Origin of the sequence: Ignatzschineria larvae DSM 13226 (assembly GCF_038500265.1) — a bacterium.
GTDB lineage: Bacteria > Pseudomonadota > Gammaproteobacteria > Cardiobacteriales > Wohlfahrtiimonadaceae > Ignatzschineria > Ignatzschineria larvae.
This window is the reverse complement of sequence record NZ_CP150637.1, coordinates 1,320,247-1,377,917: the sequence shown is the minus strand read 5'-3', so window position 1 is coordinate 1,377,917 and position 57,671 is coordinate 1,320,247. Positions and strand designations below refer to the sequence as shown.

Below are 57,671 nucleotides of genomic sequence, written 5' to 3'. Positions count from 1 at the left end.
TTACGAGACGGTTTTCAAGTTGCAAAGCCCCTAGTTGATAAGGTGAAAATAGTTGACTCATAATATTGACCTCTATTAGATATCATCTATCACAATCGCACTATTTTTTATTAGTGACTAGTTACTAAATAAAATGGTAAAAAAGACTGTAAAAATAGATCTATATCAAAATGTTAATGAATGCTTTATGGTAGCGCTATAGATGTCAACATTGATTGTTTTTTGTAAAATGATCGTGAAATATTTTACCGGAGTATTAGCCGGCATATTATTTACTTATTAAGTGCCTGATTAAACCCCTATCAATACAAACCCAAATTTTGAGCCTTTACCTACTTCACTACTGACTTGTAGTTGACTGTTATGATTGTTAAGGGCGTGTTTGACGATGGCAAGTCCTAAGCCGCTGCCGCCGGATTGGTTGCGGTTTCGGGAGGAATCTACGCGGTAGAAGCGCTCTGTAAGCTTATGAAGGTGTATCGCAGGGATGCCTGCACCTTGATCTTCAATGGTGAATTCTACTCTGTTATTTTGCTGTTTGAGAGATAGATGAATGGGTGTTTCAGACGGATTATGCTCGATTGCGTTATAGAAGAGGTTGCTCACGACCTGCCGTAATTGCTCTGAATTTCCCCAGATTTCGATATTAGGGGCGATGTCGCTGGTGATGTAAGCGCGTGTTTCAGGATGATTTTGTTGATAATCTTCAATGATTGAAGTCAATAGGGCAGAAAAGTTAAAGGTGGTAAATTGATCTTCTTTAGGCGCAGTTTCTAAGCGAGTGAGCGCCATTAGCTGAATGACAAGCGCGTGTAACCGCTCGATTTGCTCTTCCATTCGTAAGAGTGCTTTACCTTCAAAACTCTCTTTCTCTTCATCAGAGAGATTATTTTCAAGCATCTCAACGTAGCCTCTGAGGACGGTAAGGGGAACGCGTAATTCATGATTCACATTGGCAAAGAACATCTGTCGTGTGCGTTCGGCAATTTCACGATCAGTAATATCGCGAGCGATGATCAGTAGGTTATTTTCGATATAGGGATAGTAAAAGCGACATTCTAGTTCTCGTTGATCATGCTTTAAGAGGAATGGTTGATCAAAATCTCCTTTTTTAAAGTATTCGACAATATCGGGTTTACGAATAAGGTTAAAGATATTTTGCCCTTCATCTTGCGGCCAACGGAGTTTAAGCATCGCTTCTGCTTGTGGGTTACACCAGTTTAACCGGCCATCTTTATCACAAAGAATGGTTGCATCCGGCATTGATTCTGCACCTTTACGGAAATACTTAATAAATTCTAGCAGTTGATTTCGCTCTTTACGTTGGTCTAGACGCATACGCCGTAAACCATGAAATATTCGCAGCCAAACACCTCTTCCTTCTGGTGGATAGATATTATGATCCACCCAAATCCAATGAGAGAGTCGATAGGCTTGCCGATAATGCCAAATAAGGAGGAATAGAGTTTCCAGAAATAGCCAAAGAAAAAGATGTCCAACAATAAATGAGAGCAGAATTGCCGGTAATGCAGCGAGCAACAGTTCTACAATAAAGTGTTTTATGGAGATATGGCCTAGCATGTAAGCATCTTTCCTCATGAATATTAAATATTGCCTATAAGATAATGGAAAACGATGGGAAATGTTTGAATCATCATCATTATGAATATTTAATAGGCAGATTGAAATAAAGGGGAATTGATCATTCTCGATATGAGATTGGTTATCTAGTATGAAATGATACTTATATTAACTATAAAGTTGGTTATGAGGGTGAAAAACGATAGCCTTCGCCCCGAACAGTTTGTAATAATTTATGGTGTCCTGTCTGTTCTAAAATCTTCCGTAAACGGCCGATTGTCACATCTACAGTTCGTTCATCTACATAGCTATCAATTCCCCAAACGTGGTCAAGTAATTTCCCTCGGCTATATACCCGATCTAAGTGAGTCATAAAGAAAGCTAGTAAGCGAAATTCAATGGTACTGACATTCAAAGGTTGACCTCCGATGACAATACGCTGTGCATCAATATCAAGCTCAATGCCGGAGACTTCAATAATCTGATTCTCTTCAGGGACATACTCTTCAATACGGCGAATTAAAGAATTAACGCGAGAGAGGAGCTCTTTCATTGCAAAAGGTTTCGGGAGATAATCATCTGCGCCAGAATCAAGACCTTCTAATCTGTCTTCTAACTCTGCGCGGGCACTGAGCATAATCACAGGAATATGGCGATTTTTACGGCTATCTTTGAGCTCTTTAAGGAGATCAATGCCGGACTTCTTAGGAAGCATCCAATCGAGGAGGATGAGGTCGATTTTCTTTTGAGAATTGAGAATCTCTTTCGCTTCAAGGCCATCGAAGGCTTGGGATACATCGAATCCCTCGCTGGTTAAAAAGTGTTCAATCATTTCTGAAATAGGAAGTTCATCTTCAACGATCAAAATTTTCTTCATAGTGCTCTCAACATATATTTCGTGATTATCAATTGCCATCTGATTTTGTCATACAGCTGTAATAGATGGCTTCAAGTGTAAAATTGAATTATGACAATTGTGTAACAAAACTAGTGTTTGACTGATATTTTGTCATATTCTTGTCATAGAGTCGGTTAATTTTCATTCTTTGATGTTCGTTGATCTTCTTTGGGAATTATTGATGAAGAGTCGTAAATATTGAAATCAAAAGACTAAAAAAGTACTAGATAGAGTAAAGCCCCGGAATCATCTAGAGTGATCCGGGGCTTTATGATAATTTACAAGTTTGGAAAAGAGTTAATCGATGATGTTTGACCTGTTTAATCACACTAGATAACGCTAGGATTATTTATGCAAGCACCATATTTTCTAATAACACCTTTTTGAGGCGTTCAACATAGATCTCACATTCATTTTGATCGCTACTTTCCACCATAATGCGTACTACAGGTTCGGTTCCGGATGGGCGGATAAGGATACGACCTTTACCGGCAAGTAATGTATCGATAACGGCGACCTCTTGTTTGAGTGCATCACTTTCCCAAAGTGCGCCTTTTTCAATACGAACATTATGCATGACTTGTACAGTCTTAGGGATCTCATCGCGAATTTCGGCAAAGCTTTTACCGAGTTTTTGGCTAAATAGCAATGCTTGGAGCGCAGCAATAATACCATCGCCGGTAGAATGTTGATCTAAGCAGAGAATATGACCTGAATTTTCGCCACCAATCGTGAGATTCTCTTCGTTGAGCATCTCAAGAACATAGCGGTCACCTACTTTTGAGCGAAGTAATTCAATGCCGGCTTTTTTGAGCGCTTGTTCAAAACCAAGATTGCTCATAATAGTCCCCACAACGCGCTTCTCTTTTTTGGCAATCGCAAGGAGGTAGAGGATATCATCACCATCAAACGGACGGCCTTGATGATCGACAATAAGTAGTCGATCACCATCACCATCAAAAGCGATACCACAATCTGCTTTCTTTGCTAATACTGTTTCGATTAAGGTTGCCGGCGCAGTTGAGCCCACATGATCATTAATATTGGTACCGTTAGGTTCTGTACCGATAGTAATAATATTGGCTCCTAATCGTTTAAATAATGTTGGTGCTACTTCATAGGTGGCACCATGGGCACAATCGAGAACAATGTTTAATCCTGAAAGATCGAGATTATCGGCACTAGCTCGGCAAAAATCGATATATTCAGCAACACCATCTACAAAATATTGTGTTCTGCCAATAGAACCATTGTCTGGCATGGTCATTGGCATATCAATCAATGCTTCGATATGCGATTCTAACGTATCATCGAGTTTTTCCCCTTTTTCATTGAAAAACTTAATGCCATTATCATAAAAGGGATTATGAGAAGCAGATACAACAATTCCGGCAGAAAATTGATGCTTAATCACTAAATGGGCAATTCCGGGGGTTGGTAAAATACCTGCAAGGAGAACATCAACGCCGGCATAGTTTAATCCTGCTGCTAAGGCTGTTTCAAACATATCCCCAGAAAGACGCGTATCTTTTCCGATCAAGACAGTGGCTTTAGGATGTTGTTCCGCTAAAGCTTTACCTGCAGAAAACCCTAATTTGAGGGCAAAATCAGGTGTTAATGGGAATTCACCGACTTTACAACGAATTCCATCGGTTCCAAAATATTTTCTCATCATTCAATCCTTTTATGATTTTCTATCACTTTCTTGGGGGTGATATGTGGTTTATAGATTTACTGAATTTATTTAAATATTTAAACATTTATAATGTCGGCATTTTACGCTATTCAATGACGGATCAAAGAGATCTTTATACTATTTGAGATTATTTTGCACAAATAGAGAGAAATATGAATCGGTTATTTGATACGGCTCAAGATTAGGTAGTATGAAGTTATAGTAGGAATTCAATGTATTCAAGGTGTATTCGAGATTTATCACTATTGGATATCTCTTGGTGCTATCTCATAGTGATAGCTGATAATGATATTCATCTTTTATCATGAAAATAGGTCCTATGATGAGTGGGAATTTGTTATACTCAAAGAATTATGTAGCTATTTTAATTCAGGAGCAGAGATGAATAGAAAAAAAGTGAGTATCTTCGGCGGCACCGGCTTTATTGGTTCTCTTTTGAGTGTGGCATTGGCCAAAAATGGCTATCGCGTCACCGTATTTTCACGAGATCCTAATGTACAAAATGATGCTTCATGTTATTCCTACGTGGAATTTATTGATCAGTGTAAATTAGAAGATGAAGCTTTAATTCGTCATCATATGGCTGGTTCTGATTATGTGATCAATCTTGTAGGAACGCTCGATAATAATCGTCGTCGCGCAACTAAGGCACATGTGACATATCCTACTAAAATTTATGAAATTGCGAATGATTTGGGTGTGAAGAAGATGATTCACTTCAGCGCACTAGGTGCAAGTAAAGATGCCCCCGGCATATTCCTCTCTACCAAAGGGGAAGGGGAGGCGGCGCTGATTGATTTAGCTAAAAATCATACGACAGAATTAGCGGTGATTGCCCCTTCACTTGTGGTGGGATATGAAGATCGCTTTACCTATCATATTGCCCGATGGGTTCGTACAATGCCGATTCTCTTTTTACCTATGGCGAAAGCAGAGGTACAGCCGGTATTTGTGAATGATATTTTAGATGCAGTATTACAGATTTTGGCCAACGATTATGAGCAGACACGCTTTGAATTAGCGGGTAAAGAGAGATACACACTCAAGGAGATTGCGCAGAAAGTCGCAAAAGAGATTACCCCGAAAAAACGGACTATTATCGGTTTTCCTAATAGTTTTGCAAGTTTTATCGCGCTCTTTATAGGGTTTATGTCACGATTCCCTTATAGTCGTAATTTGATTAAAACCTCAGCAATACCTTCAGTAACGAAGCGTGATGACTTTGCAGTGTTAGGATTAACGCCGGCTAGTTATGAATCAGTACGTCAATTTGAGATGCCGACAACTGTGTTAGACAAATATTATTACGATCGTTTGAATGCGCGTCGTTCAACAAAATTGTCATAGTTCTAAAGTTATTATTCTAGGACTATTACACTAGGATTATAACTATCAGAAATATAAGTAGAATAGAGGTTATCAATGGATAACTGAGGCAGTGATCAGCGTATAATTATAAAAAATATAAATAATCAGAGTGAATTGATAAAAAATTAAAATTTAGCTCAGATGTTTTAAAAATTTTATATAGATCAATAAGGTATTAGTTGTTGTCGAACAGTTTATATTTAAATGTCGACAATTGATGACTTTCTACACAAAGATAAGAGCAAGCTTGTGAGATACTCTAGCGAATAAGAAAAGATCTCATTAGCTTGCTTTTTTGCAACAAGGATTATTGGGCGGTTATTGAAACAGTCGTTAACAGTGCAATAAAAGCGCAATAAAAGTAAAAAGCGAATAGGATTAACGAATTAGGAGAAAATAGGATGTTACAGGTTGATTTTAAGATTTTAGATGCGCGTATTGGGAAAGAGTTTCCCCTACCCAATTATGCAACGGCAGGCTCAGCCGGGCTAGATCTACGGGCAATGATTACAGAAGATACCATCATTAAAGCGGGTGATAGCCTTTTCGTAAAAACAGGGATTGCCATCTATCTTAAAGATCCTCGCTATGCGGCCATGGTGCTTCCACGCTCGGGTTTAGGTGTGAAGCATGGCATTGTCTTGGGGAATTTAGTGGGCTTGATTGATGCTGATTATCAGGGTGAATTAATGGTTTGCTTATGGAATCGTGGCAAAGAAGATTTCACGCTTAAAGTAGGTGAGCGTATGGCGCAGCTTATTATTGTACCGGTGATGCAAGCCCAATTAAATCTTGTAGAAGAGTTTGAAGAGAGCGAACGTGGCGAAGGGGGCTTTGGTCATACGGGGCGCCATTAATGTGCATTGATATTCATCGATATTAGAATCCATTGATTCTAATCGCATTACAAAAGAATCAATAAAAAGTAGAAATTAAGAGATAAAAATAAAGGAGTTATGAGATGCATTCGTCCGTCCGATCGAAGCCCTATATGGTGCCGATAGCCTGTTTTTGGTTGGTGTTTCTAGCCGCTGCTTCGCTTCGTGTGACTTTGACCTCTTTGGGACCCGTTTTAAGTGATATTGCCAATAATTTAGATTTATCTAGTGCAGTAGTCAGTTTTCTGGTGACGATTCCTATTATTTGTATGGGTGTTTTTGCACTCTTCGCAGCGCCACTTAGTAATCGGCTGGGAATGGAGCGCATGATTACCCTTAGCCTCTTTTTAATTGGTTTATCTACTATTACCCGTAGTTATTTTCATACGACGACTTGGCTCTTTCTCTCTTCCTTTTTGATGGGCATTGGAATTGCGATTGCCGGTCCTTTATTATCCGGTTACGTGAAGCGACATTTCAAGGATAAAAGTAATGTTGGCATGATTTTCTATACCTTTGGGATTAGCATTAGTGGGGTATTAGGCTCTTTTAGTAGCTCATTTTTAAATCAATATTTAGGTTGGGATTGGGCGATCACACTTGAAGTTTGGGCAGTTCCTATTTTATTGGTATCAGGTATTTGGGCGGCTTTTTATCTCTTTAAACAGAGTGAAGATGGCGGCCAAATGAGTGCCCCTAAGGCTAAAATGCCATGGAATAAACCACGCGCTTGGATGCTGGTTGCTTGCTTTGGCTTACAGTCTGGACTTTTTTATACCAACGTGGCTTGGTTACTGCCTTTTCTAGGAGAAAAGGGGATTGACAGTTTTCATGCCAATATGCTCTTTAATCTTTTTATCCTCAATGGAATTGTTGGCAGCTTCTTAATTCCTATGATTGTGATTCGTATTGGTTTAAAAGCAACGGCAATCGGGGCTATCACACTTATTATGCTGATGATGTTACTGTTATTATTGGGTAATAGTTCTCTTATATTGGTCTATTTAGCAGTGGCCATTTTGGGTATCTTGATTAGCTCTGGGCTCTTTGCAATTACGATGCTACTACCTTTTAATGAGGTCAATGATGGTAATGCAGTTGCAAGCTGGACGGCTATGATGCTCTTCGGAGGTTACTGTTTTGCAGCCTTTATTCCGACGCTATTAGGATTACTGTACGATTTAACTGGCAGTTACAGTGCTATCTATTGGGGGGGAATGTTGAATGGCTTTTTACTCTTTGTGATGTTCTGTATCTTCTTCCGTAAGAAGGGGATCGAGAAATAATCGGTGAGTATTTTGGTATTGAGATTGGTTGGCAAGTAGGTTGTTGGGTAGATTGTTGACAATAGTCAATACAGAGGAAAAAGCTAAAATAGGATAGAGTAGAGGGAAATAAATCAGAGGATGTGAATTATTTAACCAAATAGCGCTATGATTTTAGATTCCTTTTTCGTATATTGAAAACTACTTACCACAAAATGGTCATCAATTGCTGTGATTAATGAGCGAAAATCCACAAGATTAAGCTTATTAGATCAATAAATTACAATAAATAGAGAGTTTCCCTTGTATCTGTGTTGACGTTAGAGGCATATTAGTAAGGGAAACGTTGTAGAGCAATATTGTTCTACCTCATCAGTTTATGTGTAATTACGCTTATCACAAAATAATCATCGGGAATTATCGCTTGTTAGTTACAAAAATTAACAGCGGTAATACAAATAGATAAACAGATCAGTTAAAAGAAGAGAATTGGAAGATGAAGATATTAGTTTTAGCCGGAGATGGTATTGGGCCTGAAATTGTCGGGCAAGCGGAGCGGGTATTAACGACAGTTGCGAAAAAGCATTCGCTCAATATCGCACTCGATTATGCCAATATTGGTGGAATTGCAGTAGACAAAGATGGAGCCCCTTATCCCGCTGTCACTGCTGAGAAAGCCAAAGCTGCGGATGCCATTCTTTTAGGCTCAGTAGGTGGACCACAATATGATAGTTTGCCGAGAGATCTTCGCCCTGAGCAAGGCTTATTGGCGATCCGTAAGGAATTGAATCTCTTTGCGAATCTTCGTCCTGCACAAGTATTTAAAGAGCTTGCACACGCTTCAAGTTTAAAGGATGAATTAGTTGCCGGGCTTGATATTTTAATCGTTCGTGAATTAACCGGGGATATCTACTTCGGGCAGCCTCGTGGCATTGAAGAGCGTAATGGGGAATTAGTGGGTTTTAATACCATGATCTATTCGGAATCAGAGATTCGCCGTATTGCACATGTGGCATTCCAAGCGGCACAAAAGCGTAATAAGCAACTCTGTTCAATCGATAAGATGAATGTATTGGAAGCAACACAACTCTGGCGTGATGTGGTTAAGCAAGTCGCCACAGAGTACCCTGATGTGACTTTAACTCACTTGTTGGTCGATAACGCCGCAATGCAATTGGTGCGTGCGCCGAAACAATTTGATGTCATGCTTACCGGTAATATCTTTGGGGATATCCTCTCAGATGAAGCATCTATGTTAACCGGTTCAATCGGAATGTTACCATCAGCTTCTTTAGATGAAAACAATAAAGGGCTTTATGAGCCCATTCATGGATCAGCACCGGATATCGCAGGGCAAAATATTGCTAATCCATTAGCTACTATTTTATCAGTCGCGATGATGTTCCGTTATACCTTTGATCGAAACGATATTGCTGATGAAATAGAGAACGCAGTGAAATCAGTATTAAGCCAAGGTTATCGAACTAAGGATATTGCGACAGCTTCAGAAAAAGTGGTCAGTTGTTCAGAGATGGGCGATGCGGTGATTGCGGCCTTAGGTTAATCATGATTGAATGCCGGTATTAAAGTCGAACATTCAAAGATTAGAATAGTTGATACAAGATATAGTCAATTTGGTTTAAGAAAAATGATTTTAAACAACACTTGCAAGATGCCGGATAGAATGGTTTCCTTACTTATTACAACCGATACGCCGGCATTTAAATAAGCTTATTTTGAACCGACATTACTATACAATGCTTAATATTCATCATAAACGAGAATATTGAGCATTTTTGTGTCAGTATCTGTCGTCATGAGTTGTGGTATTGAATAAATTTAATAAATAATAAACAGTCTTAAAAAGAGGATAATCATGAAAAAATTGGGTTTAGTCGGTTGGCGTGGCATGGTGGGTTCTGTATTAATGGAACGAATGATTGTTGAGAATGATTTTGCCGGCATCCATACCACTTTTTTTTCAACATCAAATGCTGGGGGCGAAGCGCCTACGATTGAAATCGATGGTGTCACTGCTTCAACGGAAAATGGTCTTGCAGATGCCTATGATTTAGAAGCATTACGGGCACAGGATATTATTATCAGTTGCCAAGGGGGAGATTATACAGCGGCTGTTTTTGAATCATTGCGGGATAGCGGTTGGAAAGGTTACTGGATTGATGCCGCTTCTTCGCTTCGAATGAAAGAGCACGCGATGATTATCCTTGATCCTGTGAATCGACATATTATTGATCAGAGCCTTGAAAAAGGTGTTAAAGATTTTATCGGCGGGAACTGTACTGTTAGCTTAATGTTAATGGCGCTAGGTTCACTCTTTAAAGAGGGATTGGTTGAGTGGGCTACTTCGATGACTTACCAGTCGGCATCAGGGGCAGGGGCGCAAAATATGAAAGAGCTCTTAGCTCAAATGGGCGCGATTCATGGTTTTGTGGCGGCAGATCTAGAAAACCCTGCCAAATCTATTCTTGAAATTGATCAGAGGGTGACCGCTTCTTTCGATATGGATCATTATCCAAAATCTCGTTTTGGCGTACCATTGGCAGGGAGCTTAATTCCTTGGATCGATTCAGAATTAGAAAATGGTCAGAGCCGGGAAGAGTGGAAAGCGATGGCGGAGAGTAATAAACTCTTGCAACTTGAACGACAAGTTCCGATTGATGGGACTTGTGTCCGTGTTGGTGCAATGCGATGCCATTCTCAAGGTTTAACACTGAAATTAACCAAAGATATCCCGATGGCGGATATTGAAGCGATGATCAAAGAGAGCAACCGTTGGGTGAAAGTCGTGCCAAATCATCGGGATATTACAATGCAAGAGTTAACGCCAGCAGCAACATCAGGCACGCTGACAATCCCTGTCGGACGTTTACGTAAGATGAATTTGGGGAATGAGTATCTAAACGCATTTACAGTAGGCGATCAGTTGCTATGGGGTGCTGCAGAGCCGCTTCGCAGAATGCTCAATATTCTTTTAGAGAGAGAATCGGATCTGTAATCGTTACTGTTCAAACATTAATGTAATGAATAGTTACCGACTGCATCAGTATCAAGTGTAAAAAAGATAATTTGAAACGCTATTTTTTAGGGAATAGCGTTTTTCTTTTGTATAAGAATAATCCTTTAAATTGGGTTTTAGGGGTGATTAGTTTTAGTGTATAGCAATATCGGTTCAAAATAAGCTTATTAAAATGCCGGCGCATCGGTTGTAATAAGTACGGAAGCCGTTCTACCCGGCACCATGCAAGTGTTGTTTAGCACAGTTTTATCTTCTTTTAAAACTCCGCAATAGCTGCTTAAAAACCAATTTTCTTAAACCCAATTTACTACGCTGATGCTATCAGCTTGCATGATTATTTAATCTGTGATGTCAATATAACTTATTGTTTGTAATGATAACGATAACAATTTATAATTAACTTTATGAATAATGAGAAGTAACAATTTAGATTAGATATTAACATTGATAACGGAAGCTATATTTTCTAGTAAACAGGGAGTGACTATGAGCGGTAAGTTTGAAATATTTTTGGCGAAAAATGATAAATTCTATTTCCGATTAAAAGCAGGGAATGGTGAAATTATTTTAAGTAGTCAAGGTTATGCGACAAAGACAAGTTGCAAAAAGGGGATTGCTTCAGTACAAAAAAACTCAGTGGATCCTAATCGCTATGAGAAAAAAAGCTCAGATACTGGAAAGTTTTCTTTTAATTTAAAAGCAACTAATGGTCAAGTCGTAGGTAGTAGTCAAAGTTATAAGAGTGAATCAGGTTGCGATAATGGTATTAAATCTGTGACCAAAAATGCAGCAGATGCCACGATTGTGGATTTAACTGCAGAGTAGTGATGCATCACCAATTTAAATAACGAATATAGATTAAGAAAATGCCTAATAAAACGCCTAATAAAACTATTAGGCGTTTTCATTTTGACGATAAATTTTCAGTCTAAGCTTTACAGATTATTGATCTTCAATATCTAAGATTACTTGCTTCTACTAGATTTCTTCGTTCTTGGAATTCCCTGATGATTCGTCGTGAATTTTTGACCACGTCTAGTAGCATTAGGGCGATGACCATTTCGATTAATCGTACCGCGTTCCCGTTCTCTACGGCTCTCTGCGGGGATTAAACACTCTTTACCAGAACCAATGAGTTCCCCTCGACCCATGTATCTCAGTGTTTGGCGAAGTAATGGCCAATTATCAGGATCATGATAGCGGAGGAATGCTTTATGAATTTTCCGGCGCTTGAGGCTTTTTGCTGTTCCTACGTGCTCTGAATTGCGGCGAATGGGTTTGAGAGGATTACGCTCTGAGTAATACATCGCTGTGGAGAGCGCCATCGGTGTGGGTAGGAAGGCTTGTACTTGATCGGCACGAAGATCATTTTTCTTGAGCCAAAGCGCAAGATTAAGCATATCTTCATCGGTTGTTCCCGGGTGAGCCGCAATAAAGTAGGGAATGAGATATTGCTCTTTGCCGGCCTCTTTGGAGTATTTTTCAAAGAGTACTTTAAAGTCTTCGTATGCTTTCATGGATGGTTTCATCATTTTAGAAAGCGGACCTTCTTCAGTATGCTCCGGTGCAATTTTGAGGTATCCACCTACATGATGAGTGACTAATTCTTTGATATATTCCGGCTCTTGAGATGCCAGATCATAACGAACGCCGGAAGCAATATGAATACGTTTAATACCATCAATCTCCCGCGCTTTACGGTAGAGCTCGATCAGGGGTTTATGATTGGTATCGAGATTTTGGCAAATGCCAGGGAAGACACAAGAGAGTTTCCGGCAATGCTTTTCGATATTCGGATCTTTACAAGCCAATCGATACATATTAGCGGTAGGTCCCCCCAAATCGGAGATATAACCTGTAAAGCTTGGATCACGATCGCGAATCTCTTCAATTTCATTGAGAATTGATTTCTCTGAACGACTCTGAATAATTCGTCCCTCGTGCTCAGTAATCGAGCAGAAAGAGCAACCGCCAAAACATCCCCGCATAATGCTGACAGAGTGTTTAATCATCTCCCAAGCAGGGATATGGGCATCGCCGTAACTAGGATGGGGCGCACGTTCAAAGGGGAGCGCGTAGACAGCATCCATCTCTTTCGTTGAGAGGGGAATAGGCGGTGGATTAAGATAGACATCTAAATCCCCATGTTGCTGCACTAAAGGGCGCGCATTAAAAGGGTTCGTTTCAAGGTGTAAAATTCGACTAGAATGGGCATAGAGCGCCGGCGTTGTCGAAACATCATCAAAACTAGGAAGACGGATTGTGACATCTGTACGGGTAATTTTTTCGCTTTTTCCAGCCTGTGCATCGGTTGGTGCTTCTAGCGCAACATTCGTTTGGCATTTCTTGGCATCCACTGATTCCCCATAAGGATTGATATAAGGGTCAATTTTCCCAACATGATCAAAATGTGTTGAATCGAGTTCATGGCGATTAAAATGATGTTTACCATGAGGACGCAACATAGCCGATCCACGAATATCGGTAATTTGATCAATTGTTTCTCCATTGGCAAGACGATGACTCAGTTCAGTAATAGAACGTTCCCCATTACCATAGAGTAGAAGATCCGCAGCGCTATCGACTAAAATCGAACGGCGTACTACTTCTGTCCAGTGATCATAATGAGCCACTCGGCGAAGAGAGGCTTCAATCCCGCCAATAATAATTGGAATATCTTTAAATGCTTCCCGAAGTTTTTGGGTATAGACAATCACTGCACGATCTGGGCGCTTACCGGCAACATCCCCGGCAGTATAGGCATCATTGCGACGAATTTTACGATCAGAAGTATAGTGATTGACCATAGAATCCATATTGCCGGAGTTGACGGCGAAATAGAGATTGGGTGGCCCTAAACGTTCAAAATCCTCTGATGAGCGCCAATTGGGTTGGGAGATTACGCCAACACGAAAGCCTTGCGCTTCTAATAATCGACCTAAGATAGCGGTTCCAAAGCTTGGGTGATCGATATAGCTGTCGCCAGTGACGAAGATAATATCGCAACTATCCCAACCTAAAAGATCCATCTCTTCTCGTGTTGTGGGTAAAAAAGGTGCGGTACCAAACCGGTGAGCCCAATATTTACGATAAGAAAAGAGTGGGGTAACCCCATCAAATTGACGCATAATATAAATTCATTCCTCTATGTATCGAAAGTCTAGGGGGAGATAATACATTTTTTTGAGAATTTATTCAGTAGCCGTGATGTAAAGATCGTGATTTTTTTCAGAAAAAGCGCTATTTATAGCCGTAATTTGTATTCTTCTGTTTTTGAGGGATCGTTTAATGAGACTTTATTATAAAAGATCTATCGCTGATTTGCATAAATATTGATCTATATCAGGTCGTGAATTATTCATATAATTACAAATAATTCCTATTTACGGCCAAGGAGTATTGTTAAAAAGTCTTGCAATGCCGAGGATTGCGTTAACTCTGGATCGAATTATCATACATCTTTATTTGGGAATTGTTGCCATTTGTATCTTTTGGATTGTGGGAATCAATCTCGATTCGTCAATCGTCAGGATATTACTTATACTATAGAAGAGAATAGTAGATTATTCTTTCATTACTGAGCATTAGTGAATGTTTTATTCATCCTGAATGGGGAGAATAGGGGGTAAGAGAGAAAGATCTATTTTAAGATTAACTGAAAAAGCATTAGCAAAGGGAATCGATTATGAAAGGCAATAAAGAAGTTATTGATTATTTAAATGTATTACTTGCGGGCGAATTAGCGGCGCGTGATCAGTACTTTATTCATTCTTCGATGTATGAAGAGTGGGGTTATATGAAGCTTTATGAGCGCATTGCCCATGAGATGGAAGATGAAACAGTACACGCAAAATTAATTATTGCCCGTATTCTTCTGTTAGAAGGTACCCCTAAAATGGTGCCTGATCAGATTCATATCGGGGCGACAGTACCTGAGATGTTACAAAGTGATCTTAATCTAGAATACTCTGTGCGTGAAGCGCTTAAGAAAGGGATTGCGCTCTGTGAAGAGAAACAAGATTATGTCACTCGCGATATGTTAGTGGTTCAGCTTCAAGATACTGAAGAAGATCATGCGCACTGGCTTGAAAAACAGTTACGTTTAATCGATACAATCTCATTACCGCTCTACTTACAACATCAATTGGCTGAGTAAACGAATAGTTATAAGTGGATAGGGTTGTTGATTCTGATCGGTTACAGAATAAATTGTAGAGTATAGGATTTATCATTGATCGGTCGGAATCGTTGTTAATAGGGATTAACCAATAGAGATAAAACTCGTTAGAAAGGGAATGGATATCATGAAAATTGAACGTACTGTGTTGCAACATCTTAATAAGGTGTTAGGTCAATACCTTATCTCAATTAACCAATATTTTTTGCACGCACGTATTTTAAAGAATTGGGGCTTTGAAGGGTTAGGACATCCGATCTATAAAAAGTCGATCGAGGATATGAAAGAGTCTGATGATCTGATCGAGCGTATCTTATTACTCGAAGGTCTACCTAATTTGCAGGAATTAGGGAAATTATTGATCGGTGAAGATGTGCCGGAGATTTTACAATGTGATCTTGCTCGGGAATATGAGAAACGTGCGACATTAGTAGCGGCTATTGAACATTTAGAATCTGTGCAGGATTATGTTTCTCGTGATCTTCTATCTGAAATGTTAGATGAGAGCGAAGAGTATATTGATTGGATTGAGACTCAACAAGAGAACATCGAATTAATGGGCTTAGATGTCTATTTGCAAAAACAGATCGAAAAAGCAGATTAATTCTATTCATTAGCTGAATATAACAAGCTGAACCGGTAGAAAGTCAAAACCCTCAAACTATGCAGTTTGAGGGTTTTTAATCGGTTCTCAATTCATTTCGATTTATGCTAATGATATTACAATGTTGTTATAGTAATATCGGTTCAAAATAGGCCTATTTAAATGCCGGCGCATCGGTTGTAAGAGGTAAGGAATCTGTTCTATCCAGCATCTTGCAAGCGTTGTTTAGCGCGGTTTGATGTTCTTTTAAGATTTCACTAGCCACTTAAGAACCATTTTTCTTAAACCAAATTTACTATGGTATTCGCGATGAAAGAGTATCTTAGCGTAATTCATACGCTTGAGGGACAGGCATCCCTTGTTCGATAGGAGAGGCTTCACCAGGTAGAAAACTTTTGGCGATATCAGCACAACTTCCGCAACAAGTTGCAACACCTAATTGTGCTTGCAATGCTTCAAAAGTAGTGACGCCATTCTCGACTGCTTCGACGATTGCTTTATCGGTGATTCCATTGCAAAGACAAATAAACATGATTTAATCCTCTTATCAGTAACTTTTCTATATCTTAATAATAATTATTCCCATTTGCAACTGATAAATGATTTTATTTTTATCCTTGCAGACAACAAATGACACTATCAAAATAGTGATGTAAAAAAAGCATATTTTAAAGCATATTTTAAAGCATATTTAAAACATATTTAAAACATATTCAAAAATATGTACTATTATTTAAGAGTAATAGTTAACACCTCATAACAATTGGAGTGAATAAAAGAATTTTAATTTATTAATAGCGGAACGGAATATGCTGGCTTTTAGGGGATAGATAGAACTAATATTTTATTTTTAATTAATCATTTTCAATTAATATATATGAAGAATGTATATGAAGAATGTATATATTTGAAGATAGTACATAGATGAGGAATATAGAGATGAGAATTTATCTATCCTATTAATAAGTTATGGAATTTATAGAGATTGCTTAAATATTTTAATAAGGAGTAAAACATAATGAATCTAAAAGAAGAGGGAGAGTTATTGCAAAATAGATTATGGCGACGAGGGTTATTGTTTCGTACAATTCGTGATTACTTTTTTTTGGAAGAGGTCGTTGAGGTTGACACACCGATTTTAAGTCAATTTGGTAACCCTGACCCGGCATTGCTTAATTTTGTGACCAGCTATCATGGACCTGGGGAATATTACCGAGCGCCTTTTTACCTGATTACATCCCCTGAATACCATATGAAGCGCCTCTTAGCACAAGGAGTCGGTTCTTGTTACTATTTAGGGAAGGTTTTTCGGGATGGGGAGCTAAGTGGACGACATAATCCTGAATTTACCATGCTAGAGTGGTATCGCTTAGACTACCATCTTGAAAAATTGATGAAAGAAGTGATTCTTCTTATCAAAATTTTGACAGACCTACCGCTTGAAGTAGAGATGATGACTTATCGTGAGGCATTCTTAACCCACTTAAATCTTGATCCTTTTACGGCAAGCCTTGAAGAGTTACAAGCAATATTGGAGATGAATAAGATCGATTTAACCTTTACGCTACGGGATAGAGATGAGGCTTTAGATCTGATTGTTTCTCATCTCATTGAACCTCAATTTGACCCTGATAAATTGACACTTCTCTACCATTATCCTGCTTCACAGGCCTCTTTATCGAAGATTGTAGAAGTCGATGGTCAATTTGTAGGTAAACGCTTTGAGCTCTATTGGAAAGGTTTAGAGCTAGCTAACGGTTATGAAGAATTGACCAATGCTAAAGAGCAGCGCAAGCGTTTTGAAGCGGAAAATGCGAAGCGAGTCGCATGTGGTATGGACGCTGTTCCGATTGATGAATTATTGCTAGAATCTTTAGATCAACTCCCATTTTGTAGCGGTGTTGCTTTAGGTGTCGATCGATTATTGATGGCGATAGAGCAGACAAAAGAGATTGAAATGGTCATTCCATTTGGTTGGGAAAAGGCTTAAATGATTGACGGATAATCTTATAAAAGTGCAATGCATAGTCAGAGCGGTTCAAAATAAGCCTTATTTAAAGGCCGGCGCATCGGTTGTAAGAAGTGAGAAAACGTCACACAATCGATGACTCGCCTGGATTGAATAAAAAAGAAAAGCGCATTATCGTGATTGATAGTGCGCTTTGAGTATTAAATTATTGGGGATTATCAGTCATTTCTACCAGAAGTTCACAAAGGGAATCCCTTTAAGAATGACTAAGAAAACTACGATGATTAGAATAACGCTTGGGATCTCGTTGAAATAACGATAAAACTTGTGGGAATGCTTGTTTTGATCCTTTCTAAAGACCATCATGTAGTGATAGCAGAAGTAGTGATAGATCACTAATAAGAATACTAAGGTAAGTTTAAAATGGAACCAGCCAAACTTCCATAGTATTGGGTTTTGCATGACTAAAATCAGGCCAAAAATAATGGTTAATGCACCCCCAATATGGGTCATAATCATCAGTTTACGTTCCATGATTTTAAAGGTAGCACTAGTTTCAGGGTCAGTTGTAGAAGCGTGATAGACGAAGATTCTTGGAAGATAGAAGAGCCCGGCAAACCAGGTCACCATAAAGATAATATGGAGCGCTTTAAAGACTAAATATGACATAATAACCTATTCTCCAAAATAGAATAAAAGAAGAGTGATAAAATCAGGATCTATTATAGCAAATAATCAGATAGTGCGTCTGCTTGTGAAAGAGGGCGATTTTAGCGATAATAGACCACAATGTTTCTCTTACCTTAAAGGATATTTACATGGTTTTTACCATTAAAAGACGACCCACAAGCCAAGTGATGGTGGGCAATGTCGGCATCGGTTCTGATTACCCTATTCGTGTGCAATCGATGACGAATACAAATACGGAAGATGTTGATCAAACGGTATCACAAATTATCGCTTTAGCGGATAGTGGCTCTGAGCTTGTTAGAGTGACCGTTAATACAGAAAAGGCGGCGAAAGCAGTACCATTTATCGTAGAGAAACTCACAACTTTAGGGTACGATACGCCGATTGTTGGTGACTTCCATTTTAATGGTCATCGCTTGTTACAGGCAGAACCTGAGTGCGCTAAAGCTTTAGCAAAATTACGAATTAATCCCGGTAATGTCGGACGTGGGGCGCGTAAAGATGAGCAATTTTCGGCGATCGTTGAAGAGGCACTCAAGTATCGTAAACCTGTACGTATTGGCGTGAATTGGGGAAGCCTTGATCCTGAAGTCTTAAAACGCTTAGTCGATGAAAATCTTAAACGTGCAGTCCCCTTAACGAATGATGAGCTTATGTGTGAGGCGATGATTGTCTCGGCACTTGAAAGTATTGAGTTTGCTAAAGAGATCGGTATGACTGATGAGGATATTATTCTTTCTGTTAAGGTGAGCCAAAGTCAGCAATTGATCAAAGTCTATCGTGATATTGCCCCTAAAGTCCGGGTTCCGCTTCATTTAGGGTTAACTGAAGCGGGAATGGGAATGAAAGGCATCGTGGCATCTTCCTCAGCGTTAGCGGTTCTCTTACAAGAAGGGATTGGCGATACGATCCGCATATCTCTCACGCCGGAACCGAATGCCCCACGCACAGAGGAAGTTTTGGTCGGAAAAGAGATTCTACAGAGCCTACAGATTCGCGCTTTTACCCCTAAAGTGGTTGCTTGCCCCGGCTGTGGTCGCACAAGTAGTGATGATTTCCAATATTTAGCGCAAAAGATTCAATCTTATATTGATCATAATATGCCACTTTGGAAGCAGAATTATGAAGGCGTTGAGAAGATGGTTGTCGCTGTAATGGGCTGTATTGTCAATGGGCCGGGTGAATCGAAAATGGCCAATATTGGTATTAGCTTGCCAGGAAATGGTGAGAAGCCTGTAGCGCCCGTCTATATTGATGGTGAGCGTGCAGTTACATTGAAAGGTGAAAATATCGCCGAAGAATTTAAACAAATTATAGATGAATATATTGATGGAAAATATCGTAAACAACAATAAAGATGAGCAGAGCTCAACAGAACATTCGTCGAATAATGTATCAGACGAATCCCTTGCAAATGACAATAAGAATGCCGGTGAACTGGATATAGACGCCATTAAAGAGAAAGCCGGCGGTCGTTATATCCGGACTATTCGCTCATTTGTAAAACGGGAAGGGCGCTTGACTAAAGGTCAAGAGCGGATTTTGGCAGAAAGTCCTTATCTTATTGATCATGAAGCTGTGAATGCCCGTTGGGATTTAGATGCACTCTTTGGACGAGAGAATCAGAAGCGAACACTTGAGATCGGCTTTGGGGATGGTGCTTCACTCTCAAAGATGGCTGAGCGGGAACCTGATCGTGATTTCTTAGGATTAGAGGTACATCGTCCTGGTGTAGGTCGTCTACTTTTAGATGTAGAGGAGAAGGGGCTCACTAATATTCGAGCCATTGATTATGATGCCGTTCATATTCTCAAGCATTGTATTCCTGATGAAAGTCTAGAGTGTGTCCAAGTCTTTTTCCCTGATCCTTGGCACAAAAAGAAGCACAATAAGCGTCGCATTATTCAGCCGGTATTTGTAGCACTCATTGCACAGAAATTGAAAAAAGGTGGAAGACTCTGTTTAGCAACTGATTGGGAACCTTATGCTGAGCATATGATGGAAGTCATGCAAAGTGCACCGGATTATATGAATAGCGTGGATGCCTCAATCAATAGGGGATTTGTGATGGAACCTAATCATCGAATGCCTACTAAATTTGAAGCGCGCGGTAAGCGATTAGGCCATGGCGTTTGGGATCTTGTTTTTTTGAAAAAATAGTCTGATGAATCACAATGCTGTCTCTTCATTAGAGTCATAAAATCAACGCAATAATATACAAAAGTCCGTAGAATAGAGCGATAGAGATAAGGCATAACAATTTGATCTCTATCGTTTTTTATTGCCAGTTTTATGGTGAATAACTGATTTCTTCTTTTTCCTCTTCACTCCTACTTGACTGTTTTAAAGGAACCACAATGTTGTTAGCGATTGTTATTTTTATCTTTACGTTGATTCTGGTCATAGGGCAACCTAAAGGGCTAGGCATTGGTTATAGTGCAACAATAGGGGCTCTGTTAGCGCTGATTTTCGGTGTAATCGATTGGCAAGATATCATAACGGTATGGGGTATTATCTGGAATGCGGTATTGACCTTTATTGCGATTATCCTTATTAGCTTGGTATTAGATGAAGCTGGATTCTTCCGTTGGGCTGCGCTCTATATGGCACGTTTGGGGCGAGGAAGTGGCCGGCGACTATTCTGTTATATGATCTTATTAGGTGCCTTAATTTCAGCCTTTTTTGCCAATGATGGCGCAGCACTGATCTTAACACCGATTGTAATGGCGATTTTATTGCAATTAGGGGCGTCACGAGCTTCAACGCTCGCTTTTGTGATGGGCGCTGGGTTTATTGCAGATACAGCGAGTCTGCCTTTAACGGTTTCAAACCTCGTCAATATTATCTCGGCAGATTACTATGGCATCGATTTTGGTCGTTATGCATCAGTCATGATTCCGGTGAATATGATCTCTGTATTAGCCACATTAGCGGTTCTCTATCTTTTCTATCGCCGGGATCTACAATTTCAATATCAGTTAGAGACAAAACAAGATGCCGGAAGTCTTGAAGCACTTATCCCCCGTAATGCAATTGTCGATCCTCTAACTTTCAAGGCCGGCTGGTGGGTTTTAGGGTTGCTTTTAATCGGTTTCTTTATCTCTGATCTAATCTCGGTACCGATTAGTGTGATTGCCGGCATTGGCGCCTTGATTTTGCTATTGATTGCTAAGAAGGGGCAGAAAATCGATGTCCCTAAGATCGTACTCTCGGCACCTTGGCAGATAGTGCTCTTCTCATTAGGGATGTATTTAGTGGTATTTGGCTTACGAAATGCCGGATTGATGGATTATTTGGTGATATTACTCAACCAATTAGCAGGACTCGGTATTTGGGTAAGCACCATAGGGACGGGATTTTTAACGGCGATATTATCTTCCATTATGAATAATCTTCCCACTGTTCTGATCGGCGTACTCTCTATTGATGCCTCAAATGCAACAGGTTTAACACAGGAAGCGATGGTCTATGCCAATGTCATTGGTAGTGACTTAGGGCCGAAAATTACCCCCATTGGAAGCCTTGCAACGCTCCTCTGGCTTCACGTTCTATCGCTTAAAAATATGAAGATCACCTGGGGCTACTATTTCCGCGTCGGGATTGTGTTAACATTGCCAGTACTTCTGATGACACTAATCGCTTTAGCGGCAAGGTTAACACTGTTTTAACGAATAATTTTTAGTGAATATTAGTGGATAGAGAATAATGAGGAGAGATCATTATCGCGCTTCACTACTTTGTAACGGCGCTTCTAATTCCGCTCTGATTTCATCGGGCACACCATAATGAATCTCATCGATAAACCACTGTTTTTCTAATAGTTCAGTGCGGACAATCACCTCATCATCCACTTCTTTACCAAGGCAAGCTTTGGCGATTGGAGAGTTGATGGAAGCATAATCTCTATGATGGGCAATCTCATCAGCACCAACAATCCGAAAGTAGAGGCTATTCTCTTCCTCATCTGAAAGCCGTACCCAAGCGCCGAAATAAATCTTTCCCTCTTGGCTAGGGGAATAGGGGACCGGACGAAGAAGCTCAAGGCGCTTACGAAGATGACGTACACGCCGATCGATGGCTCTTAACTTCTGTTTGTTGAACTGGTAATCAGCGTTCTCAGAGCGATCGCCTAATCCTGCAGCCCAGGTGACTTTTTGAGTAATTTCAGGGCGTTCAATACGCCATAGAAAATCGAGCTCTTTTTGCAAAAGGGCAAGGCCCTCCGGCGTAATTAAATTGACACTCATGACTTTATTATGAATCCTTTTTTGCTATTGATGCGTGCTGATAAATTACTGATTGATTACTTTCTTCGAAGTTTTTGGCTATTTTTTACGATTATTCTTAGTTCTTGGGCGACGTTGTGTTCGGCGGTTATTGTCTGAACTATTGCCGGCATTGCCGCCGTTGCCATTACCATTGCCGTAACCTTGAGTAATATTTTGGATAAAGTTACCACTAGTAGATTGACCGATACCGCCGGGAACACCAAAAGGATCCCGTCCTCTACGGCGATTTTCACGCGCAATATTCGCTTCAAAAGAACCTGATTCAAAGGGTAAGCGATTGCGGTTGACGATCTCATCTTGATTAACATTAAAGAAATCACTCTGGCTATCACCTGTTGGCTGATGGCTATTCTGATTTTTGTTGTTGCGACGATCATTGCGCGGATTGTTACTGCGGGTTTGTCCTCGTTGTGGCGATGAGCGTCTAGTTTGTCGTTTATCAACATTACCACTGCCATTGCCATTATTATCTTGAGACTCACCCGCCTGTGAGCGAGTACGTTTTACCGTTTTACGATTCTTTTGTGAACGTTCTCTCGAGAGTGTTTGATTTGAATTATCTTGATTATTTTGATGATTATCGCGCGTCTGTTCTGTGGAAGCCGATTGCGAAGAGGTTACGATCTCTTTATTTTGAGAGCCCACTTCTTTGCGTGCTCTGGCATCAGTTGCAGGCGCAGTTTGAAGATCAACTTCTTCTATTTGTTGCGCTGTTTGTTGAGCATTACGCGGTTTCTTATGCCCCCCTTTAACTGGTTTTTCTCGCTTATGGTCAGCTGTTTTTGCAGAATCGTCTTTCGGTTCCCGGCGCTTAGGTGGTTCGATATCAATAGGAATAATCGGCAATCCTAATTGCGGATATTCTTCAGTGAAAGATTGAATCCAAGCTTTATCATTTTCTGTAGCAATAGAGATAAAGTGAGCAGGTTTATAATGATTTTGAATAAATTCAAAACGCTCAGCATACTCTGAATAGACGGTAGGGAAATCGAGAAACATGACAGAATCACACTTTTCAATTTTAGAAGCAAACTCTTCAATTACGCGATGCATTAAGATAAAGACAGTAAATTGCCCTTTGTTATAGCGTTCGAATAGGCTAGTTGCCGTCTCATCATTGATCTTTTCATGTACTACGCGGCTCCGAATACGCGCGCGATAGAGGTATTTTTCTAGTAATCGTGCTGATTGCCGATTGTGGGTGACGATCAAAAGATGTTGCAGGTGATGAGTGCGAATATAATCGCGAATATATTGGCGCTGTAGGTTTTTAGGTACTAGCGCAATAAAGGGGCTTTCTGGTAATGCCGGGGTTTCAGTTTTTTGGGGCGATTTTATTTGATCAGAAGATGGCGCACTATCTTGTGTAAGATCTGCTGTGACAGAATGTTCGGTATTTTTGGCAGTATCTTTAGCGCGTTTCATTTTCGGAGTATCTACTTCTGTTTTAGCTTCGATTACTACTGTTTCTGTCGCATCTGCCTCAGTTTTCGCTACTTTTTTGTTCTTTGTAAGCGTAATTTTTTGTGGTGCTTCTACGGTTGTTTCTTGGACTTGACTGAGTGGCGCCGGCGTTGAATGGATATTCTTCGTTAATGTCTGCGTAATCAGAGTAAAGTCAGAAGCTAATAGCAAGCTTTCATTCTCGATAGTAAGAAGCGATCGATTTAATTCATCAACAAAGAGCAGATCATGTAGAAAATTAGCCGGGATTGCTTCATCGATCATAATGATATCGAGATCGAGCAACGGCAGGGAATGTTGGCGAATCCGTTCTAGTGAAAAGAGCGGATAAGGGATGATTGTGATGTTTGCTTGGTTGAAATTAATCTGGGAATCTGGTGTATCCGCTAAGATAAGATGTAATTTTAACTCAGGATTTGCTTCAGCTAATAGCATGCGAATGAGGATAGCATCACTAATATTGAGCGTGAGAAGAAGCGTTTTATGAAGTTGTTCTGTTGCAATGAGTTGTGAAACTTGTGCTAATAGCTCAAAAGCCTCGGGGGATTGAATCAGCTTTAATGCAAGCTTCTCCTGTAATAAGGTCTTTGTTGTAAGTGAGAGTTCTTTCCAATGCGTTAATGTAGTCTCTTTCATAAAATCCATGTAGTTTTCTATTTATATTTGATTATTAGTTGTGACATAAGTTCGGATATCAAAATTAAATCAATCCCAAATCAATCTATAACGTCTTTACTGCTTATTAAGTTTAGAATTCATATGACTATATTCGTAAATTTATTAATGAATTTGGGGGCATACCTTTATTCAATATTCGTTGTTATCGATGCATTTACTGATGCGCTCTTTACTCCCAAGCAGAATCAAAATAAGATCAAAAGTGACCTGTCATTGATATTTTCGTCATCTATATCTCTGTTATCTATATTTAGTTAGATAGCCATACAGAATATAGTGTGCATATACCAATCTATGGTGAGTCTATGCACTAGGAATTTTACTGAATATATTAATCTACGATACTCGTTCGACTTCAATATATTATATTGTCTCACTTTGTTATTATCGATTGAATTAGCCTTCAAGCTTAAAATGGCTATGAAGGGGTGCCAGTTCAAATTAGAAAGCCAATTTTTCTTCAGGAGAAATTTTGTTGTGGTTATTTACATGCTATTGCTATATGAATTGTAGTGATTTCGTATTTAAAACGACTATCTTTGGTATATAATATGTTGATATATCTGAAATCAGCTACTCATAGGATATCTAATTTACTTTGGTAAGATCCTAATAGACATGAAAGAAACAACTCATTTTCCAACATTTTAACAAGAATAAACGTTTAATGTTAATTTCTTCTCGTTTTTATTGAAATATGATCTTTTAACAATCTTCTCAATTCTAGGTAACGCTTTATAATTTACCACGATAAGGGTAAAATGCAAAGATTACAATAACAAATTATGCTACAGTATAGCCTGTGATTATCGAGAGGTAATCTTAGTTAATCAGTAAAAAATAAACAACAAGATTAAGTGAATTAACAATATCAAAGGATCCATAAAGCTATGAAGCGTATCTATTTTTGGTTGAAGCTGGCAATTTGGTTATTTATCTTTGCGGTAGTCTTTATAATTTTCTATGTCAATCGTGATGGCCAATTAACCTTTAATTATCTTTTAGGCGAAGCGACACTGAATACATCGATCTTTATCTGTATCGTTTTTATTATTGGTGCGCTCTTTACATTAGGTGTTCTGATGTTGATTAATATTCCAAGTCTCTTTTCTCATTTTGCGTTAAAAAGCAATTTAAAACGCCTTGAAAAAGAGAATGCAGAATTGAAGCGTAAAACACATGTGCTTTAACAATCGTACTTATCAAAAAATGTAATCTATTCATGATGATCGCCGTAAAGACCGGGCAGGGCTTATTGCAAAATAGATTGATTGATCTATTCAATCAAGGATTAAATGTACATGTTTGAATATATCTGGCTACTGCTTCCGCTCGGGCTCTTAATTGGTTGGCTTGCGGCAAAACGGGATAATCTCAAGAAGCAGAAAATGCTTCGTTATCTCAATCTGCGCTATTTTGTGGAGGAGAGTAAAGAGATCGATGCCTCGCTCTTAACACTTCCGCCTGATTATGATGTCGATAACCTCAATTTTAGCCTTATGTTAGGCGATCTTTTTCGCAAAAGAGGGGAAATTAATAAAGCCATTAATCTTCATGAATATCTGCTGAAAGAAGCACCGACACAAGCATTGACCGATAAAGTCTACTTATCGTTGGCAGAAGATTACCAAGTTGCCGGAATGCTAGACCGCGCTGAGAGCACATTAAGATTACTACTCGAATCATCAGGTTATAAAGAGACGGCTCTTCGAAAGCTTGCCAAAATTTATAAGCAACAGCGTGAATGGCTACAGAGTATTGCAATGCTTGAACAATTGACTGAGCTTGATGATAATTTGAATGCTGAAATTTCGCATCTCTACTGTGAGCTTGCAGAAGGGGAACTTTTGCAACCGGAGTCTCTTAATTTAGACCGGTTAACGCTTTGGCTTGATAAGGCGTTGAGTGCTGATCGCAACTGTGCTAGAGCAAATTTGATCCGAGCTTATGCGCTCTACTATTATGGCAATTATGAAGCTTCGCTTGAGGCATTATTGCTCATCGAGAAGCAAAATAGTGACCTAATTCCAATGATTTTATCGATGGTTTATCATCTTTCGGTTTTGTTAGATCGGATGCAATTTTTTCAAGATTGGTTAGCGAAGATGATGATGAAGAATCACCATATCTTTCTTAAAATTTGGCAAACGCATTGGCTGATTAAAACCGTATCACTTGAAGCTGGCATTGAATATCTGCAAAAGGTATTAAATAACGAAAGTAATCTCTATGGTTTGATGGTCTTAAATCAATTGCAGAAGTATCGTATTGATGTGACTGAAGTACGTTTAATTGAGAAAACTTTCCGAGAAATGTTAGATCAATATGCACAATATCAATGTAGCTCTTGCGGCTATACCACTAAGAGTTTGCAATGGAGTTGCCCAAGCTGTTTTGAGTGGAATCGCTCTATTCCTGTGAACGATATTATTGCATTGAAAGTGAAACATTAGGCTGAAAGTGTATAATAGGGCGGATTGAATCGCCACTCATAATACGCTGTGTTGTAATTTGGCTTTGGTATATAAAATCCTTTTATATTAATAGGTTATATCAAGATGCCATATCGAGATATCATATCAATCTATTATCGTAGTGTGCGGTCTCATATCGCTACCCATAACCTCGTTATTTAGACTTGAGAGACTCTATGAAAGATCAATTACGCTATCATCTTGAAGATAAGCCCCCTTTTTCCATTTCCCTTTTACTTGCTGCTCAACATCTTCTTGCTGCACTGGGTGGTATTATCGCAGTGCCTTTGGTGATTGGCAGTGCACTCAATTTAAGTGCGGCCGAGAAAATTGCTTTGGTCAATGCAGCGCTTTTAGTTTCAGGTGCGGTCACATTTGTCCAATCTCGCGGTATCGGTCCGATCGGTTTACGACTGCCGGCGGTGATGGGGACAAGCTTTACCTTTGTCGCCTCCGCCATAGCGATCGGTAATAGTGAATATGGCGTCAGTGGAATTTTAGGTTCCTCATTAGTAGCTTCCTTAGTGATGATTATAGGAAGCTTTTTTATGCCTCAAATTCGTAAACTTTTTCCGCCGGTTGTGACGGGAACAGTTGTTGCGATGATCGGTTTGAGTCTATTGCCGGTTGGACTTGATTGGTTTGCAGGTGGGCAAGTGGGCTCGACACAATATGCCACAGCTTCTAATCTATTAGTAGCCTTTTTAGTGCTCTTCGTTGTGATTGGGCTTACACAGTGGGGAAAAGGGATTCTCTCTTCTGCATCAATTGTGATTGGAATGGTTGTGGGTTATCTTGTGGTCATTCTGTTTGAAAAAGGTTTTGGCTTTGATCTTGGCTTAACCAATTTTAGTGGTATTGAAGAAGCCTCTGTATTTGCATTACCTGAATTCTTTAAATATGGTTTCTCATTTCCTATTTCAGGGATTATCGGAATGAGTATTGCTTATCTTGTGACCATTGTGGAATCAAGTGGTAACTTCTTAGCATTGGGCGAAGCAACACAGTGCAAAGTGACCGGCAAGCGAATGAAAGGCGGCATTCTCTGTGAAGGGCTAGGCTCGGCATTAGCAGCTTTAATGTCTACAACTCCATTTTCAACTTTTGCCCAAAATATCGGTATTATCTCTTTGACTGGTGTTGCGAGCCGCTTTGTGGTTGCAATGACCGGGATTCTGTTAGTACTTGCCGGAATCTTCCCCATCTTTGGCGCTTTAGTGGTCTCTATTCCACTGCCGGTATTAGGGGGTGCAGGTTTGATGATGTTTGCGATGATTATAACCGCCGGTATTCAGGTCTTAGGTCGGGTTGAAATCAATAAGCGTAATGGTCTTGTGATCTCCGTTTCTCTTGGTTTAGGTCTAATGGTCACTATGCGCCCGGAAGTCTTAAATGCCTTGCCGGAATTTATTCAAGTGATCTTTAAATCAGGGATTACAGTGGGATCGCTCTCTGCACTCATCTTAAATCTCATCTTACCCGGTCGTGAGATTGTGCAAGATGATGAGTTAGAAGAAGCTTAATCAATAAAGTGTGAAGTGATTACTACGTTGTTTATTAACAAGCAAAGAACAGATAACAAATAGCAAATAGCAAATAGCATAAAACATAGAGAATTGTGAAGGATATTGGATATTTGTAAAAGCTTGCAAAAATTGCTTGAAGAACTCACATTCCTCAGATTTTACAATCAAAAATCGCTATAATGACCCTTCGAATTAAGAAGGAGAAAAGTATGAGTGATGAGTTAGATGATTTAACATTTGATCTTGATAATCTCTATGCGGGCGTAGAGGGGAATTCTGAACGTCCAATTGATACTTCAACCCCTGAAGAGATCGAAGATACCGGCTGTGCGGGCGGGGCTTGTACTCTGTAATAAGCTTGGGGATTGCAAGTAGTCACAATCAGTAGAATATCACTGAACGATATCATCAAAACGGTGAGCCTTAACTTAAGGTTCACCGTTTTTTATGATCGGTTCAAAAGAAGCTTATCCAAATGCCGGCGCATCAGTTGATCGAGGTAAGGAAACTGTTCTATCCGGCATCTTGCAAGTGTTGGTGAGTCAGGTTTATCTTCTTTTAACCCCCCCAATAGCTATTTAAAAACCATTTTTCTTAAACCAAATTTACGATATGATCAACCTCTTCGGGGTTCATGATAAGGGCGAAGTTCAAAGAGAAGAAATTCAGCTACAACTGCTTTGTCACTATGAAGAGCATCGGTTTCTATCGCAGAAAGATCCGTAGTAGAAAGCCCTGTAGCAGACAGCGTCAATTGTGTTTCATCATAAATACGAGCACCATCGCCGGCTTTAAAGCGGTGACCATTTAAGGATAATCTCCCTTTAGCAAGATGAAAATAGTAGAAATGATCCTCTTTTAATGGAATATCGAGAGATCCTGTTGCCGTTAATCCACCAGCATAGATTCGAGTTTCTTGGCGAATCTGTAATGATTGATCTTCTCCATTAGGGGAGACAATAAGGGTTAATTGGTTCTGCTTTTGATTATCGAGCAATTCTAATTGCTGATATCGTGGCGGCGTATTTGCTTCATTGGGTAATAGCCAGATTTGTAGGAGATGAACAGGATCGTCACTGCCGTTTTTCTCGCTATGGACAACACCACTGCCGGCGCTCATCAACTGAATTTCGCCCGCTTTGATCGTTTCACTATTACCCATTGAATCTTGATGGGTCAGCTCACCCTCTAAAACATAAGTGAGAATTTCCATATTATCGTGAGGATGGGCCCCAAAGCCTCTATGGGGCGCAATGCGATCATCATTAATGACAATAAGGTCTGAAAATCCCATTTCGGTAGGCTCATAATAGCGAGCAAAAGAGAAGGTGTGGGCGGCTTTTAACCAACCATGATCGGCATGTCCTCGATCTTCTGCCAAACGAACTTTAATCATTTTAAATCCTTTACCTATTGATAGGTTTAATGTTGTGGAATATCTGTTTTAAGTGTTTAAGTGAATCAATGAGTGAAACATTGGATGGGGATTATTGGCGTGATATTGAGTTGTCTTAGTGCAATAAGACAATTTGGTATAAATAAGGTACAATAGAGTCTCTATCATTGAATAATTAGAAGATAAAATATTAGAAATAAATTGTTAAAAATAGTTGATATAGCTAATTATAGAGAAGAAAACTCTCAACGATAAGTGAAATTAATAGATGGTTATCTTCGAAATTTTTGAAAATGGATGAATACGAACAAATAAAGGAGTATAAAATGCGACTCACTTTAGAGGCGATTAAAGTGATTGAGACAATTGCAAAGACAGGTTCATTTACCAAAGCAGGGGAATTGCTCTATAAAGCACCTTCGACGATCTCTTACACCGTTTCTAAGATTGAAGAACAGATGGGATTACAATTCTTTGAACGTAATGGCCCACACGTGACTTTAACGCCGATTGGGCAGATTTTATTAGATGAAGGAAAACCACTCTTAACGGCTGTTTCAGACCTTGAATCAAGACTCAATAAATTAGCTAGCGGTGTTGAGGAGTCGATTCATATCGCTGTAGATGAGATTTTTCCTATTACACAAATTTTACCGTTAATCACACAATTTCAACAATCATTGGTGGCAACACCCTTAACCTTATCTCGAGAAGTGATGATGGGCGCGTGGGAGGCATTATTGAAATTCCGCGCGGATCTTGTGATCGCTGTAGGGGAAGGGCCATCAGGAGGTGGATATCGTACTTATCCGATTGGTGTTGTTCCTTTTATCTTCTGTGTTGCGCCGGATCATCCTTTGACGGTGATTGATCGCCCTTTAGAGCGGAATGATTTATTGGCTTACCCGGCGATTGTATTAGCGGATAGTGCGCGTTATCTACCTTTAAGAACGGCAGGATTATATGAAGGGCAGCAACGGATTACCGTTACGACTTTGACAGATAAAATTGCACTACAAAAAGCCGGGATGGGTCATGGATTTTTACCAGAATCAATGGTTCAAGAAGCCATTAACGCAGGGGAATTAGTGACCTTACCGGTACTTGAAGGGCATAAAGAAGAGACGCTCTATCTTGCTTGGCGAACCGCTGATGAGGGATTAGCGCAACAATGGTGGCGAGAAGCATTAGCAGATCATTGGGTACGATAATGGAATCAAATTAAGTTATAGTCAGATCGGTTCAAAATAAGCTTATTCAAATGCCGGCGCATCAGCTGATCGAGGTGAGGAAGCTATTCTATCCGGCATCTTGCAAGTGTTGGTGAGTCAGGTTTGATGTTCTTTTAAAGTTCCACACTGGCTATATAAAAAACATTTTTCTTAAACCAAATTTACTATCATTCAAATCGGTAATTGTAATTGCGATAATCCGCTATTGAGCTGCGCTTTATCAAGATCGATATTCGCAATGGCAAGGCCCATCAAACGAATACCGCGATCAGGATGAAGTTGAATTTTATCTAATAGCCAGAGCACGACTTTCCAAAGGGCTGTAAGATCATCGCCGAGTGGAAAGGGGGTTGTGATACTACGGGAGAGCTGACTAAAATCGCGGTAACGGACTTTAAGCGTGCAATTTCTGCCCCTAAAATCACTCTTTTTCGCCCGGCGAATAAGCTCAATAGCAATAATCTCTAACTCTTCAATCACTTCTTCTTTGAGTTTTAAATCGATAAAAAAGGTCTCTTCTACGCCGACCGATTTCTGTGGTTGGTTCGGTTCAACGGGGCGAAGATCGACCCCTCTTGCATAGTGATAATAACTTTTTCCGGCCTTGCCAAAATGCTTAATTAGAAAGGCTTCATCGAGATTCTGAAGATCAGCGCCGGTACTAATGTCCAATTGATGCATCTTTTGTGCCGTTGCTTTGCCAATGCCAAAGAAATCTTCAATGGGTAATTGCGCAAGAAATGCTATAGCCTCTTCTTGTCGAATTGCAAAAAGGCCATTGGGCTTATTCACATCTGAGGCAATTTTAGCTAAAAATTTGTTATATGAAACGCCGGCAGAGGCGGTCAATCCGAGGGTGGTTTCAATTTTGTGCTTGATCTCTTGTGCGATCACAATCGGATCACTGATATTAAAATGATTTTCGGTGACATCCAAAAAGGCTTCATCGAGGGCGATCGGTTCAATGAGCGGAGTATATTGCCGGAAGATATCCCGAATTGCCCGAGAAATTTCCCGATAACGATCAAAGCGAGGCGGCGCAAAAATAAGATGAGGGCAGCGCTCTTTGGCAATACGAGCCGGTAGTGCTGAGTGTATGCCAAATTGACGCGCTTCATAACTCGCTGCCGCGATTACGCCGCGACCTTCAGAAAATCCTACAACGAGTGGTTTCCCACGATATTCAGGATGATCGTGCTGTTCAATAGAGGCATAAAATGCATCCATATCAATGTGGAGTATCTTTCGTTGCATCATTTGAGTAGATCTACTTTATGCGTTGTGACCAGCAGTATGATCATAAGCTATAGTCATATCGGTTATCAATGCCCGCCGGCGTTCTCTAAGATTTGGGCAATTTCATCGAATCCTCTCTCTTTTGCTAGAAAGAGCGGTGTTTTGCCATATTTATCGGTCATATTAGGATCAGCTCCGTGCGCTAGTAGTAAGCGAATAATCGCTTGTTGTGTAGCGCCGCCATCATTGAGAATAATCGCTTCTAATAGCGGTGTCCACCCGACGAAATTAGTGTGGTTGACATTGATAGCACTCTTTTCAAGTAGGAGTTGCACCATCTCTAGATGCCCCTTTTCGGCCGCTGGAGTAATCCCTACGCCTCCAAAGCGGGTTAAACGCTTTAGATCAGCGCCGGCATTTAACATCATCTCAACGAGTTTCAAATCATTGTGAATACAGCCCCACAGAAAGGGATTAAAACAGATTTGGTCCTGAAGATTAATATCCGCACCTTGTTCTATTAGGAATTGCACCACATCATATTGCTGATGTTTAGCCGCGATTAAAATTGCGCTCTCTTCAGTACGATTAAGCGCATTAATATCGCCTCCTGCTTGAAGATATTGCTGAATAGCCTCTAAGTCGCCTGTTTGCGCTGCTTGATGATAGTGGGTAATAGTTGAAATAGTTGCAGTCGTTGCAGTAGTGGTAATGGTCATCTGCCTAATCTCCTTTTGATAGATTGATGAAATAGACGGTAATAATCGCCCACTTCATCGTTTTAAGTCCATATTCTATTGAATCCATATTCTATTGAATCCATATTCTATTGAATCGATATTTTACTGAATATGTTGTTGATTCATCCTTGAATCTGATTGAATTCTGCTTTAACTCTTTAGCTAAATTGCTGATGACTATTTTTTAGGTTTGCGGCGTTTTTTCTTTTTGTTTCCTTCGCTAGAACGATCTATCGTTTGGTTCTTTGGACGATGACGCTTCGATTTTTTCCCAGTTTTACCCTCATCACTACGGCGTGGTTTTTTAGGGACTTTTTGTCCTTTAGTAGCATTTCCTTCATTGGGTAGAGGAGAGATTAATTCAAAATCGATATGTTTTGTTTCAGGATTGGATTCTAATACTTTAACGCGCACCACATCACTGAGGCGATATTGTTGCCCGGTATTTTCCCCAATTAAACGATGTTTCGTATCATCGTAGAGATAGTAATCCCCTTGCAGTTGGGAGATATGGACTAACCCTTCAATAAAGATCTGATCGAGTTCAATAAACATCCCAAAGCGCGTGATGCTTGTGATTCTGCCATCAAATTCATCGCCGATAAAGCGTTGAAGATACTTCGCTTTGAGCCAATCCATCACATCGCGTGTTGCATCATCGGCCCGGCGTTCTGCCATTGAGGTATGTTCGCCCATATGCACCATTTGCGATTCTGTGTAGAAATGCTCAAAATTCCCTTTTTGCAGTAGTAATTTAATCGCTCTGTGAATAATTAAATCAGGATAGCGGCGAATAGGGGAAGTAAAGTGGGCATAATGGGTTAAGGCTAAGCCAAAGTGGCCATCATTTTCCGGTTGATAAACTGCTTGGCTCAATGAGCGAAGCATTACCGTTTGGATCATATTAAATGCCGGCAATTCTTTAGCTGCTTCTAGCGTATCGGCATAATCCATCGGCGTAGGTTCATCCGCGCCGGCAAGCCCTAACTTAAATTCTCGTAAGAAATCGCGAAGAGCGGCTAATTTTTGACTATCGGGTTTTGGATGAACGCGATAGAGCGCTGAGAGCGGTGATGACTCGATAAAACGCGCGGCGGCGATATTAGCGGTAATCATACACTCTTCAATAATTTTGTGAGAATCAAATCTCGCATCAGGAACGATTTTATCAATCTCCCCATCTTCGTCATAGAGCACTAAAGTTTCAACAGTATCAAAGTCAATAGTGCCGCGTTCATTTCGTGCTTTACGGAGAATCTTATAGAGCGAGTAGAGATTATCTAAATGAGGCACGAGTGCCGCATAGCTTTCACGAAGTGCGCTATCGCCATCGATAATTTGTTGAACTAATTCATAGGTTAAGCGTGCGTGAGAACGCATAACACCCTCAAAGAAAGCATATTCTAAAAGCTCACCCTCATGATTGATCTTCAATTCTGCAACCATCGTTAAACGGTCCACTTCAGGATTGAGTGAGCAGATCCCGTTAGAGAGTTTATGATGAAGCATCGGTACAACATAGTTCGGGAAGTAGACTGAAGTAGAGCGTAGATATGCATCTTGATCAATTGCTGAATCCCGTTTGACATAGTGCGCCACATCGGCAATAGCGACATAGAGTTTATAACCCTCTTTGATCGGCTCACAATAAACTGCATCATCAAAGTCCCGCGCGGTAATACCATCAATGGTCACAAGCGGCAAATCACGATAATCCTTACGTCCTTTATGTTCTTTCTCGCTCACTTCATCAGGAATTGATGTTAATTCACTTTCAGTCTCTTTTGAGAATTGATGAGGAATATTATGCTCCAAAATAGCCTGCATAATCTCAAGATCAACGGTCATCTCTTCACCAAATGTTTCAAGTACTTTGGCTTTCGTTTCCCCTTTATCAGAAGGGTACTCGGTAATCTGAATGCGTACAAGGTCTAAGTGCTTCGCCTTGAGTGTATCGGTATCATCGATCTTAAATTCAACCGGGATTTTACGATTTTCGGCGATGACGATATTGTGACCCTCATCACGATAGAAGCGGCCAATAAGTTCTGTAAGTTGATGTTCGATCACTCGGGTAATACGGGCAATCGCGCGTCCACGATTATCAATGCCATCAATCGCCGCTTCGGCAATATCGCCTTGAAGTAATGATTTCATCTCATTGGGCGGAATATAGAGATTAGGCGCACCCGCTATCTCTAAGAAGCCGTAACCTTCGGCGTGGCTTGCCACTCGACCAGTATAACGTTGATCAGGATTGATTACTTGTAATTTATCCTGCTTATCGAGATAGAGTGCTCCTTGACGAATCATGGCATTAAGACGATTCTCAAGCGCATCAAGCTCCCAGCTTTTACGAAGCTTAAAGATGCCTGCCATCGCTTCAAAATCAAGATTAGGGTGATTTTGCAGTAGCTTTAAGATAAAAGCTCGGCTAGGCACCGCTCGGCCATATTGTTCTTTCTGGATTTCATACTCGGCATCATTCTCAAAGTAACGTGCAAAGTAGTCTAAATTTTTGGTTGGTTTGTTCACTAATGTATTCCTTTTTATTATCTGTCTATCTCTTTCTTGAGAGATTGTGAAATGGTGATAATTTTATTTCATTTTACAATCATAAAACCTCAGGAAAGAGGGCAGTGTGACTATTATTGATCGTTATGATGACAAGTAGATATTAGATATTCTCAAAATCATTGAGTTTAGAAAGATACTGACTTCAGTGATCTAAGTTATTGTTCGTTATTAAATATCGAGGTTATCAACGATAAAATAATCACGCCACCTATGATGTTGGGTTATGGAGTATTGCCAGAGTAGGCAATCAACTTGAAAGTAAAGACTACACATTTATCTATTATATTGGTAATGATGAGCAGTGCTTTCCCTTAAGGTTTTTCTATGTTCTCTTATTTTATTGATTAATATCGTGCTATTTTGAATGATTTATTTTATAGCATACCCCTCTATTCTAACAAATTATCAGGCAATGCATCGGGATAGTTACGATATTGGAAAAATAGATAGTATCAATGTTCTGTTTATCCTCGGATAATGGGTAATTGTTAGGCATTTTTTATGAACTATTGGGCTATTACATTTATGAAGATTTTGCAGAGATCTTGTCAATGATCTTATCGACTAGAGGTTCCGGTAATGTCATTTCTAATGGCACTGACCAAAGATCTTCTCTTTTGAAATGAAGGCATTTACTCGCGTCTTTTTCGGTCATTAGGATCGGCGTTGTGATATCGGCTAAATCCGTTTCTGTTAGCGCATAATGATCAGGGTAACTACGAGTCGTAAATTGTAATCCTTTAGCTTCAAGCATTTGATAGAAATTTTCAGGATGCGCAATGCCGGCAATAGCGGTAAAGGGGGTTGTTTGCCATTCATTAAAGGGGAGTATCTCTCGAGTATAGAGCGATCTCGGATCTTGTAATGTGGCTTTAAGTTCGATAATGGGCGTATTCATCGCCTGTTCTAAATGATGAATAGTCTCTTCATCGGCCCCATTTGCCCAAATGTAATCGACAGTTTGTAGCCGTTCAATAGGCTCTCGTAAAGGACCCGCCGGTAGAAGATAGCCATTTCCGAATCCTTGTTGACCAATGAGAGCAATTTCGATATCGCGCGCAAGTTGGCGATGTTGTAAGGCATCATCACAGATAAAGCAGTCAATGTGTGGATTTTGTGCTAAAAGCGCCATCCCCGCTTCATAGCGATTGTGGTAGATCGCCATCGGTGCTTCTGTTTTTTGATAGATCAGGTAAGGCTCATCCCCCATTTCAAGCGCGGTAAGTTTAGTGGAAGCAATGGTTAATTCCTGCGTGTTACGACCAAATCCTCGGGAGAGAATCGCAACCTTTAGTTCTCGAGCTTGCAGAGCCTGCGTTAATGCAATGGTTGCCGGTGTTTTCCCCGTTCCACCCACATTGATATTACCAATAACGATGGTAGGCTTCGGAAGTTTTTGCGCCTTTTGCGCTTTTTGTTGTAACGATCGATGAGAGATCAAACCATAGAGTTTTGATAAGGGCCAAAGTAAACGCGCTGGCATTGTTTGCTTTTGCCAAAATTTAGGCGTCTGTTGCTTTATTGCCATATTTTTGCTCGTAAAGGTAGATTAATCCTTTGAAGATCAGCGTTTCATCGAAGCAGATATCGGTGTCTAGGATATCCCGATAATAATTCATATTACCGCCGGTAAAGAGCACTTGTTCAAGGGGCATTGTTTTACGCATTTCGGTCAACAACCCTTGAATCATATAGTAATGACCATTGATCGTGCCGATACTCATAGACTCAAAAGTATTGTAGCCGAGTGCTTGCGGTAGGTAGCAATATTGCATTTCAGAGAGTAGCGCCGCTTGGGCATAGAGCCCTTGTAAACTCGTTTGAATGCCGGGTGAGATCGTTGTCCCGACAAAATCACCATCTTGAATCACAAAAATAGTAGTCGCTGTCCCGAGCGCAACCACTGCACAGTTTTTGAGTTGATAACTCGCCTCTACCCCATAAAAATTAGCGATAAAGTCCGCGCCTAACAGATTAAGATTAGGAAGCTTGAAGCGGTTCCAATCAATCGGTAGATCATTCCGTAAACTCTCTATAGGAAGCTGATAAAGCATACCCATCGCACGAATGGTTTCATTGAGCTTTGGCACCACAGAGACATAGATGATCGCTTCTAGCTCTGTTGCTTCGAGTTTAGCATTCTCTAAGTCTTTGATGAGCGCTTCTGGCGTCAGGTTCAGCGCATCTTGCGTGAAAGGTCGAATGAGGGGCGACAGCTTACGAGTCACCGTATCATAGAGGCGAAAATCCGCTGTTGTATTACCGATATCTACGAGCAGTAGTTTCATTATATAATGCGCTTTTCCAGTGAAATAAAGTCCTATATTATAACGTTTTTAGTGATAAATTCACGCTAATCCTATTTTTCAGCCATTATCTTGGTTATGATCTAATTGTCGAAAAATAGCAGCATAATGAATAGAGATGATTACAGGATAATTTACAGGGCAATTTACAGGACAATTATGAAAATATTATTGCAGAGAGTCAGTGAGGCATCGGTGACGGTAGAGAATGAAATCATCGGCGCAATTAATGCCGGCATTATGGCATTAGTGGCGATTGAAGAGGAAGATGATCAACAAACGATAGAGAAGGGGATTACCAAGCTCTTAAAGTATCGCATTTTTAGCGATGATGCCGGTAAAATGAATCTCTCCCTTTTAGATATTCAAGGGGAATTGCTCCTCGTTTCGCAATTTACCTTAGCCGCTGAGACTAATAAAGGGCTTCGCCCAAGCTTCTCTAAAGCCGCAAAGCCTGAAGTGAGCGAAGCACTATTTCAATACGCAGTTGATTTTGCCAAAACCCAATTACCAATTGTAGAGACAGGTAAGTTCCGGGCAGATATGAAAGTTGCGCTCATTAATGACGGCCCGGTGACTTTTCTGTTAGAGATTTAGCGAGTTTCTTGAAACGCTTCCTATTGATTCTCTTGTTGAAGCTCTTGCATCACTTCACTGAGCAGTTTAAAGGAGTGAAGTCGTTTTTCTTTATCATACACCATTCCGGCAAACATTAATTCTTCCACTTCAATCTCTTCTAAGAGCTCGCTAATATAGGCTTTAACATCTGTTTTATCGCCGACTGCAGAGAGCTTGAGCATCGAAGATGCGTGGCGTTTCTCTAATGGATTCCAGAAGCTTTCAATATCCTCGATAGGCGGCGGTGTTAATCTGCGATCATCTCTGATTAAGAGGGTAAAGCTCTGTTGCATTGTGGTAAATAGGTATTGTGCTTCCGCTCGTGAATCGGCGACAATGGCATTCATACAGAGCATTGCATAAGGTTTATCTAAATATTGCGAAGGTCTGAATTGCTCGCGATAGACCCGTAATGCCTCTTTCATCTGTGCCGGTGCAAAGTGGCCGGCAAAAGCGTAGGGTAATCCCATATAAGCGGCAAGTTGTGCGCCAAATAGGCTAGATCCTAAAATCCAGATCGGCACATCTAAACCCATTCCCGGAATAGCGTGAATGCGTTGATTATCAACAGGATGAAAATAGGTCAGAAGTTCTGCGACCTCATTCGGGAATTGTTCTGCTCTACCGGGATCTCGGCGAAGAGCATAAGCCGTTGCTTGATCGGTTCCCGGCGCGCGTCCAAGTCCTAAATCAATTCTTCCGGGATAGAGGCTCTCTAAGGTTCCAAAGGCTTCTGCCACCATTAAGGGGGCGTGATTAGGGAGCATAATACCACCGGCACCGACGCGAATCTTCGACGTTTTCTCAGCTAAATGACCGATGAGTACTGCTGTCGCTGAACTTGCGATATTAATCATATTATGATGTTCGGCAACCCAGAACCGTGTATATCCCTGTTGTTCACCTAATTGTGCTAAGGATACGGCACGTTGAAATGCGTCCTTGGCTTTCTCTCCTTGATAGATATTGGCTAGATCTAAAATAGAATATTGCATCTGAATCTCCTTATATGATGAATCCCTCAATAATTGATAGATATAAGATCAATACATCGGTTTATGAGTTGAACTAAAAGGGATCTATTTGAAATGGCAATAGTAAGTTAATGGGGATTCAGATCAAGAAAACCAAGTATTTATTTTGGTACATAGTAGTCAGCTAGTCAGCGAGTAGTCAGCGTGTAATAAGTTGTAGCGTTAATACCACGTATCCTGCATCTCTTCGATGAGTAGAGAAAGCTGGTGATCATCAAAATAGAGTGGGCGAAAATTGAGTACAAAGGCTTTGATATCTTCAAATGAACCCTGTAATTCGCAACTTTCATCATTCGGCTCATATTGGAAAGCACCTTGCAGATCAGTAAACTCATTCTCAAGATAAAACTCAATGATATCCACCCAATTGTAGCCACTACTCTCCATCTCGAGTGCATCAAATATTTCAAATCGCTCATGCGCCGGGAAAAAGAGACCAAAGCGATCCTCATCATATTGGATAATTTCAAAAGGATGAATACGTTGTAGATCTTCCATCAATAAAACCTCTGATTGTATGTTTGTGATAATTGATATTTAGAAAGCCATAAGGCGCGCAATAGTGCACCATTTTAACGAAAGACGCTATTTTTAGGCTACTTTTATTCACAAAGAGGATTATAAAAATACATTCGAAACATTCGCAACATTCAAAGATCCTATAAAAATAAGTAAGGTATTATTGATGGTTTTTTTTAGCAGATGTTTTCAGCTCTTTAATCACCGCTTTAGTGATTTTCTCGATCTGTTTTAGGTAGGTTTGCATCTTTTGTTGATCTTCTTCGAGTTTAATTTGTAACTCATCTTTGTACCCTTCACTCTGACATTGTGCCCGTAAGTCGATGGTATGCCCGATCTGTAAACAGTAATCTTCAATCGTAAAAATATGTTCTCGAATTAAATTGAGCGTATTGTGCGAATCATCCTGACGTGCTGCTTGGTAAATTGCACCATCAATGAGATTTAATAATGCTTGTTGCAATGTTTCAAGAGAACCTAAGTTTTCGATAATTTCAAAATTAAGCGCTAATATCTTAAGAATAGAGATCGATTCGATAGGTTTGAGATGGTAAACAGACATGCGATGATCGATCAGTTCGTCGATATCTATTGCTTGGAGTGTTTGCAATGTATCTGTAATATACCTAGATAAAAGCAGAGCGTCACTAGCACTAGATTGTACTACGACCATCTCTTTAAATGAGGGAAAACGGCTAATCTCCTGATAGAGAGAAATAGCCTCTTGATCGCTTAATGTCTGTATCATCACTATGCTCCTTCATTATCCTCGTATTTTACACGCGTTTTGATTGACCTTTAAAGTCTAAGGTTAATTATTGATTATTGGGAGGTTTGTATTGGTCAATTGACTAGATTCGTAACGCTTATTACCAATAAGGATTCTAGCGTAAATGAGATGCAGTTTGTAAGATAACTCATGATCATCTGATTGAAGTCAGGTTATGATCGAACAAACTGTCGCCTCATTTCGGAAAACAATTTAACAATAAAGTGAAGGATTTTTATCTACTCATTTCAATAGATTATTGCGTTATTAGCCACTGCCGGAGCTGATGATTATTTACGTTCACTAGGCTTAATGAGGGCAAAATTGATATGGCAGTAACCTTGTGGGTTTTTAAGGAGATAATCTTGATGAAAATCTTCCGCCGGCCAGAAGGTTTTGAGGGGCTCTACTTCTACGGCAATCGGTGCAGAGTAAGCTTGTTGCTCTTTAGAGATAAATTGTTTGATGATGGGGAGGTCTGTTTTATCACTATAATAGATACCGCTGCGATATTGTGTGCCGATATCATTCCCTTGCTGATTGAGTGATAATGGATCAATCATCCGAAAGAGGTGTTCTAAAATCTTCTCAAGCGCAATTACATTTGCATCATAAATAATTTTTACTACTTCTGCATGATCGGTTTCCATTGTACAAACCGCTTCATAAGTAGGGTGATCAACAACCCCTTGCGCATAACCTACCTCTGTTGCCACAATCCCTTTAAGCTGCTGATAGTAAGCCTCAACACCCCAAAAACAACCACCGGCAACGACAATTTCTCTAATATCTTGAGTCTCTTCAGTCATGATTTATCTCCTCTTGTAGAATTTATCTTAGATTGATTGTGCCATAACTTGCACTATTCGACTATAGTCTTTGTTCTGTTTCTTTGTGTTGTGATTGTGAGAGATAGATGATATAGGGGGATTGAGTAAAAATTAAAGATAACCAGTCTTCACAATGTGCGCATTGACTTCAGTTTTAGTAGGCTATATTATTTATACGTCACTGAGTGATTAAATAGGTGCTGTTAAGCAATGCTTACCTAAATAGCAATGAAGACGCCCCTAAAGGGGGGCTCTACGAGCCTAATTTATAAGTGTTTGAGTTTGTTTTCTTGACAGCTGAAAACAGACTTGCTATAGCAATTTTATTACTGTTGTAGCGCGCGTGCTAATTTTATTTTTACCTCTCTTGCTAGTAGAATTCGATTGTATATATCTTTATTGATTATTCTATTATCGTTAATGCTCAATCTTCTCTGCTTAATTACGTTATTTGTTGCGTTATTTTCTAAGATGTACATATCGGAGAGAGTGTTCTCTAGGGTCAATGTTTTAGGTAGAGGTATTTGATAGTTATGCAATTTTAGAAATTGAAGGGTGTTTCTTTTATTAGATGCATTTCCGAATAAGTTACCAATATTGGAGTTTGCATATTTAATTATATTTCCTTGCGCATCGAAGAGCCAATACTTTCCTGGCTCTAACCATAGTCCGGTTGAAGCGATACACTCTACTTTAAAATCCCCAATTTTTTCTCCAGTAAGATAAGAAAGGGCGTCATAAATATATTTGTTATTTTTTTTCGGACATACTACATGAAGCGAATCTATATTATAGTAAGCAAACTCTATACCTGCATTTAATTCATATAAATAGCTCATTGTTTCGAGCATTTTAATTCTACTGTGAGCAACAATTCTCTGCATGTAGATAGAACAACTAAACTCATTATTATTATTTTTTACTTTTAATTGAAATTTTTTATTTCTAGTTTGTTTTAAGTGGAGTTTTTGCTGCAAATATCGCTCAGATAAAAAATATTCTTGCCTATTATGTATTTTTATACCTAATTCTTGATCTATAAAAGATAACATTTCAGTAAATGTATTAAATGAGATTCTAGTTTTTTGTGGTCTTTCAGTAGAGGAGGCTGCAATTGCGATATTTAACTTTTCAAGCTTATTAATTTGACTACTTTGTTTTTTGTAATTTAATCGTCTTTTGTAGGCGGAAATAATCGTTGATTTCAAAGGATGCGATTCAGTTTTTATAGTGCTTATACCATCGATTATAAATATTTGTGAGACATGTTTTAAAAAAAATAAAATTTCAAATTCATTAAGTTTAACTATTATTTCAGTTTCCTCAGTAGAATATCTTTTAGAGTTTAGCCAGCAAGTGAAAGGATTATACTCTTTCAAAAAATTACTAAAAGGAGGAATTAGCTTGCATTTAAATAGGCCATAATTTGTTGTTAAGTCTAATTTTTCAGCATTACAGTTGTATTTTGCATAGTTTAGACTGTTAAGTTTTGGGTATTTTTGGGTAGCACCGTATGCATACATAGAGTTCACATCAATAGCAATAATTGTGTTATTTTTTGAATAGTCTTTTAGAAAATGAACGTTTTGTAATGGTATATGCCAAGCGCTTTTATAGTTATTATCTAGGGGCTGTTGAACATTGCAGTTCAAAATAAAAAAAGCGAGCGGTAGAATATTATCGTCAAAAAAAACCTACCTCTCGCTATGTCTCGAACCATGCTTACAGATAAACTATGGCTGAAACTGAAGCCTATTCTCCTAGATTTGAATATCTATGACAAACCAAATTTAAGAAATATCGTTGAGGGTATTCTATTTAGAATGAGAACAGGTGTTCCTTGGAGGGATATTCCTGAGCAATTTGGGCGACCTAATACTATTTTTAAAACTTTTAGTCGTTGGTCTAAAAATAACAAGCTCTTGAAATTATTTAAAAAACTATCACAAGATGTTGACTATGAATGGCTGTTTATAGATGCAACTCACATTAGAGCTCACCAGCATAGCACAGGAGCAACCGCAGATAATCCTCAAGCAATATCTAAAAGTGTTGGTGGAAATAGTTCAAAAATTCATATGATCGTAGATGCTTGCGGTAATCCCTGTGAATTTATCGTAACAGATGGAACGACCCACGATATCAAGGTCGCTCCAGAGCTACTTAGCAGGGTTCATTTAAATACGACAGATTACGTTAGTGCAGATAAAGGTTATGATTCTGAGAGTTTTAGAGAAGATATTATAAATCAAGGAGCTAAAGCTATTATTCCTAAAAAGAGGAATACTCTTACGAATAATAATCATATGGACTGGCATATTTATAAAACTCGGCATTTAGTGGAGAATGCATTTGCAAGGCTGAAACATTTTAGAAGTATAGCAACAAGATATGACAAGCTAAAACAACATTATGAAAACAACGTTGCTTTAGCTTGTGCCTATATTTGGCTGAAGTTATGAATGTTCAACAGCCCCTAATGTATTTGACTTCTTTATTTTATTACAAACTTTATTCCAGTATTGATTTGAGATCCGAGTATGATCTGTTAAATGCGCTTTAAATTTATTTATAATTCGAACTAGATTTTTATAGTTTTCAATTGCATCATTAATATATTTTATGCCGCTTAACCAAGGGTACATAAGTTCAAGGCATAAAGGAGGAGGTAAATGTGGATTAATTTTAAAAAAAAGATCTCTCTCATATCTTGTTAAAACAAGATATGACTTATCTTGAGAAGTGTATATATTCTTACTTTGAATCCCATCATATAAAGAAGTATTACAAACACCTAATTTGTGTAATGTTGATATATCTAGGTAAGTTGCTTTTCTTTTTTTGAGGAAGTAGTAGTTTTTGTCTGTAAAATCTACATTGTTACTATATCTTGCTACTTCAACGATTTTCATATTTTTCAAATTTTAATTTATATATTAAATAAGCGAGTTCATGCACTAAAGCATCATGATCTATATTAGAGTTTTCAGCTATTGTTGATATTCTTTGAAAGAGTTCTGTTACTGAAGGATGGGCAAAATATAGTAATGAAACATCTTTGAATTTTTTCCAATAATATTTACCGTTATCTTTAGTATTGAGTTTTATTAGAGCTTTATTTTGATTGTTTTTAATAGTGTATTTTTCATGTAATTTTTGATAGTCTTCAATGTTTATGTTTGTTAGTTCTTTTAAACTGTAATACAGTCTTATACAAGATAGTATCTTTCCAATACTCTTGTCTATTTCATAGTCATAGGTGTTTTTTTCACAAAGAATAATGCTTACTAAGACATTTCTTACTCGTGCAGTTTTGTCGTACGCTAAAAGATCTATGTTTAAATTTTGTTCTATGGATTTTCGTATAAGATTGCTTGAATTGGCACTAAGATCACCCAATTGTTCTCTCATATAATTTTCGATTAATAATATAATTCCATAGTGCTCAATTGCAATCCGAGCCATTTTCCAATTTAAATTTTCAGATTTTGCGTATCTTCTTACCATATTGTCTTTACATAGCTTGATTACCTCATTAATGAAGTTAATTTGATATAGAGAGGCATTTTTTGTTTTCTGTATTTGTTTCTTTGCAATAAATATTAACGTTTCCCATTCATTTTCAGTAATTGATAGGTCATAACATTTTTTTTTATCGTCATTTATAAGATCGAGTGTAATCTGATGCTTGTTATGTGTTGGGCTGTTTATCGAGGGAAATACATGAGTATCTTCGTTGTTATAGAGTCGTAAATGATGATTACCTGTAGAAGATTTCCCAATCCAAATAAGTTCTTCATATCCAAAACCACTCATTAAATCTATCCTTTATTTTGATTATGCCATTTAAGGGAAATTAGAAGACCGTATTATTAATTGTAACATATAGATATTAAATGTATTTTTTAGAATGGTAGTTATTACTAAATCATAAAAAATCCCGCACAATGTACGGGATTTGATAGTAATAATTGTCTATTGAGACCAAAAATTAATTGGCAACGATATTGACTAAGCGATTAGGGACAACGATAACACGACGAATTTCACCTTCGATGAATTTCTGTGCATTTTCATTGGCAAGTGCTGCTTTTTCAATCTCTTCCTTAGAAGCAGACGCCGGCACAACGACTTCACCACGAAGACGGCCATTGACTTGAACCATATATTTCACTTCATCAGAGATCAGTGCTGATTCATCCACGAGTGGTAATGCGTGATCTAGTATATTGTCGCCAAAAAGCGTTGACCAAATAGTATGAACAATATGAGGCACAATCGGGCTTAAGAGGCGAAGCATAATAGAGAAGCCTTCACGTTTCACAGCCGCTTCACCTGGTGAATCTTTCAATTTCGTGAGAACATTGAGCATAATCATATTCGCAGAAATGACCGTATTGAAATGGAAGCGCTCATAATCGTAGAGGGCTTTTTTCAATTCTTGATGAATTTCTCGGCGTGCATCTTTGGCGGCTTTATCACTGATTTTACTAGCATCAAGCGTATGATCTTTGAGGATTGCTTGATTCTCATAAGCAAAGTTCCAAACTCGGCGAAGGAAACGGTCAGCTCCTTCAAGGCCTGATGTTGACCACTCAAGCGTTTGCTCGGGTGGTGAGGTAAACATCATAAAGAGACGAGAAACATCAGCGCCATACGATTTAACGATCGCTTCAGGATCAACCCCATTATTCTTCGATTTCCCCATTTTGAGAATGCCGTAATAAGTGACAGGCTCGCCATCTCTTTTAAGGATGTAGCTCTTTTCACCGTTCTTATCGATGATTTCAAGATCATTGATATTGAACCATTCATAACCTTTACTTGTATGACGATAGAACGCTGGAGAAACGACCATTCCTTGAGTGAGTAGTGCTTTAAACGGCTCAGGACCAACTTTTTCAGGGTCACCTAAAACGCCCTCATTACGCATCAATTTATGGAAGAAACGGGAGTAGAGCAGATGTAAAATCGCATGTTCTACACCGCCGATATATTGATCTACCGGCAACCACGCTTCAGCTGCTTTCGGATCAACCATTCCTTCATTGAAATGACTTGATGCAAAACGGGCATAGTACCAAGAGGATTCTACGAAAGTATCCATTGTATCGGTTTCACGTTCGGCATCACCACCACATTGTGGGCAAGCGACTTTCTTGAAGGAGTCGAGTTTATTCAGTGGATTACCACTGCCATCAGGAATACAATCTGTTGGCAAGACAACCGGTAGATCTTGCTCAGGAACGGGGACTTCACCACAGCTTGGGCAATTGATAATCGGAATAGGGCAACCCCAATAACGTTGACGAGAAATCCCCCAATCCCGCAAGCGATATTGTGTTTTAGGTTTACCTAAACCTTTGGCCTCAAGTGCATCTCCAATTTTTTTGAAAGCTTCTTCAAAATGAAGACCAGTAAATTCACCAGAGTTAATCAAAGTTCCATGTTCACCGAGAGAATCGTGCCAAGTATCGAGGTTCTGATCACCATCATTAGGCTCAACGACCATTTTGATAGGAAGATTATATTTGTGAGCAAAACCAAAATCTCGGGCATCATGTGCCGGAACGGCCATTACAGCGCCATCTCCGTAGGACATTAATACATAATTGGCAACCCAAATCGGAACTTCTTCACCGGTTAAAGGATGTTTGGCAAATTCGCCTGTTGCCATTCCTTTGGCTTCTTGAGTGGCAAAATCGGCTTCACTGGTGCCTGTTTTTTGACACGCTTTGATAAACTCAGCAAGTTCAGGATTATTTTCCGCTGCTTTTGCTGCAATCGGATGTTCTGGGGCAACCGCTACATAAGTAACGCCCATTAATGTATCGGGGCGCGTTGTAAAGACATTAAATTGCCCATCTTGATGGAGGAATGTGACTTCCATACCTTGAGACTTACCGATCCAGTTGGCTTGCATCGTGCGTACTTGCTCTGGCCAATCTTCGAGTAATTGCAGATCTTCCAATAACTCTTCGGCATAATCGGTAATTTTGAAGTAGTACATCGGGATCTCTCGGCGTTCAACTAACGCATCTGAGCGCCAGCCACGACCATCGATGACCTGTTCATTTGCCAATACTGTTTGATCTACGGGATCCCAGTTAACCATCCCTTTTTTACGATAGATCACGCCTTTTTTATAGAGTTGAAGGAAGAACCACTGTTCCCAACCATAGTACTCAGGATCACAAGTCGCAAACTCTCGAGACCAATCAAAACCAAATCCAAGCTCTTTAAATTGTTTGCGCATATAGACAATATTTTTATGTGTCCAATCGTGCGGGGAGACCTTGTTGTCAATCGCCGCATTTTCCGCAGGCATCCCAAAGGCATCCCAACCAATGGGTTGCATTACATTGTAGCCGCTCATCTTTTTATAACGAGTAATCACATCCCCGATAGTATAGTTACGCACATGTCCCATATGCAGTCGACCTGAAGGATAAGGGAACATTGAGAGGCAGTAATAATTAGGTTTGTCAGTATGATTTTCTACTTTGAAAGAAGCATTCGCTTCCCAAAATGCTTGAGCAGCTGCTTCGATTTTGGCAGCTTCGTAGGTTGGTTTCATCCTATAAAATCCTTTTGTTTCTCTTCAGAAATTGAATCAAAAATTACGTTATAAATTGTGATTGTGTCTATATTGTTATGATAATTTGTCTGCATTAATAATGCCTAATCAATGATATCCTAATAAATGATTAATAAGGAATATTAATAATGTGTATGAATAACACATCGTATTAAGAGTTGATTAGATCCTATTTTCAAAGATTCAATCTTGAAGATCAAACCTTCAGATAAGCATAGGTCAAACTTTTATAAACTTACTTTTTTTAAGATCACTTTAAACTTCGCTAGTATACACTAACTTAGTCTGAAATTGTCCTCTTAGGAGGAGAGATTTATAACAAATGTACATCGTCTTTCTTCGAATGTTGTTATAATGGCAGACTTGCTTTATGTCATCGAAACTGTAGGAATATTCATATTATGTCAAGTCAACCCACATTGGTCGTTGAAAATATCCATAAATCATTTGGAGATCGGGAGATTTTAAAAGGAATTTCACTCACCTTAAATAAAGGCGATGTTGTCTCAATGTTAGGGGCTTCGGGATCTGGAAAGAGTACCTTTTTGCGTTGTATCAATTTACTAGAGAATCCTGATCAAGGTGACATTACGCTCAATGGGGAGAAATTGATCTTAGTTCCTAGGGGCTGTTGAACATTCATAACTTCAGCCAAATATAGGCACAAGCTAAAGCAACGTTGTTTTCATAATGTTGTTTTAGCTTGTCATATCTTGTTGCTATACTTCTAAAATGTTTCAGCCTTGCAAATGCATTCTCCACTAAATGCCGAGTTTTATAAATATGCCAGTCCATATGATTATTATTCGTAAGAGTATTCCTCTTTTTAGGAATAATAGCTTTAGCTCCTTGATTTATAATATCTTCTCTAAAACTCTCAGAATCATAACCTTTATCTGCACTAACGTAATCTGTCGTATTTAAATGAACCCTGCTAAGTAGCTCTGGAGCGACCTTGATATCGTGGGTCGTTCCATCTGTTACGATAAATTCACAGGGATTACCGCAAGCATCTACGATCATATGAATTTTTGAACTATTTCCACCAACACTTTTAGATATTGCTTGAGGATTATCTGCGGTTGCTCCTGTGCTATGCTGGTGAGCTCTAATGTGAGTTGCATCTATAAACAGCCATTCATAGTCAACATCTTGTGATAGTTTTTTAAATAATTTCAAGAGCTTGTTATTTTTAGACCAACGACTAAAAGTTTTAAAAATAGTATTAGGTCGCCCAAATTGCTCAGGAATATCCCTCCAAGGAACACCTGTTCTCATTCTAAATAGAATACCCTCAACGATATTTCTTAAATTTGGTTTGTCATAGATATTCAAATCTAGGAGAATAGGCTTCAGTTTCAGCCATAGTTTATCTGTAAGCATGGTTCGAGACATAGCGAGAGGTAGGTTTTTTTTGACGATAATATTCTACCGCTCGCTTTTTTTATTTTGAACTGCAATGTTCAACAGCCCCTAGTGACAAAGGTTTAGTGGCAAAAGATCAAAAAGCACTACAGAAAATGCGAACAGAACTGGGGATGGTATTTCAAAACTTCAATCTTTGGGGTCATATGACGGTGCTTGAGAATATGATCGAAGCGCCTGTTCATGTATTAGGATTGTCGAAGAAAGAGGCAAAAGCACGAGCGCTTAAATTGCTCGAAAAAGTGGGGATGAGTGAACGGGTGAATGACTATCCTATCTCTTTATCGGGTGGACAGCAGCAACGTGTGGCGATTGCGAGAGCGCTTGCTATGGAACCGAGTGTGATTCTCTTTGATGAACCTACATCTGCATTAGACCCTGAGTTAGTGCATGAAGTGTTGACAGTCATGCAGGATTTAGCAAAAGAGGGGATGACGATGATTGTGGTAACTCATGAGATGGATTTTGCCCGTAATGTCTCTAATCGAGTTGTCTTTTTCCATGAAGGGCGTATTGAAGAAGAGGGGGATCCCCATGAGCTCTTTACGAATCCACAATCAGAGCGATTTAAACAATTTATTCAACATTATAATGGATAATTTCTTCCCCTGACTTTTATGCTAATAGTTGTTAGCGAAGATACAATCAATGATATATTAAAGAAGCGCTCTCTTGGCGCTTTTTTTATTAGGCTTTGTTTATGAGAGCTTTGTTATGACAAAACTAGATTGAGTGTTAATAAGTAGCAAAATAAGTAGCAACGATGAATCTATCAATTCATAGCGCTATCGATTGAAAAGGATAATCAATGAAAAGAGTATGGGATATTGCTGAAAACTTGAATGATACAACCCAAAATCAGCTGAATCAGCAGGGGAAAGGGGAGATTGAACTTCTAAAGCTTCCAACAAAGCCCCATTTCTCGGATATGGTTTATCTTGATTATGCTGCGACAACGCCGGTGGATCCTTTGGTGATTGAGGCGATGGTCAATGCGATGGAGCGCCATTGGGCAAATATCAGTAGTCCACATGAATTAGGCGCAATGACAACGCAATATGTGCAAGAAGCGCTAGAACAGATTGCTCGTCATTTTAATGTCACTCGAGAAGAGATTACGATTACAAGCGGTGCGACAGAATCGATTAATCATGCGCTCAAAGGCGTATTACAGGCGCAAAAAAAACGGGAAATCATCACGACCACTATCGAGCATAAAGCGACGATCAATACAGTTCAAAGTTTAATGAAGATGGGTTATAAAGGGCATTTTATTGCGCCTAATAGCGAAGGGACGATTACCGCGGAGATGATTGAATCTGCGATTAATGAAGAGACTGCGCTTATTTCCCTTATTTGGGTCAACAATGAAACGGGTGATAAATTGCCGGTAGAAGCTATTGCTAAAATGGCTCGAAAATATAAGATTCCCATTCATATCGATGCAACTCAAGCCGCTCCTCATTTTCAATTTGATGCTTCTCAATTTGATCTTGTTAGTCTGTCGGCTCATAAATGCTATGGTCCTAAAAATATTGGATTACTCTATCGCCGAGCATTCCCAAAATTACCGATGCAACATTTGATGGACGGTAGTGGTGGGCAAATGCTGCGTGCCGGCACAATGCCGAATGAGGGCGTTTTAGGATTTGCAAAAGCATTATCTTTGATTGCGGCGAATTGGCGTGATGAACGTCATCGTTTAGTGCGGTTAGAGGGCTTACTACTTCGTCAATTACTGCCTCTTGGCGTTGAGGTGAATAGTGCTTCAATTGTTCGGAAAGATTCACAAGATGATCAGCAAATGGGGCAGCAAAGCAGCCAACAAAGCAATCGGGAGAGAGATAAAATATTCACTGATATTATCAATTCAGAGCCACAATTTGCCGATATTAAATCAGGTATAAAGGTTAAGGCAGAGCGGGAGCCAGGCGTTTTAAATCTCTATCTTCCGGATGTTCATGCCGATACTTTATTGGCCTTAGTGCCGAAGTTAGCGCTTGCAAAAGGCTCGGCTTGTAATAGTGACAGTACTTTACCCTCTTATGTATTAACAGAGATGGGCTATGATGAACGCCGGGCATTCTCGTCAATTCGTGTAAGTGTGGGGCGCTATACGACAGAAGAAGAGATCCTCTACGCCGGTGAATTATTGCGTACAGCCATTGAATTTATTCAAAGTATTGCTAAAGGTCGGCAAACCAATTGGTATGGGGAGTATAATATTTATGATCCTTATATCGAATCATTATTGTCGCCCACTTTTATTGCGCATGATTTTACGGAAGAAGATTTTGATGGTTCAACGCATCTCATCACGATTGAAAAACCCTATTTTTCTCTATCATTATATGGTGTTTTAGAGCGCAGTAGCATCGCAGATGGGGCAGTATTTCGCTTCAGAGAACTCTCCGCTAAGGCTTATGGTGCGCCATATTATCTTGCACTTTTCCAAACACTCATTACAAGTTTGCGAGAAGAGATGATTACAACGCATTTTAAGTTAGAGCAACTGATAGACCAAAAAACGCCGGCAGAATATTTAAGGGATACCATCTATATCGAAAGAGCGTTACAAACTTTTTTACAAGATCTGCAATAGGCGATAATCAATAGGATTGAGGCCAATTTAGAGAGAAATGAATAGAAGCGTAAATGAGAATGCATCATTCAATAAATGCATTGAATTATAAATATATTTAAGTAGTTGTAGCTTAAAGTATATTCTTTATAGTGTTAGAATAGATCCTTATGAATCAATTTGTATGGTTTTTTAATAGATATATAGAATGAAAGTTCAGCGAGGTCCGCTATGTTATTTTTTCTCTTCCTCTTTTTTGTAGTTGGTGTTGGTTTACGCCATTTCTTAGATGATCGTGCCGTTGTGATTGCATCAGTTGCCATTGCGATCTGTTGGATGTTTGCCTTTAATATTGGCTGGGCGATTGTGACGCTATTAGAGTTATTAGTGGGCGCATTTTTAATTGGTCCACCGGTACTTACTTATTGGAAAAATAGACGTTAATTCTCCATTGTGTATTCAATTGTATTAAAGGAGTGAGTTATGCAACGAGTATTACAACGAGTAAGTTTACTGTTACTCTGTGCCTGTAGCTTAGGGACAATGACATGGGCTTCTGATTATATTCTTGCAACGGAGGCGAAGGTTTATGAAGGGTATCATCGCAAAGTATGCGGTGAAGTAATAACGGTTGATGTCACTGAAGAGGCGATTTATCTTAATTTTGTGCAGCCTTACCCAAAGGAACCTTTTTATGGCTTTATTTGGCGCGAAGATTTAGCTGATATCGGCTCGCTTGAGTGGGCGCAATCATTAGCAAAACAGGAAGTCTGCCTGATAGGTCACATCGATAGCTATGAGAATGTGCCCTTGATGATTATTACCGAGCGAGACCAAGTTGAAGTTATTGATCTTTAAAGCCTGATTTCTGTATCGAGTTTCGGTATTGAACTACCGGAGTGAATTTAAATGAAACTTAAATTTTCTATTAACCATTAGAGGGATGGTTCAAGATTGATTTCTCAGATAGTATTGTTTTTTAGATCTAATGCTTTTTACGAGATTTTGCTTCTTGATTACATTTTGTTTTATGAGTAGATAGGGAATAGAATAATGCACATTCGTTCAGATTTAACGACAGTTTTTGATATTGATTTTGCTGAGCTGTATCGAGTGCATGCCCGAAACTCTCTCAGACAGCCGAAAAAGTCGGAAGATTGGGATAAAAAAGCGAGCAGAATGGGAAGTCATAGTAGCGTTGCGAATGACTATATCTCTGCATTTTTATCTAGAATGGACTTCAATGGCGTAGACACTGCCTTAGATATCGGTTGTGGTGGTGGGACGATTGCATTGGCTCTTGCACCGATGATTGAGAAAGTGTATGCATTAGATTATAGTCCAAAAATGCTAGAAGTAACGGATGAGAGAGCTTCAAAACTAGGCATCACCAATTATGAAACGATTTTAAGATCATGGGAAGATGATTGGTCTGATATTCCAGAGTGCGATATCTGTATCTCTTCACGCTCTTCGATGGTTACTGATTTAGAGTCGGCATTGGCTAAGCTAAATCAAAAAGCAAAGAAAGCTGTTTATATGACTATGACAGTGGAGAAAGATTTTATGAATCGGGAGATCCTTAAAGTACTTGGGCGGGATTATATTGGATTTCCCACCTATATTTATGCTGTAAATATTCTTTATCAACAGGGGTATCGGGTTTCTGTTGATTTTATTGAAGCTAGGCATCAAGACAGCCAACAAACGATTCGTAATGTTAATGATTTTATTCAAGCAGTGAAGTGGTCAATTGGGGATTTAACAGCACAAGAAGTTGATACATTAACCCAATACTATGAAGAAGAGGGCAATGCATTTCCCTCCATCTATTATACTAATCGACCTTGGGCTTTCCTGAAGTGGCGCACTGATCATCAGCCCTTTTAAATATAGTAATATCGATTCAAAATAAGCTTATTCAAATGCCGATACATCAACTGATCGAGGCGAGAAAACTGTGCTATCCGGCATATTACAAGTGTTGTTGAACACGGTTTTATCTTCTTTTAAAACCCCACAATAGCTGTTTAAAAACCATTTTTCTTAAACCCATTTTACTCTAAAGAAAATAAAAATAATCTAACCTAAATGAGTTAACAATATGGGAAATACTAAATATTGGAAATGCCAAATATTAGAAAAGACTGATTAGTCATTTTTCATCACTATTTTATCGCAGTATGAGTGTTAGCTCTGCACCATCCCACTGACTTCTGCCGACTCTAATACAACCTTGATGAGATTCCGCAATGAGAGCTACATAGGCAAGTCCTAAGCCATGACCGCCGGTTTCTCGGGTTCGGCTATTATCTAATCTTGAAAATGGTTTAAAGATCTCTTCATAGGCCTCAGGAGGAATGCCGGCACCGTCATCAGATACCTTGATATAGAGTGCCTCATCCACTACGGACATGGTGAGGGAGACTTTAGAAGCTGTATACTTGTAAGCATTGAGCAGAAGATTATTGAGCGCAAGCGTTGCGAGTTTTTGATCTATTGGGAAGGTTGTATTTTCAATGTGCTCTTCAAGGGTCACTTCTACAGGCTTCATCGGCATTAACGAATGAAGGATATGAGAGGCCCAATGTTGTAGATCTACGGGAGTTTTGTTAGGGAGAATCTCCTGCTGTTGCATTTTAAAGAAATTGAGGCTGGTATTGATTAAGGCTTCTAATTCCTCTAAATCGTGATGAATCCCCGGCAATTGTCGTTTCATGGCTTCGATAGTATTGGCTTCATCCATCATTGTAAGACCAAAACGGAGCCGAGCAATAGGTGTGCGTAATTCATGTGCCATGGCATGGAAGATCAATTTACTATCGCGCATCTGTTGATTGAGGCGATTCGCCATTGTATTGACCACTTCTGTGAGCGTTTTAAAGAGCCAACTATTGGCCTTAGGTGTTCGAGAGGAGAGGTTGCCAATGGAGAGCTGATCGGCAGTGGCACGAAGCCGCATAGCATCACGCCAAAGAGGGAGAAGCGCCAAAAAGAGAAAGCAGACGAAGACGATAGCACTCACCAGTGAGCAGATGAGAATAAAGAGGAGCAGTGCAGAGGTATCCGCATCAAGAATATCATTATTGGCAAGCGGGCCTATTTGTAATAGTTGTTGGTCTGGGCCAAATCGCAGATAAATAGTATTGAGTCGATCATCGTAAGCGAGATGATCTTCTTGAAATTGGGCATCGATTTCCGGTGGCAACGTGGTATCTAGTGGTAAAATTTCGACTTCAAATTTAAATCGTTCACTGATTTTATCGACTAAGGCTTCATCGTGAAGTGGATCACCATTGAATTGCTCCGTTAGGAGTTTGGCACTTTCGTCAAGCATTTCTTGATAAAATTGATAATCTTCGCTCAATCCTGTCCAGGCTTGGGGAAGTGCCACGAAAATGTGAAGAGCCCCATAGACGATAATACTTTGCGCAACTAGCATAATGCCGAGATAAAGAATTACACGAGAGGTAAGAGAGGGTTGTTGTGGGTAATCTTTTGTTTGATGATGGGATAGATGTATTGGCTGGCTCATGTAATGACAGATTCCTCTATTTATTTAATACGCATAATGACCACTATGTGTTATTCAATTCCCTATATGCTATTAAATATTTTGTACCGGCGTATCGAGCGTAAAGAGATAGCCTTTGCCGCGAACGGTCTTAATCCACGTAGGATGATCTGGATCCTCTTGCAGCTTTTTGCGAACACGAGATATTTTCGCATCAATAGAACGATCATCTCCATCAAAATCAATACCTCGAAGATCATTAAAGAGATCATCCCGCGTTAAAATAGTGCCCGCATGACTTGCTAATAGCCATAGCAGATCAAATTCTGCGGTTGTAAAATCAAGTATTGCATCTTTGATTTGAACTGTACGGTTATTGCCATCAATTGTAAGATCACCAAAAGTGAGTCGTTGAGCTGATTGATACTGCGGTTGGATAGCATTTATGGGTATTGAAATTGGTATTTGCGATGAGTCATCTCGACCATTAGCCGTCATGGGGCTTAGATGATGAGTAGGTTGTCTACGTAGCAATACTCGAATTCGTGCAAGTAAGCGCCGAGGTTCGACAGGTTTAGTAAGATAGTCATCTGCCCCTAGTTCAAGGCCGATAATCTCATCAATATTATCTTCACTTGCGGTGAGGATCAGAATAGGATTGTGATAGAAAGGGCGTATGTCTCGGCAGATATCAAACCCTGATTTACCAGGAAGTAACACATCTAAGATTATAAGATCAGGTAGCAAATCTAAAATTGTAGCTTCTGCCGTATCCCCTCGAGTATGACAAGTAACGGTAAATCCTTGCATTTGTAGATATTCGCTAGTGAGGGTAGCAAGACGTGTGTCATCCTCAATAATCAGTATATGTTTAGACATGATTTTCTCGGTTTTCGGCGCATAGGCCCTGAAAATGTGATAAAAGTTAAATATTTGTCAATTATAACATATTCCTCCCCTTTTCGAATTGTGAATGGTTACACAAATTACACAAAAGTTGTATAGCGTATTGAGGGAAAACTAGGATAATAATGCTCTATATTTGAGTAAATTTAAGTAAAAAATTTAGGTAATTCAGGGATTTCAAAATTATTCATTATTATTTTAAGGTTAATGTGTGGCTATGAATAACATTATATTGTGTGACTTTGATGGGACAATTAGCCTCAAAGATGTAACAGATACCTTGATCGAGCATTTTGGCGAAGCCGGTTGTGAAACTTTAGAAGCGGCTTGGGAATCAGGGCAGATCGGATCTTTAGAATGTATGGCGGGGCAAGTAGCACTGTTAAGAGCAGATCAAGCCATGTTAGATGCTTGCCTAGAGGCGATCGAAATTGATGAGAGTTTTATCCCATTTTTAGAGACCATGTGTGGGCGCAATATTCCTGTCGCGATTGTCAGTGATGGCTTAGATTATGCAATTCGATATATTTTACAAAAGCATGGCATTACTGACGTTCCCATCATCGCTAACCATCTTATTTATGAGGGGGATTCCCATTGGCGGTTAGAGTTCCCTTATGCAACTTCCTTTTGTAAGAAGCAGAGTGGCAATTGTAAATGTCATCAAGCGGATCGACTCTATGAGCAATATTCCGAGATTCTCTATGTAGGCGATGGCACTTCTGATTTCTGTGTCTCCCATGTGATTGATTTTGTCTATGCCAAAGGGAAACTTATTCATTATTGTCACAAACAT

The 57,671-nt window shown here is 39.4% G+C and carries 51 protein-coding genes and 2 pseudogenes (2 of these 53 only partly in view); 27 read left to right on the top strand and 26 right to left on the bottom strand.

The features are described from left to right. The 4 genes from WMO13_RS05735 to glmM all read right to left on the bottom strand — a co-directional run. Positions 1–61, bottom strand: the 5' end (the start) of a protein-coding gene (locus tag WMO13_RS05735) for an NADH:flavin oxidoreductase/NADH oxidase (protein WP_026878976.1). Its footprint begins 1,028 nt before the window's first position; only the first 61 of its 1,089 coding nucleotides appear in the window; the start codon lies at positions 59–61; its stop codon lies off the left edge, out of view. Between the two features lie 230 nt (positions 62–291). Further along, positions 292–1,581 (bottom strand): phosphate regulon sensor histidine kinase PhoR, encoded by a 1,290-nt coding sequence (gene phoR / locus WMO13_RS05730; protein ID WP_026878977.1) that lies wholly within the window; start codon positions 1,579–1,581, stop codon positions 292–294. A gap of 184 nt (positions 1,582–1,765) precedes the next feature. Further along, on the bottom strand, positions 1,766–2,458 hold the full coding sequence (locus WMO13_RS05725) for a response regulator (RefSeq protein WP_026878978.1): 693 nt from the start codon (positions 2,456–2,458) through the stop codon (positions 1,766–1,768). A gap of 370 nt (positions 2,459–2,828) precedes the next feature. After that, on the bottom strand, positions 2,829–4,154 hold the full coding sequence (gene glmM, locus WMO13_RS05720) for a phosphoglucosamine mutase (protein ID WP_034855751.1): 1,326 nt from the start codon (positions 4,152–4,154) through the stop codon (positions 2,829–2,831). A gap of 402 nt (positions 4,155–4,556) precedes the next feature. On the opposite strand from glmM, the gene WMO13_RS05715 reads away from it, so the two are divergent. From WMO13_RS05715 to WMO13_RS05690, 6 genes are all read left to right on the top strand, one after another. Next, complete coding sequence (locus WMO13_RS05715; protein WP_026878979.1) at positions 4,557–5,522, top strand: NAD-dependent epimerase/dehydratase family protein; 966 nt, start codon at positions 4,557–4,559, stop codon at positions 5,520–5,522. Positions 5,523–5,944: 422 nt separating this feature from the next. Beyond that, positions 5,945–6,400 carry a dUTP diphosphatase gene (gene dut / locus WMO13_RS05710; protein WP_026878980.1) on the top strand — a complete coding sequence of 152 codons (456 nt, stop codon included), beginning with the start codon at positions 5,945–5,947 and terminating at the stop codon, positions 6,398–6,400. A 104-nt stretch (positions 6,401–6,504) separates the two neighbouring features. Beyond that, positions 6,505–7,707 (top strand): CynX/NimT family MFS transporter, encoded by a 1,203-nt coding sequence (locus tag WMO13_RS05705; RefSeq protein ID WP_026878981.1) that lies wholly within the window; start codon positions 6,505–6,507, stop codon positions 7,705–7,707. Between the two features lie 475 nt (positions 7,708–8,182). After that, positions 8,183–9,250 carry a 3-isopropylmalate dehydrogenase gene (gene leuB, locus WMO13_RS05700; protein ID WP_026878982.1) on the top strand — a complete coding sequence of 356 codons (1,068 nt, stop codon included), beginning with the start codon at positions 8,183–8,185 and terminating at the stop codon, positions 9,248–9,250. 312 nt (positions 9,251–9,562) lie between these two features. Further along, positions 9,563–10,702, top strand: coding sequence for an aspartate-semialdehyde dehydrogenase (asd, locus tag WMO13_RS05695; RefSeq protein WP_026878983.1), 1,140 nt, complete (start codon positions 9,563–9,565; stop codon positions 10,700–10,702). A gap of 507 nt (positions 10,703–11,209) precedes the next feature. Beyond that, entirely contained in the window at positions 11,210–11,548 is a 339-nt protein-coding gene (locus WMO13_RS05690; protein ID WP_026878984.1) for a YegP family protein, read from the top strand. A 140-nt stretch (positions 11,549–11,688) separates the two neighbouring features. On the opposite strand, the gene WMO13_RS05685 is transcribed toward WMO13_RS05690, so the two are convergent. After that, positions 11,689–13,851 (bottom strand): YgiQ family radical SAM protein, encoded by a 2,163-nt coding sequence (locus WMO13_RS05685; protein WP_051396233.1) that lies wholly within the window; start codon positions 13,849–13,851, stop codon positions 11,689–11,691. 557 nt (positions 13,852–14,408) lie between these two features. Here WMO13_RS05685 and bfr (WMO13_RS05680) point away from each other — a divergent pair. Continuing rightward, positions 14,409–14,879 (top strand): bacterioferritin, encoded by a 471-nt coding sequence (gene bfr, locus WMO13_RS05680; protein WP_026878985.1) that lies wholly within the window; start codon positions 14,409–14,411, stop codon positions 14,877–14,879. Between the two features lie 148 nt (positions 14,880–15,027). Continuing rightward, on the top strand, positions 15,028–15,504 hold the full coding sequence (gene bfr, locus WMO13_RS05675) for a bacterioferritin (RefSeq protein ID WP_026878986.1): 477 nt from the start codon (positions 15,028–15,030) through the stop codon (positions 15,502–15,504). Between the two features lie 322 nt (positions 15,505–15,826). On the opposite strand, the gene WMO13_RS05670 is transcribed toward bfr (WMO13_RS05675), so the two are convergent. Continuing rightward, positions 15,827–16,036, bottom strand: coding sequence for a (2Fe-2S)-binding protein (locus tag WMO13_RS05670; protein ID WP_026878987.1), 210 nt, complete (start codon positions 16,034–16,036; stop codon positions 15,827–15,829). Positions 16,037–16,522: 486 nt separating this feature from the next. On the opposite strand from WMO13_RS05670, the gene epmA reads away from it, so the two are divergent. Next, positions 16,523–17,494: an EF-P lysine aminoacylase EpmA gene (gene epmA / locus WMO13_RS05665; protein ID WP_245601158.1), complete on the top strand. Its 972-nt coding sequence runs from the start codon at positions 16,523–16,525 to the stop codon at positions 17,492–17,494. A gap of 207 nt (positions 17,495–17,701) precedes the next feature. Here the strand turns inward: epmA and hemJ are convergent, their stop codons facing one another. Further along, a complete protein-coding gene (hemJ, locus tag WMO13_RS05660) occupies positions 17,702–18,142 on the bottom strand; it encodes a protoporphyrinogen oxidase HemJ (protein WP_026878989.1) in 441 nt (146 codons plus the stop codon). Positions 18,143–18,291: 149 nt separating this feature from the next. Between hemJ and ispG the strand changes: the two genes are divergently transcribed. The 3 genes from ispG to WMO13_RS05645 all read left to right on the top strand — a co-directional run bounded on the left by ispG (position 18,292) and on the right by WMO13_RS05645 (position 21,831). Then, the gene (ispG, locus tag WMO13_RS05655) at positions 18,292–19,518 is read left to right on the top strand and encodes a flavodoxin-dependent (E)-4-hydroxy-3-methylbut-2-enyl-diphosphate synthase (protein WP_026878990.1); all 1,227 of its coding nucleotides are present in this window, start codon (positions 18,292–18,294) and stop codon (positions 19,516–19,518) included. Further along, complete coding sequence (gene trmB / locus WMO13_RS05650; protein ID WP_084331487.1) at positions 19,493–20,323, top strand: tRNA (guanosine(46)-N7)-methyltransferase TrmB; 831 nt, start codon at positions 19,493–19,495, stop codon at positions 20,321–20,323. Before ispG ends, trmB begins: the two co-directional genes overlap by 26 nt. Positions 20,324–20,520: 197 nt before the next feature. Continuing rightward, a complete protein-coding gene (locus WMO13_RS05645) occupies positions 20,521–21,831 on the top strand; it encodes an arsenic transporter (RefSeq protein ID WP_026878992.1) in 1,311 nt (436 codons plus the stop codon). Between the two features lie 51 nt (positions 21,832–21,882). Here WMO13_RS05645 and greB read toward each other — a convergent pair whose 3' ends face one another. Both greB and WMO13_RS05635 read right to left on the bottom strand, forming a co-directional pair. Then, entirely contained in the window at positions 21,883–22,410 is a 528-nt protein-coding gene (gene greB, locus WMO13_RS05640; RefSeq protein ID WP_051396234.1) for a transcription elongation factor GreB, read from the bottom strand. Between the two features lie 78 nt (positions 22,411–22,488). Further along, positions 22,489–24,552 (bottom strand): hypothetical protein, encoded by a 2,064-nt coding sequence (locus WMO13_RS05635; RefSeq protein ID WP_156923268.1) that lies wholly within the window; start codon positions 24,550–24,552, stop codon positions 22,489–22,491. 932 nt (positions 24,553–25,484) lie between these two features. On the opposite strand from WMO13_RS05635, the gene WMO13_RS05630 reads away from it, so the two are divergent. The 5 genes from WMO13_RS05630 (at position 25,485) to WMO13_RS05610 (ending at position 29,176) form a co-directional block, all read left to right on the top strand. Continuing rightward, on the top strand, positions 25,485–25,784 hold the full coding sequence (locus WMO13_RS05630) for a lipopolysaccharide assembly protein LapA domain-containing protein (RefSeq protein ID WP_026878994.1): 300 nt from the start codon (positions 25,485–25,487) through the stop codon (positions 25,782–25,784). Positions 25,785–25,895: 111 nt separating this feature from the next. Beyond that, the gene (locus tag WMO13_RS05625; protein WP_026878995.1) at positions 25,896–27,047 is read left to right on the top strand and encodes a hypothetical protein; all 1,152 of its coding nucleotides are present in this window, start codon (positions 25,896–25,898) and stop codon (positions 27,045–27,047) included. A gap of 197 nt (positions 27,048–27,244) precedes the next feature. Next, entirely contained in the window at positions 27,245–28,591 is a 1,347-nt protein-coding gene (locus tag WMO13_RS05620; RefSeq protein ID WP_026878996.1) for a nucleobase:cation symporter-2 family protein, read from the top strand. A gap of 212 nt (positions 28,592–28,803) precedes the next feature. Continuing rightward, positions 28,804–28,947 (top strand): hypothetical protein, encoded by a 144-nt coding sequence (locus WMO13_RS05615; protein WP_156923269.1) that lies wholly within the window; start codon positions 28,804–28,806, stop codon positions 28,945–28,947. Between the two features lie 94 nt (positions 28,948–29,041). Beyond that, positions 29,042–29,176 carry a hypothetical protein gene (locus tag WMO13_RS05610; protein WP_270049113.1) on the top strand — a complete coding sequence of 45 codons (135 nt, stop codon included), beginning with the start codon at positions 29,042–29,044 and terminating at the stop codon, positions 29,174–29,176. Between the two features lie 34 nt (positions 29,177–29,210). On the opposite strand, the gene WMO13_RS05605 is transcribed toward WMO13_RS05610, so the two are convergent. Beyond that, positions 29,211–29,990 carry a pirin family protein gene (locus WMO13_RS05605; protein WP_026878997.1) on the bottom strand — a complete coding sequence of 260 codons (780 nt, stop codon included), beginning with the start codon at positions 29,988–29,990 and terminating at the stop codon, positions 29,211–29,213. Between the two features lie 326 nt (positions 29,991–30,316). Between WMO13_RS05605 and WMO13_RS05600 the strand changes: the two genes are divergently transcribed. Beyond that, the gene (locus WMO13_RS05600; protein WP_034855755.1) at positions 30,317–31,201 is read left to right on the top strand and encodes a LysR family transcriptional regulator; all 885 of its coding nucleotides are present in this window, start codon (positions 30,317–30,319) and stop codon (positions 31,199–31,201) included. A gap of 192 nt (positions 31,202–31,393) precedes the next feature. On the opposite strand, the gene dinB is transcribed toward WMO13_RS05600, so the two are convergent. The 5 genes from dinB to WMO13_RS05575 all read right to left on the bottom strand — a co-directional run bounded on the left by dinB (position 31,394) and on the right by WMO13_RS05575 (position 38,063). Next, entirely contained in the window at positions 31,394–32,476 is a 1,083-nt protein-coding gene (gene dinB, locus WMO13_RS05595; protein WP_026878999.1) for a DNA polymerase IV, read from the bottom strand. A 68-nt stretch (positions 32,477–32,544) separates the two neighbouring features. Continuing rightward, positions 32,545–33,177: an ankyrin repeat domain-containing protein gene (locus WMO13_RS05590; protein WP_051396236.1), complete on the bottom strand. Its 633-nt coding sequence runs from the start codon at positions 33,175–33,177 to the stop codon at positions 32,545–32,547. Between the two features lie 198 nt (positions 33,178–33,375). Beyond that, the gene (gene rnr / locus WMO13_RS05585) at positions 33,376–35,733 is read right to left on the bottom strand and encodes a ribonuclease R (protein ID WP_051396237.1); all 2,358 of its coding nucleotides are present in this window, start codon (positions 35,731–35,733) and stop codon (positions 33,376–33,378) included. A gap of 565 nt (positions 35,734–36,298) precedes the next feature. After that, positions 36,299–37,303 carry a tetraacyldisaccharide 4'-kinase gene (gene lpxK / locus WMO13_RS05580; protein ID WP_034855757.1) on the bottom strand — a complete coding sequence of 335 codons (1,005 nt, stop codon included), beginning with the start codon at positions 37,301–37,303 and terminating at the stop codon, positions 36,299–36,301. Continuing rightward, entirely contained in the window at positions 37,278–38,063 is a 786-nt protein-coding gene (locus tag WMO13_RS05575; RefSeq protein ID WP_026879001.1) for a type III pantothenate kinase, read from the bottom strand. The genes lpxK and WMO13_RS05575 overlap by 26 nt, the downstream gene beginning before the upstream one ends. 177 nt (positions 38,064–38,240) lie before the next feature. Between WMO13_RS05575 and dtd the strand changes: the two genes are divergently transcribed. Further along, positions 38,241–38,678: a D-aminoacyl-tRNA deacylase gene (gene dtd, locus WMO13_RS05570; protein WP_026879002.1), complete on the top strand. Its 438-nt coding sequence runs from the start codon at positions 38,241–38,243 to the stop codon at positions 38,676–38,678. 20 nt (positions 38,679–38,698) lie between these two features. Here the strand turns inward: dtd and WMO13_RS05565 are convergent, their stop codons facing one another. The 5 genes from WMO13_RS05565 to WMO13_RS05545 form a co-directional block, all read right to left on the bottom strand. Beyond that, positions 38,699–39,694: an LLM class flavin-dependent oxidoreductase gene (locus WMO13_RS05565; protein ID WP_034855760.1), complete on the bottom strand. Its 996-nt coding sequence runs from the start codon at positions 39,692–39,694 to the stop codon at positions 38,699–38,701. 201 nt (positions 39,695–39,895) lie between these two features. Next, on the bottom strand, positions 39,896–40,231 hold the full coding sequence (locus WMO13_RS05560; protein ID WP_026879004.1) for a hypothetical protein: 336 nt from the start codon (positions 40,229–40,231) through the stop codon (positions 39,896–39,898). A 181-nt stretch (positions 40,232–40,412) separates the two neighbouring features. Beyond that, positions 40,413–41,000 (bottom strand): hypothetical protein, encoded by a 588-nt coding sequence (locus WMO13_RS05555; protein ID WP_026879005.1) that lies wholly within the window; start codon positions 40,998–41,000, stop codon positions 40,413–40,415. Positions 41,001–41,311: 311 nt separating this feature from the next. Next, complete coding sequence (gene msrA / locus WMO13_RS05550) at positions 41,312–41,830, bottom strand: peptide-methionine (S)-S-oxide reductase MsrA (protein WP_270049114.1); 519 nt, start codon at positions 41,828–41,830, stop codon at positions 41,312–41,314. Positions 41,831–42,177: 347 nt separating this feature from the next. Next, the gene (locus WMO13_RS05545) at positions 42,178–43,374 is read right to left on the bottom strand and encodes a hypothetical protein (RefSeq protein ID WP_026879007.1); all 1,197 of its coding nucleotides are present in this window, start codon (positions 43,372–43,374) and stop codon (positions 42,178–42,180) included. A 183-nt stretch (positions 43,375–43,557) separates the two neighbouring features. On the opposite strand from WMO13_RS05545, the gene WMO13_RS05540 reads away from it, so the two are divergent. Then, positions 43,558–44,313: an IS5 family transposase gene (locus WMO13_RS05540; protein ID WP_342386815.1), complete on the top strand. Its 756-nt coding sequence runs from the start codon at positions 43,558–43,560 to the stop codon at positions 44,311–44,313. On the opposite strand, the gene WMO13_RS05535 is transcribed toward WMO13_RS05540, so the two are convergent. The 3 genes from WMO13_RS05535 to leuS all read right to left on the bottom strand — a co-directional run bounded on the left by WMO13_RS05535 (position 44,308) and on the right by leuS (position 48,428). Continuing rightward, complete coding sequence (locus WMO13_RS05535; protein WP_026879473.1) at positions 44,308–44,763, bottom strand: hypothetical protein; 456 nt, start codon at positions 44,761–44,763, stop codon at positions 44,308–44,310. The genes WMO13_RS05540 and WMO13_RS05535 overlap by 6 nt on opposite strands. Then, positions 44,750–45,667 (bottom strand): hypothetical protein, encoded by a 918-nt coding sequence (locus WMO13_RS05530; protein WP_026879474.1) that lies wholly within the window; start codon positions 45,665–45,667, stop codon positions 44,750–44,752. Before WMO13_RS05530 ends, WMO13_RS05535 begins: the two co-directional genes overlap by 14 nt. Positions 45,668–45,842: 175 nt before the next feature. Next, complete coding sequence (leuS, locus tag WMO13_RS05525; RefSeq protein ID WP_026879475.1) at positions 45,843–48,428, bottom strand: leucine--tRNA ligase; 2,586 nt, start codon at positions 48,426–48,428, stop codon at positions 45,843–45,845. 422 nt (positions 48,429–48,850) lie between these two features. On the opposite strand from leuS, the pseudogene WMO13_RS05520 reads away from it, so the two are divergent. Then, a pseudogene (locus WMO13_RS05520) lies at positions 48,851–49,060 on the top strand (ATP-binding cassette domain-containing protein); the annotation flags it as partial. A gap of 28 nt (positions 49,061–49,088) precedes the next feature. Here the strand turns inward: WMO13_RS05520 and WMO13_RS05515 are convergent. Then, positions 49,089–49,844 (bottom strand): IS5 family transposase, encoded by a 756-nt coding sequence (locus WMO13_RS05515; RefSeq protein ID WP_342386815.1) that lies wholly within the window; start codon positions 49,842–49,844, stop codon positions 49,089–49,091. Between the two features lie 80 nt (positions 49,845–49,924). Here WMO13_RS05515 and WMO13_RS05510 point away from each other — a divergent pair. The 5 genes and pseudogenes from WMO13_RS05510 to WMO13_RS05490 all read left to right on the top strand — a co-directional run. Then, positions 49,925–50,473, top strand: a pseudogene (locus tag WMO13_RS05510) (ATP-binding cassette domain-containing protein); the annotation flags it as partial. 209 nt (positions 50,474–50,682) lie between these two features. Continuing rightward, on the top strand, positions 50,683–52,476 hold the full coding sequence (locus WMO13_RS05505; RefSeq protein WP_051396321.1) for a cysteine desulfurase family protein: 1,794 nt from the start codon (positions 50,683–50,685) through the stop codon (positions 52,474–52,476). A gap of 210 nt (positions 52,477–52,686) precedes the next feature. Continuing rightward, on the top strand, positions 52,687–52,899 hold the full coding sequence (locus WMO13_RS05500) for a hypothetical protein (protein ID WP_026879477.1): 213 nt from the start codon (positions 52,687–52,689) through the stop codon (positions 52,897–52,899). A 39-nt stretch (positions 52,900–52,938) separates the two neighbouring features. Further along, on the top strand, positions 52,939–53,313 hold the full coding sequence (locus tag WMO13_RS05495) for a hypothetical protein (RefSeq protein WP_026879478.1): 375 nt from the start codon (positions 52,939–52,941) through the stop codon (positions 53,311–53,313). A 195-nt stretch (positions 53,314–53,508) separates the two neighbouring features. Beyond that, the gene (locus WMO13_RS05490) at positions 53,509–54,345 is read left to right on the top strand and encodes a class I SAM-dependent methyltransferase (RefSeq protein WP_034856188.1); all 837 of its coding nucleotides are present in this window, start codon (positions 53,509–53,511) and stop codon (positions 54,343–54,345) included. A 283-nt stretch (positions 54,346–54,628) separates the two neighbouring features. Here the strand turns inward: WMO13_RS05490 and WMO13_RS05485 are convergent, their stop codons facing one another. Together WMO13_RS05485 and WMO13_RS05480 are read right to left on the bottom strand one after the other, a co-directional pair. Beyond that, positions 54,629–55,990 (bottom strand): ATP-binding protein, encoded by a 1,362-nt coding sequence (locus WMO13_RS05485; protein WP_026879480.1) that lies wholly within the window; start codon positions 55,988–55,990, stop codon positions 54,629–54,631. A gap of 72 nt (positions 55,991–56,062) precedes the next feature. Further along, complete coding sequence (locus WMO13_RS05480) at positions 56,063–56,848, bottom strand: winged helix-turn-helix domain-containing protein (protein ID WP_026879481.1); 786 nt, start codon at positions 56,846–56,848, stop codon at positions 56,063–56,065. A 244-nt stretch (positions 56,849–57,092) separates the two neighbouring features. Between WMO13_RS05480 and WMO13_RS05475 the strand changes: the two genes are divergently transcribed. After that, positions 57,093–57,671: the 5' portion of an MtnX-like HAD-IB family phosphatase gene (locus WMO13_RS05475; protein ID WP_051396322.1), read on the top strand. Its footprint extends 63 nt past the window's final position; the window shows 579 of its 642 coding nt (coding positions 1–579); the start codon lies at positions 57,093–57,095; its stop codon lies beyond the right edge, outside the window.

Coding starts and splice junctions, on each gene's coding strand:
- leuS (WP_026879475.1), bottom strand. CDS start 48,428: ATGAAACCAACCTACGAAGCTGCCAAAATCGAAGCAGCTGCTCAAGCA.
- WMO13_RS05605 (WP_026878997.1), bottom strand. CDS start 29,990: ATGATTAAAGTTCGTTTGGCAGAAGATCGAGGACATGCCGATCATGGT.
- ispG (WP_026878990.1), top strand. CDS start 18,292: ATGGTTTTTACCATTAAAAGACGACCCACAAGCCAAGTGATGGTGGGC.
- WMO13_RS05480 (WP_026879481.1), bottom strand. CDS start 56,848: ATGTCTAAACATATACTGATTATTGAGGATGACACACGTCTTGCTACC.
- WMO13_RS05540 (WP_342386815.1), top strand. CDS start 43,558: ATGTCTCGAACCATGCTTACAGATAAACTATGGCTGAAACTGAAGCCT.
- WMO13_RS05555 (WP_026879005.1), bottom strand. CDS start 41,000: ATGATACAGACATTAAGCGATCAAGAGGCTATTTCTCTCTATCAGGAG.
- dinB (WP_026878999.1), bottom strand. CDS start 32,476: ATGCAACGAAAGATACTCCACATTGATATGGATGCATTTTATGCCTCT.
- WMO13_RS05705 (WP_026878981.1), top strand. CDS start 6,505: ATGCATTCGTCCGTCCGATCGAAGCCCTATATGGTGCCGATAGCCTGT.
- WMO13_RS05670 (WP_026878987.1), bottom strand. CDS start 16,036: ATGTTTATTTGTCTTTGCAATGGAATCACCGATAAAGCAATCGTCGAA.
- glmM (WP_034855751.1), bottom strand. CDS start 4,154: ATGATGAGAAAATATTTTGGAACCGATGGAATTCGTTGTAAAGTCGGT.
- WMO13_RS05630 (WP_026878994.1), top strand. CDS start 25,485: ATGAAGCGTATCTATTTTTGGTTGAAGCTGGCAATTTGGTTATTTATC.
- msrA (WP_270049114.1), bottom strand. CDS start 41,830: ATGACTGAAGAGACTCAAGATATTAGAGAAATTGTCGTTGCCGGTGGT.
- dut (WP_026878980.1), top strand. CDS start 5,945: ATGTTACAGGTTGATTTTAAGATTTTAGATGCGCGTATTGGGAAAGAG.
- bfr (WP_026878986.1), top strand. CDS start 15,028: ATGAAAATTGAACGTACTGTGTTGCAACATCTTAATAAGGTGTTAGGT.
- WMO13_RS05615 (WP_156923269.1), top strand. CDS start 28,804: ATGAGTGATGAGTTAGATGATTTAACATTTGATCTTGATAATCTCTAT.
- greB (WP_051396234.1), bottom strand. CDS start 22,410: ATGAGTGTCAATTTAATTACGCCGGAGGGCCTTGCCCTTTTGCAAAAA.
- WMO13_RS05500 (WP_026879477.1), top strand. CDS start 52,687: ATGTTATTTTTTCTCTTCCTCTTTTTTGTAGTTGGTGTTGGTTTACGC.
- WMO13_RS05560 (WP_026879004.1), bottom strand. CDS start 40,231: ATGGAAGATCTACAACGTATTCATCCTTTTGAAATTATCCAATATGAT.
- WMO13_RS05625 (WP_026878995.1), top strand. CDS start 25,896: ATGTTTGAATATATCTGGCTACTGCTTCCGCTCGGGCTCTTAATTGGT.
- WMO13_RS05620 (WP_026878996.1), top strand. CDS start 27,245: ATGAAAGATCAATTACGCTATCATCTTGAAGATAAGCCCCCTTTTTCC.
- WMO13_RS05530 (WP_026879474.1), bottom strand. CDS start 45,667: ATGAGTGGTTTTGGATATGAAGAACTTATTTGGATTGGGAAATCTTCT.
- epmA (WP_245601158.1), top strand. CDS start 16,523: ATGAATCTAAAAGAAGAGGGAGAGTTATTGCAAAATAGATTATGGCGA.
- asd (WP_026878983.1), top strand. CDS start 9,563: ATGAAAAAATTGGGTTTAGTCGGTTGGCGTGGCATGGTGGGTTCTGTA.
- WMO13_RS05645 (WP_026878992.1), top strand. CDS start 20,521: ATGTTGTTAGCGATTGTTATTTTTATCTTTACGTTGATTCTGGTCATA.
- WMO13_RS05590 (WP_051396236.1), bottom strand. CDS start 33,177: ATGACCATTACCACTACTGCAACGACTGCAACTATTTCAACTATTACC.
- WMO13_RS05505 (WP_051396321.1), top strand. CDS start 50,683: ATGAAAAGAGTATGGGATATTGCTGAAAACTTGAATGATACAACCCAA.
- WMO13_RS05715 (WP_026878979.1), top strand. CDS start 4,557: ATGAATAGAAAAAAAGTGAGTATCTTCGGCGGCACCGGCTTTATTGGT.
- lpxK (WP_034855757.1), bottom strand. CDS start 37,303: ATGGCAATAAAGCAACAGACGCCTAAATTTTGGCAAAAGCAAACAATG.
- WMO13_RS05635 (WP_156923268.1), bottom strand. CDS start 24,552: ATGAAAGAGACTACATTAACGCATTGGAAAGAACTCTCACTTACAACA.
- WMO13_RS05535 (WP_026879473.1), bottom strand. CDS start 44,763: ATGAAAATCGTTGAAGTAGCAAGATATAGTAACAATGTAGATTTTACA.
- bfr (WP_026878985.1), top strand. CDS start 14,409: ATGAAAGGCAATAAAGAAGTTATTGATTATTTAAATGTATTACTTGCG.
- WMO13_RS05690 (WP_026878984.1), top strand. CDS start 11,210: ATGAGCGGTAAGTTTGAAATATTTTTGGCGAAAAATGATAAATTCTAT.
- WMO13_RS05600 (WP_034855755.1), top strand. CDS start 30,317: ATGCGACTCACTTTAGAGGCGATTAAAGTGATTGAGACAATTGCAAAG.
- WMO13_RS05685 (WP_051396233.1), bottom strand. CDS start 13,851: ATGCGTCAATTTGATGGGGTTACCCCACTCTTTTCTTATCGTAAATAT.
- WMO13_RS05515 (WP_342386815.1), bottom strand. CDS start 49,844: ATGTCTCGAACCATGCTTACAGATAAACTATGGCTGAAACTGAAGCCT.
- WMO13_RS05485 (WP_026879480.1), bottom strand. CDS start 55,990: ATGAGCCAGCCAATACATCTATCCCATCATCAAACAAAAGATTACCCA.
- WMO13_RS05495 (WP_026879478.1), top strand. CDS start 52,939: ATGCAACGAGTATTACAACGAGTAAGTTTACTGTTACTCTGTGCCTGT.
- hemJ (WP_026878989.1), bottom strand. CDS start 18,142: ATGTCATATTTAGTCTTTAAAGCGCTCCATATTATCTTTATGGTGACC.
- dtd (WP_026879002.1), top strand. CDS start 38,241: ATGAAAATATTATTGCAGAGAGTCAGTGAGGCATCGGTGACGGTAGAG.
- trmB (WP_084331487.1), top strand. CDS start 19,493: ATGGAAAATATCGTAAACAACAATAAAGATGAGCAGAGCTCAACAGAA.
- WMO13_RS05575 (WP_026879001.1), bottom strand. CDS start 38,063: ATGAAACTACTGCTCGTAGATATCGGTAATACAACAGCGGATTTTCGC.
- WMO13_RS05565 (WP_034855760.1), bottom strand. CDS start 39,694: ATGCAATATTCTATTTTAGATCTAGCCAATATCTATCAAGGAGAGAAA.
- WMO13_RS05725 (WP_026878978.1), bottom strand. CDS start 2,458: ATGAAGAAAATTTTGATCGTTGAAGATGAACTTCCTATTTCAGAAATG.
- WMO13_RS05545 (WP_026879007.1), bottom strand. CDS start 43,374: ATGTATGCATACGGTGCTACCCAAAAATACCCAAAACTTAACAGTCTA.
- WMO13_RS05610 (WP_270049113.1), top strand. CDS start 29,042: ATGATCGGTTCAAAAGAAGCTTATCCAAATGCCGGCGCATCAGTTGAT.
- leuB (WP_026878982.1), top strand. CDS start 8,183: ATGAAGATATTAGTTTTAGCCGGAGATGGTATTGGGCCTGAAATTGTC.
- phoR (WP_026878977.1), bottom strand. CDS start 1,581: ATGCTAGGCCATATCTCCATAAAACACTTTATTGTAGAACTGTTGCTC.
- WMO13_RS05490 (WP_034856188.1), top strand. CDS start 53,509: ATGCACATTCGTTCAGATTTAACGACAGTTTTTGATATTGATTTTGCT.